The organism is Streptomyces sp. NRRL B-1347 (assembly GCF_000720325.1).
Taxonomy (GTDB): domain Bacteria; phylum Actinomycetota; class Actinomycetes; order Streptomycetales; family Streptomycetaceae; genus Streptomyces.
The window spans coordinates 1-43,787 of record NZ_JOJM01000065.1; the positions used below are offsets into that span (position 1 = coordinate 1).

The 43,787-nt window shown below is 72.3% G+C and carries 35 protein-coding genes and 1 pseudogene; 22 read left to right on the plus strand and 14 right to left on the minus strand.

Annotated features, from left to right (window positions below; genetic code table 11):
* The 5 genes and pseudogenes from IG74_RS0136260 to IG74_RS0136280 all read left to right on the plus strand — a co-directional run.
* Positions 1–169 (plus strand): annotated as a pseudogene (locus tag IG74_RS0136260) (4-hydroxy-3-methylbut-2-en-1-yl diphosphate synthase); the annotation flags it as partial.
* A 443-nt stretch (positions 170–612) separates the two neighbouring features.
* On the plus strand, positions 613–2,454 hold the full coding sequence (locus tag IG74_RS0136265; protein ID WP_030686024.1) for an alpha-L-fucosidase: 1,842 nt from the start codon (positions 613–615) through the stop codon (positions 2,452–2,454).
* A 104-nt stretch (positions 2,455–2,558) separates the two neighbouring features.
* Positions 2,559–3,407: a GNAT family N-acetyltransferase gene (locus IG74_RS0136270; RefSeq protein WP_030686027.1), complete on the plus strand. Its 849-nt coding sequence runs from the start codon at positions 2,559–2,561 to the stop codon at positions 3,405–3,407.
* Positions 3,408–3,462: 55 nt separating this feature from the next.
* Positions 3,463–4,011 (plus strand): GNAT family N-acetyltransferase, encoded by a 549-nt coding sequence (locus tag IG74_RS0136275; protein WP_030686029.1) that lies wholly within the window; start codon positions 3,463–3,465, stop codon positions 4,009–4,011.
* Between the two features lie 142 nt (positions 4,012–4,153).
* Positions 4,154–5,848 carry a proline--tRNA ligase gene (locus IG74_RS0136280; protein ID WP_030686031.1) on the plus strand — a complete coding sequence of 565 codons (1,695 nt, stop codon included), beginning with the start codon at positions 4,154–4,156 and terminating at the stop codon, positions 5,846–5,848.
* 183 nt (positions 5,849–6,031) lie between these two features.
* On the opposite strand, the gene IG74_RS0136285 is transcribed toward IG74_RS0136280, so the two are convergent.
* The 3 genes from IG74_RS0136285 to IG74_RS0136295 all read right to left on the minus strand — a co-directional run bounded on the left by IG74_RS0136285 (position 6,032) and on the right by IG74_RS0136295 (position 7,992).
* Positions 6,032–6,931: an aminoglycoside phosphotransferase family protein gene (locus IG74_RS0136285; protein ID WP_030686034.1), complete on the minus strand. Its 900-nt coding sequence runs from the start codon at positions 6,929–6,931 to the stop codon at positions 6,032–6,034.
* A gap of 63 nt (positions 6,932–6,994) precedes the next feature.
* Entirely contained in the window at positions 6,995–7,459 is a 465-nt protein-coding gene (locus IG74_RS0136290; RefSeq protein ID WP_030686036.1) for a ferritin-like domain-containing protein, read from the minus strand.
* Entirely contained in the window at positions 7,456–7,992 is a 537-nt protein-coding gene (locus tag IG74_RS0136295) for a hypothetical protein (protein WP_030686040.1), read from the minus strand. Before IG74_RS0136295 ends, IG74_RS0136290 begins: the two co-directional genes overlap by 4 nt.
* A gap of 273 nt (positions 7,993–8,265) precedes the next feature.
* Here IG74_RS0136295 and rimP point away from each other — a divergent pair, with 273 nt between their 5' ends.
* The 9 genes from rimP to IG74_RS0136345 all read left to right on the plus strand — a co-directional run bounded on the left by rimP (position 8,266) and on the right by IG74_RS0136345 (position 20,391).
* A complete protein-coding gene (gene rimP, locus IG74_RS0136300; RefSeq protein WP_030686043.1) occupies positions 8,266–8,775 on the plus strand; it encodes a ribosome maturation factor RimP in 510 nt (169 codons plus the stop codon).
* Positions 8,776–8,777: 2 nt separating this feature from the next.
* Positions 8,778–9,776 (plus strand): transcription termination factor NusA, encoded by a 999-nt coding sequence (gene nusA / locus IG74_RS0136305; protein WP_030686046.1) that lies wholly within the window; start codon positions 8,778–8,780, stop codon positions 9,774–9,776.
* Positions 9,777–9,918: 142 nt separating this feature from the next.
* Positions 9,919–10,218, plus strand: coding sequence for a YlxR family protein (locus IG74_RS0136310; RefSeq protein ID WP_030686049.1), 300 nt, complete (start codon positions 9,919–9,921; stop codon positions 10,216–10,218).
* 147 nt (positions 10,219–10,365) lie between these two features.
* Positions 10,366–13,479 carry a translation initiation factor IF-2 gene (infB, locus tag IG74_RS50020; RefSeq protein ID WP_078869350.1) on the plus strand — a complete coding sequence of 1,038 codons (3,114 nt, stop codon included), beginning with the start codon at positions 10,366–10,368 and terminating at the stop codon, positions 13,477–13,479.
* A 297-nt stretch (positions 13,480–13,776) separates the two neighbouring features.
* Positions 13,777–14,070 (plus strand): DUF503 domain-containing protein, encoded by a 294-nt coding sequence (locus tag IG74_RS0136325; protein ID WP_030686057.1) that lies wholly within the window; start codon positions 13,777–13,779, stop codon positions 14,068–14,070.
* A gap of 48 nt (positions 14,071–14,118) precedes the next feature.
* Positions 14,119–14,574, plus strand: coding sequence for a 30S ribosome-binding factor RbfA (rbfA, locus tag IG74_RS0136330; protein ID WP_030686059.1), 456 nt, complete (start codon positions 14,119–14,121; stop codon positions 14,572–14,574).
* Positions 14,571–15,479, plus strand: coding sequence for a tRNA pseudouridine(55) synthase TruB (gene truB / locus IG74_RS0136335; protein WP_030686061.1), 909 nt, complete (start codon positions 14,571–14,573; stop codon positions 15,477–15,479). Before rbfA ends, truB begins: the two co-directional genes overlap by 4 nt.
* 295 nt (positions 15,480–15,774) lie before the next feature.
* Complete coding sequence (locus IG74_RS0136340; protein ID WP_030686064.1) at positions 15,775–19,296, plus strand: trypsin-like peptidase domain-containing protein; 3,522 nt, start codon at positions 15,775–15,777, stop codon at positions 19,294–19,296.
* A gap of 141 nt (positions 19,297–19,437) precedes the next feature.
* Complete coding sequence (locus tag IG74_RS0136345; RefSeq protein ID WP_030686066.1) at positions 19,438–20,391, plus strand: bifunctional riboflavin kinase/FAD synthetase; 954 nt, start codon at positions 19,438–19,440, stop codon at positions 20,389–20,391.
* Positions 20,392–20,437: 46 nt separating this feature from the next.
* On the opposite strand, the gene IG74_RS0136350 is transcribed toward IG74_RS0136345, so the two are convergent.
* From IG74_RS0136350 to IG74_RS0136385, 8 genes are all read right to left on the minus strand, one after another.
* Complete coding sequence (locus IG74_RS0136350) at positions 20,438–21,460, minus strand: ABC transporter ATP-binding protein (RefSeq protein WP_051856159.1); 1,023 nt, start codon at positions 21,458–21,460, stop codon at positions 20,438–20,440.
* A 55-nt stretch (positions 21,461–21,515) separates the two neighbouring features.
* Positions 21,516–22,568 (minus strand): ABC transporter ATP-binding protein, encoded by a 1,053-nt coding sequence (locus IG74_RS0136355; RefSeq protein ID WP_030686072.1) that lies wholly within the window; start codon positions 22,566–22,568, stop codon positions 21,516–21,518.
* Between the two features lie 20 nt (positions 22,569–22,588).
* Positions 22,589–23,515 (minus strand): ABC transporter permease, encoded by a 927-nt coding sequence (locus tag IG74_RS0136360; protein ID WP_030686076.1) that lies wholly within the window; start codon positions 23,513–23,515, stop codon positions 22,589–22,591.
* Positions 23,512–24,603, minus strand: a complete 1,092-nt coding sequence (locus IG74_RS0136365; RefSeq protein WP_030686078.1) for an ABC transporter permease — start codon at positions 24,601–24,603, stop codon at positions 23,512–23,514. The genes IG74_RS0136360 and IG74_RS0136365 overlap by 4 nt, the downstream gene beginning before the upstream one ends.
* A 41-nt stretch (positions 24,604–24,644) precedes the next feature.
* Positions 24,645–26,549: an ABC transporter substrate-binding protein gene (locus tag IG74_RS0136370; RefSeq protein WP_030686080.1), complete on the minus strand. Its 1,905-nt coding sequence runs from the start codon at positions 26,547–26,549 to the stop codon at positions 24,645–24,647.
* A gap of 397 nt (positions 26,550–26,946) precedes the next feature.
* Positions 26,947–29,745 carry an SCO5717 family growth-regulating ATPase gene (locus IG74_RS0136375; protein WP_037826661.1) on the minus strand — a complete coding sequence of 933 codons (2,799 nt, stop codon included), beginning with the start codon at positions 29,743–29,745 and terminating at the stop codon, positions 26,947–26,949.
* Positions 29,746–30,116: 371 nt separating this feature from the next.
* The gene (locus tag IG74_RS0136380) at positions 30,117–30,425 is read right to left on the minus strand and encodes a DUF397 domain-containing protein (protein ID WP_030686084.1); all 309 of its coding nucleotides are present in this window, start codon (positions 30,423–30,425) and stop codon (positions 30,117–30,119) included.
* A 111-nt stretch (positions 30,426–30,536) separates the two neighbouring features.
* Positions 30,537–31,388 (minus strand): hypothetical protein, encoded by an 852-nt coding sequence (locus tag IG74_RS0136385; RefSeq protein ID WP_030686086.1) that lies wholly within the window; start codon positions 31,386–31,388, stop codon positions 30,537–30,539.
* A gap of 209 nt (positions 31,389–31,597) precedes the next feature.
* Between IG74_RS0136385 and IG74_RS0136390 the strand changes: the two genes are divergently transcribed.
* From IG74_RS0136390 to IG74_RS0136415, 6 genes are all read left to right on the plus strand, one after another.
* The gene (locus IG74_RS0136390; protein ID WP_158857909.1) at positions 31,598–33,253 is read left to right on the plus strand and encodes a PQQ-binding-like beta-propeller repeat protein; all 1,656 of its coding nucleotides are present in this window, start codon (positions 31,598–31,600) and stop codon (positions 33,251–33,253) included.
* A gap of 316 nt (positions 33,254–33,569) precedes the next feature.
* Positions 33,570–33,857: a 30S ribosomal protein S15 gene (gene rpsO, locus IG74_RS0136395; protein ID WP_030363216.1), complete on the plus strand. Its 288-nt coding sequence runs from the start codon at positions 33,570–33,572 to the stop codon at positions 33,855–33,857.
* A 381-nt stretch (positions 33,858–34,238) separates the two neighbouring features.
* Entirely contained in the window at positions 34,239–36,458 is a 2,220-nt protein-coding gene (locus tag IG74_RS0136400) for a polyribonucleotide nucleotidyltransferase (protein ID WP_030686091.1), read from the plus strand.
* Positions 36,455–37,834 (plus strand): M16 family metallopeptidase, encoded by a 1,380-nt coding sequence (locus IG74_RS0136405; RefSeq protein ID WP_030686094.1) that lies wholly within the window; start codon positions 36,455–36,457, stop codon positions 37,832–37,834. The genes IG74_RS0136400 and IG74_RS0136405 overlap by 4 nt, the downstream gene beginning before the upstream one ends.
* A gap of 60 nt (positions 37,835–37,894) precedes the next feature.
* Positions 37,895–38,647, plus strand: a complete 753-nt coding sequence (dapB, locus tag IG74_RS0136410) for a 4-hydroxy-tetrahydrodipicolinate reductase (RefSeq protein WP_030686095.1) — start codon at positions 37,895–37,897, stop codon at positions 38,645–38,647.
* A 14-nt stretch (positions 38,648–38,661) separates the two neighbouring features.
* Positions 38,662–39,114 carry a tetratricopeptide repeat protein gene (locus IG74_RS0136415; protein WP_030686097.1) on the plus strand — a complete coding sequence of 151 codons (453 nt, stop codon included), beginning with the start codon at positions 38,662–38,664 and terminating at the stop codon, positions 39,112–39,114.
* Between the two features lie 89 nt (positions 39,115–39,203).
* Here the strand turns inward: IG74_RS0136415 and IG74_RS0136420 are convergent, their stop codons facing one another.
* Positions 39,204–39,764 (minus strand): PH domain-containing protein, encoded by a 561-nt coding sequence (locus IG74_RS0136420; protein WP_030686100.1) that lies wholly within the window; start codon positions 39,762–39,764, stop codon positions 39,204–39,206.
* 144 nt (positions 39,765–39,908) lie between these two features.
* Positions 39,909–40,148 (minus strand): hypothetical protein, encoded by a 240-nt coding sequence (locus IG74_RS0136425; RefSeq protein WP_030686101.1) that lies wholly within the window; start codon positions 40,146–40,148, stop codon positions 39,909–39,911.
* Positions 40,149–40,609: 461 nt separating this feature from the next.
* On the opposite strand from IG74_RS0136425, the gene dapA reads away from it, so the two are divergent.
* Positions 40,610–41,509, plus strand: coding sequence for a 4-hydroxy-tetrahydrodipicolinate synthase (gene dapA / locus IG74_RS0136430; RefSeq protein ID WP_030686103.1), 900 nt, complete (start codon positions 40,610–40,612; stop codon positions 41,507–41,509).
* Between the two features lie 129 nt (positions 41,510–41,638).
* Positions 41,639–43,324 (plus strand): ribonuclease J, encoded by a 1,686-nt coding sequence (locus IG74_RS0136435; protein ID WP_030686106.1) that lies wholly within the window; start codon positions 41,639–41,641, stop codon positions 43,322–43,324.
* 127 nt (positions 43,325–43,451) lie between these two features.
* On the opposite strand, the gene IG74_RS52905 is transcribed toward IG74_RS0136435, so the two are convergent.
* Positions 43,452–43,787, minus strand: a 336-nt coding sequence (locus IG74_RS52905) for a hypothetical protein (RefSeq protein ID WP_199818941.1), incomplete at its 5' end; no start/stop codon positions are given.

The following is a 43,787-nucleotide window of genomic DNA, read 5'->3' on the forward strand; positions in this document are numbered from 1 at the left end:
GGTGGCGTCCGGCAATGGCAAGGGGCAGATCTTCGTGAAGGGCGAGGTCATCAAGACGGTGCCCGAGTCGAAGATCGTGGAGACCCTGATCGAAGAGGCCTTGAAGATCGCGGAGCAGATGGAGAAGGACGGGATCCCTTCGGGCGAGCCTGAGGTCAGCGTCAGCTGAGGCCCCGGCCGGGGCCAGGCCCTGGCCGGGGGCGCCGCCTCGCCCACCCGTCACGCCCCGGCTCCGCCCGCCCGGCCCCGACGCGTAGCGCTGCGGGTGGGTGGGCCTGCCGCAGCGCACGACGCGACGCCCCCCTGTGGGCAATCGTCCCGCAGGGCGGGACGGGTGGGCACAGCCCCAGGTGCCGCCCAGCCGTTGTGTACAGGCCCCGGCCCAAGCTCTTGACAGCTCCGATGTATCGCAGGACCTTGTTCGGACAGCTCGGCCAGGGGCGTGCTCACTCGTACGCGCTCCCGTATCCGTCGATGCCCGGGGGAGCCGCCGTGTTCCGCACGCAGCACAAGGTCCGTCCAGGTGAAGCGCGTGCCCGCGGGCAAGGCCTCGCGAAGCTGTCGCTCATCCGGAAAGCCCCGGGCGCGGGGCTGACGGCAGTGATTCATCCGATGAAAACGGCACACGCCGCAGCGAACCCCCGCCCGAGGCGCCGAGGCACCCTGCCCCTGTGGGCCGCCGTCCTGTCCCTCCTCGCCGGACTGCTGCTCGCCGGAGCCGGGACTGGGACCGCGGCCGGGACCGCCGCCGCCTCCGCCGCCCGCCCGGGCGGAGCCGCCGACCCGCCCCGCCAACAGCCGCTCAAGGACGCCACCGCCGGGCTCTTCCTGCACTGGGGCATGTTCACGAGCCCCAAGCACTACGACTGCGCGGCCTGGGAGAAGGCCGTCACCGACGGCGGCTGGACCCCCGACTACTGGGTCGACGAGGCCAAGAAGCTCGACGCGAGCTACCTCGTCCTCGCCACCTTCCACTCCCGCCTCGGCTACGCCCGCCCCTGGCCGTCGAAGATCCCCGGCAGCTGCTCCACGCGGCGCGACTTCCTCGGCGAGCTGATCGCGGCGGGCCGGGCCAAGGGCGTCAGGACGATCCTCTACATGACCGACGACCCCAAGTGGCACGACGAGCAGGGCGTCGAGACCCTCGACTCGGCCGCGTACTCCGCCCACAAGGGCCGCGACGTCGACCTCACCGCGCGCCCCGGCTTCGGCGAGTTCTCGTACGACAACTTCTTCGAGGTCATGGAGAAATACCCGAAGCTGTCCGGCTTCTGGATCGACAACGACAACGAGTACTGGGAGCGGCACCGGCTCTACGAGCAGATCCGCGAGCGGCGTCCGGACCTGACGCTCAGCAACAACAACGAGGACACCCCGATCATGGACATGGTGTCCCACGAGCAGAAGACCGGCATGACCCCGCCCTACGACCAGCCGTCGGCGATCTGGACGCCCATGCCGCGTCTCACCGAGTCCTGCTACAAGGTGCCGAGCACCGGCGCCTGGTGGTACGACGGCCAGGACCGCCCCGTCGACACGGGCCTCAACGTCGGCCGGTACGTCGCCAACGCGGGCACCTCCGTCAAATCCCTCATGGACCTCCAGGCGATGGTCGACGGCCGCTTCCCGCCGCGGCAGCAGAAGTTCACCGACTTCATGAAGGACTACCTGCCGCCGATCCGGGAGTCCCTGCACGGCGTCGACGGCGGCGGCTACCGCTACGGCGGCATGCAGCCCGGCGCCTGGAACGACGGCGCGTACGGCTACGTCACCGTCAGCCGCGCCCGGCCCACCACCCAGTACGTCCACGTCACCACCCGGCCCACCACCGGCGACCGGGTCCGCCTCCGCGACAACGGCCACCGCGTCACCGCCGTCACCGATCTGCGCACCGGCGCGCGCCTGCCGTACGACCAGCGCGACGGCAGCCTCACCATCCGGTCGATCGAGGACTGGGACGCCCACGACACCGTCTTCAAGGTGGAGACGGCCCTCGGCCGCTACGGCGTCTACCCCGCCGGATCGGTGCGGGCGAGCGAACCGCGGCTCACCGACGGCGACTTCAGTACGTACACGGACAACGAGGGCACCCTGCCGGTCTCCTTCACGCTCGACATCGGCGGCCGCAAGAAGGCCGCGTACCTCGGGGTCAACCAGCGCGAATGGTCTCCCACCCACAACCGCTCCACCTTCGGCAGGCCCGAGGACTCCGCCCGGATCAAGGACTACACGGTGTCGGCGAGCGACGACGGCCGACAGTGGCGCCAGGTCACCGCGGGCGTCCTGGAGAGCGCCCGCGGCATCCGCTTCATCGACCTCGGCGACGGCCTCAAGACCCGCTATCTGAAGCTCGACGTGGCCACCACCTGGAGCGCCCCCAGCGCCCCGAACTTCTACCACCGGCTCAGGATCGACGAGATCCAGGTCGGCCACGACCACGTGCGGCGCCGCTGACCGACGGGCGCGGCCGCCCGGGCGCCCCCGGCGACGGGGCGGCGGCACGGAACCTCGCCAGGTACAGTGCGGAGATCAGCAGACCGTATGGTGAGGCCCCGCCCGTGTTGACCCAGACCACCACCAGGGTCCTCGAACCGAGTGACCTGGACGCCGCGCTCGCCGTGCTCGACCGCGAGCCGGTCGCCAACGCCTTCGTGACGGCCCGGGTGCAGGTCGCGGGCCTCGACCCGTGGCGCCTCGGCGGCGAGATGTGGGGCTGGTACGCCGACGGCATGCTGGAGTCCCTCTGCTACGCGGGCGCCAACCTCGTGCCGATCTGCGCCACCCCGCGCGCCGTGCGCGCCTTCGCCGACCGGGCCCGCAGGACCGGCCGCCGCTGCTCCTCCATCGTCGGCCCCGCCGCGGCCACCGCCCAGCTCTGGCGCCTCCTCGAGCCCTCCTGGGGCCCCGCCCGCGAGGTCCGCGCCCAGCAGCCGCTCATGGTCACCGACCGGCTCCCCGACGACGTCACGCCCGATCCGTACGTCCGCCGCGTCCGCAAGGACGAGATGGAAACGATCATGCCCGCGTGCGTGGCGATGTTCACCGAGGAGGTCGGCGTCTCGCCGCTCGCCGGGGACGGCGGCCTGCTCTACCAGGCCCGGGTCGCCGAGCTCGTCGGCTCCGGCCGCTCCTTCGCCCGCCTCGACCGGGACGGCCGGGTCATGTTCAAGGCCGAGATCGGTGCCGCCACGCCCCGGGCCTGCCAGGTGCAGGGCGTGTGGGTGGCCCCCGAGTACCGCGGCCGCGGCCTCGCCGCCCCCGCCATGGCCGCCGTCCTGCGCTACGCCCTCGCCGACGTGGCCCCCGTCGTCAGCCTGTACGTCAACGACTACAACACCCCGGCCCGGGCGACCTACCGCAAGGTCGGCTTCAGGGAAGTCGGCGCGTTCATGAGCGTGCTGTTCTGACCCGTCGTCCCGCGCTCCCGTGCTGCCGCCACGTGCCGCGAAGTAGGGTTCCCGCATGACTGACGACGTCGTGATCGGCCCCCTCGACCTGGCCGCACGGGTGGACGAGGCGCTGCGCGTGCAGGCGCTCGCCTTCGGACTCGGCGACGACGAGGTGGCCGTACGGCGGCAGATCGTGCTCCGGCACCTCACCTACCCGGGCGCGCGGGCCCTCGGCGCCACCACCTCCGACGGACGGCTCGTCGGCTTCGTCTACGGCATGCCCAACGACCGCGCCCACTGGTGGTCCACCGTCGTCGAGCCCTATCTGCGGGCCCAAGGCACGGACGGCTGGCTCGACCACTCCTTCGTGATCACCGAGCTGCACGTGCGGCCCGGCTACCAGAGCCGCGGCATCGGCCGCGCCCTGATCACCGGCATCACGGACAGCGCCACCGAGCCCCGCTCGATCCTCTCCGCGATCGACGCCGAGAGCCCGGCCCGCGCCCTGTACCGCTCGCTCGGCTACGCGGACCTGGCGTGCCGGGTGCTGTTCCCCAGCGCGCCGAAGCCGTACGCCGTGATGGGCGCGCCGCTGCCCCTGCGGCGGCCCGGCGCCCACTGACGGATTTCCACGAGCGCCCGTGCCCCGGATAATCTGCGCCCAGCACCCGGGGGACTCAGCCCGTCCGGCGTTTGAGGACGAGGCCGAAGGCCGATCCCCGGCACAAGACGCCCCCGTCAGAAAAACGCAGGAGTTGTTCATCATGGCCCAGGTCCAGCGCATGTCCCGGTTGATGGTCAAGACACTGCGCGACGACCCGGCGGACGCGGAGACGCTCAACCACAAGCTGCTGGTCCGCGCCGGGTACGTGCGCCGCACCACCGCCGGCATCTGGACCTGGCTGCCGCTCGGCAAGAAGGTCTACGAGAACGTCGCCCGGGTCGTCCGCGAGGAGATGGACGCCATCGGCGGCCAGGAAGTCCTCCTGCCTGCCCTGCTGCCCAAGGAGCCGTACGAGGCGAGCGGCCGCTACGAGGAGTACGGCGACCTGCTGTTCCGCCTCAAGGACCGCAAGGGCTCCGAGTACCTGCTCGGCCCCACCCACGAGGAGATCTTCACCCAGGTCGTCAAGGACCAGTGCGCGTCCTACAAGGACCTGCCGGTGATCCTCTACCAGATCCAGACCAAGTACCGCGACGAGGCCCGCCCCCGCGCGGGCGTCCTTCGCGGCCGCGAGTTCCAGATGAAGGACTCGTACTCCTTCGACACCACCGACGAGGGCCTCGCCGAGGCCTACGCCCTGCACCGCGCCGCCTACCAGCGCATCTTCGAGCGCCTCGGCCTCGACTACCGCATCGTCTCCGCGGTCTCCGGCGCGATGGGCGGCTCGGCGTCGGAGGAGTTCCTGGCCCCGGCCCCGGCCGGTGAGGACACCTTCGTGGACTGCCCGGCGTGCGACTACGCCGCCAACACGGAGGCCGTGACCTTCGCCCTGAAGCCGGTCGAGGGCGCCGAGCACCCCGCCGCCGAGGACCTCGACACCCCCGAAACGCCGACGATCGAGACCCTCGCCGAGCACCTGGGCGTCCCGGCCTCCGCGACGCTCAAGAACCTGCTCGTCAAGGTCGACGGCGAGATCGTCGCCGTCGGCGTGCCCGGCAACCGCGAGGTCGACCTCGGCAAGCTCGCCGAGCACCTGGCGCCCGCCGAGGTCGAGCTGGTCACCGCCGAGGACTTCGAGGGCCGCGACGACCTCGTCCGCGGCTACATCGGCCCGCAGGGCCTGGAGAAGGTCCGCTACCTCGCCGACCCGCGCGTCGCGCCCGGCACGGCGTGGATCACCGGTGCCAACAAGCCCGACACGCACGCCAAGAACGTCGTCTGCGGCCGCGACTTCGAGGTCGACCAGTACCTGGACGTCGTCGTGGTCGAGGACGGCGACCCCTGCCCCGCCTGCGGCGCCGGGCTCAAGCTCGACCGCGCCATCGAGATCGGCCACATCTTCCAGCTGGGCCGCAAGTACGCCGACACCTTCCAGCTCGACGTGCTCGGCCAGAACGGCAAGCCGGTGCGCGTCACCATGGGCTCGTACGGCATCGGCGTCTCCCGCGCCGTCGCCGCCCTCGTCGAGCAGACCGCCGACGAGCAGGGCCTGTGCTGGTCCAAGGAGATCGCGCCCGCCGACGTGCACGTCGTCGCCGCGGGCAAGGCCGTGCAGACCGAGCTGGCGCTCGACGTCGCCGAGCAGCTGAACGCCGCCGGCGTGCGGGTCCTGGTGGACGACCGCGCCGGGGTCTCGCCCGGCGTCAAGTTCACCGACGCGGAGCTCATCGGCGTCCCGAAGATCCTGGTCGCGGGCCGCCGCTCCGCCGAGGGCGTCCTGGAGCTCAAGGACCGCCGCACCGGGGAGCGCGAGGAGCTCACCGTCGCCGAGGCGATCGCCCGCCTCTCGGCGTAGGCCCGCGTGGGACGCCCCTGACCCGCCCCTTCCCGATCCGGGGGCTGCGCCCCCGCGCCCCCGCTTTTTCGGCGCTCCGCGCCTCGTCCTCAAACGCCGGACGGGCTATGAATAGCCCCTCCGGCGTTTGAGGAGCGGGGGTCTGGGGGCGGAGCCCCCAGGAATCGGGGGCTCCCGGCAGGGCTACAGCCAGCCCGCGAACTCCAGGAGCAGCTCCGCGTCCTGGTCGCGGCCCACGCGCAGGGCCCGGACGCCCGACTCCACGGCCCGGAACAGCGTCCACCCCCGCAGCCGCTCCTGCTCCACGTCGAGGGACTCGGCGAGCCGTTTCACGCGCCGCCGCGTCACCGCCGCGCCCGACGGCGTCGCGATCAGGTCCTCCACCCGGTCCCGTACGAGCCGCGCCAGGTCGAAGGCGCACTCGCCCACCACCGGATCGGGCCCCACGGCCAGCCACGGCACCCGCTCGGCCGCGAGCACCTTGCTCTGCCGGAAGGTGCCGTGCAGCAGCCGGTCCTCCGGCGCGTCCGCGAGCAGCTCCGCGCGCGCCGCGAGGGCCGCGTCCACCAGCGGGGTCACCTCCGGGTCCGCGCAGGCCCGCATCGCCTCGGCCTGCCGCCCCGTCCGCTCGGCCACCGTCTCGAACCGGTGCCCATCGGGCGGCGCCACCCACAGCCGCCGCAGCGTCCCCGCGGCCTCCAGCATGGACTTGGCCTCGGGCAGCGACCGTACGGAGACGTCCCGCTGGAGGCGTTCGATGAGCAGCACGCCGTCCGCCGCGGCGGCGTCGAGCAGCCGCACCGCTCCGAGCCCGCCCCAGTGGGCGAGCGCGGCGCGCTCGCTGGCGGGCCGCGAGCGCGGCGGCACCAGCTTCAGGACCGCCGGGGTCCCGTCGGCCCGCCGCACGAGCACGACGAGGCTGCTGCGGCCCCCGGGCACCTGCACCCGCTCGACGGTCAGGCCGAGCCCGGCGACGGCCTCGTCCACGAGCCCGGGCAGGCTCCGCAGCCAGTCGTCGGTGTCCGCGCCGCCCGGCGTCTCACCGAGCGCACGGACGAGGCGCGGCGGCGGTTCGAAAGCCATGCGCGAGGTGTTCCTTTCCCAGCCGGGTCCCAGCTGCGCCGGGGTGCGTGTGCGGTGGCCGGATCACGCCCGCGGCGTCGCGGACGGGGTACCGGACCCGTCGGCCCGCTCGGCGAGCCCAGGGAAGGCTACGCTCCCGCCGCGCCACCGCGCCGCCCGGACCGCCGCCTCCCGCAGCGCCTCGGCCGCGGCGGCCCGTCTGGCCCCCTCGGCGGCCCGCACCAGATCGGCGTACACCCCGGCGAGACGCTCCTCAAGGGCGGCCGCGAGCCGCACCGCGGCCGCCGCGTCCGGCACCGGGAAGGGCAGCGCGTACGCCGCAGCCGACGGCTCCGGGGCGCCGTCGAGCTCCCGCACCGCGCGGCGCAGCTCGTCCCGGCGCGCCCGGTGCGCGTCGTAGGCGGTGCGGGCCTCGGCCCGGCGCGCGTCCCCGATGCGGCCGCCGACGACCCCGTAGCCGTACACGGCCGCGTGCTCGGCGCGCAGCGCCGCCTGCACCGCCGCCAACTCGTCCTTGCGCGCGCTCACTTGTCGTCCCCCTCGCCGTCGCCTTCGGCGCCCTTCTCCGTCAGCAGGTACGCGTGCGCGGCGCCCGCCGCCGCGACCGACGCGAGCAGCCGGGCCAGCTCGCCCGGCGCGTCCAGGAGCTGCTTCCCGCGCCGCCGCGCCAGCTCGCGCTCGGCCGTCGCGAGGAACCGCAGGGCGTCCTTCCGCCCGCCGGGCACCGGCGGCTCCGGGGCCCGCGTCGCGGCGGCCGGGGTGGGCGTCGAACCGCCGTCCGCGAAGGCCTTGGCGTGCCGGGCCACCTCGTCCCGCAGCGGCCGGAGCCGGGCGGACAGGGGGGCGTGGGCCGCGAGCACGGCGTCGTAGCGGCGCAGCAGCGCGGCGCTGTCGCGGGCCGCCCGGGCGCGCAGCCGCTCGGCGTCGGCGGACCGTCCGTCGCTGTCGCCGGACCCGGTGTCCGAGCAGCCGGTGAGCAGCACCGCCCCCGCGGTCCCGGCGAGCAGACTTCTGCGGCGCGGCCCCGGTCGGGACCGCGAGAGGGTGGGATACGACGGCACGGCAGGCGTCCTCGGGAGGCGGGCCGCGAGGGCACGGGGCAGAAGGCCCTCAGGCGGCGAACGGTGGCGGCGGCACAGAACGGGCCGAGGCCCGGTGATCACCGTACCTTCGCCCCCTCCTCGCACGCGTGACCGGCTCGGTCTCGTACGCGCGTACGGAGCCCGGGGACGGGCACCCGGCCCGGTGGACGGCAACACCCTCCCGGACCGGATACCCTTTGACCTGACACGCGACGATCCCACAACAGCACACGCGGCCGAGGAGTCACCCGGATGAGCACCACCCAGAGCGAGAGGCTGCGGGAACTGCTGGAACCGCTCGTCAGCTCCCAGGACCTGGATCTCGAAGAGATCGAAGTGGCCTCGGTCGGACGCAAGCGGGTGCTGCGAGTCGTCGTCGACTCCGAGGACGGCGTGGATCTGGACCGGATCGCGGATGTGAGCCGCGTGCTCTCCGCGAAGCTCGACGAGACCGACGCCATGGGCGAGGGTGAGTACACCCTCGAGGTCGGTTCCCCGGGCGCCGAGCGCCCCCTCAAGGAGCAGCGCCACTACGAGCGCGCCGTCGGGCGCCTCGCCCGCATCCAGACCGCCGACGGCGCCGAGCTGGTCGCGCGCATCGTGACGGTGGACGACGAGGGCGTCGACCTGGAGGTGCCCGGCGTGAAGGGGCGCAAGCCCACCGCCCGCAGGCTGGCCTTCGGCGAGATCGTCAAGGCGCGCGTGGAAGTCGAGTTCAACCGCAAGGACGACAAGAGCATGAAGGAAGAGGAGGAGGCGTAGCCGTGGACATCGACATGAGTGCCCTGCGGGGCTTGGTACGGGAGAAGGAGATCTCCTTCGACCTGCTGGTCGAGGCGATCGAGTCGGCCCTCCTCATCGCCTACCACCGCACCGAGGGAAGCCGCCGCCACGCGCGCGTGAAGCTCGACCGGGAGACCGGCCACGTGACGGTCTGGGCGAAGGAGGACCCGGAGGACATCGAGGAGGGCCAGGAGCCCCGCGAGTTCGACGACACCCCGTCCGATTTCGGCCGGATCGCCGCCACCACCGCCAAGCAGGTCATCCTGCAACGCCTTCGCGATGCCGAGGACGACGCGACCCTCGGCGAGTACGCGGGCCGCGAGGGCGACATCGTCACCGGTGTGGTGCAGCAGGGGCGCGACCCCAAGAACGTGCTCGTCGACATCGGCAAGCTGGAGGCCATCCTGCCCGCGCAGGAGCAGGTCCCGGGCGAGGACTACCCGCACGGCATGCGCCTGCGCAGCTACGTCGTCCGGGTGGCCAAGGGCGTGCGCGGTCCGTCCGTGACGCTCTCGCGCACGCACCCGAACCTGGTCAAGAAGCTGTTCGCGCTCGAGGTCCCCGAGATCGCCGACGGCTCCGTGGAGATCGCCGCCATCGCGCGCGAGGCCGGGCACCGCACCAAGATCGCGGTCCGCTCGACCCGCTCGGGCCTGAACGCCAAGGGCGCCTGCATCGGCCCGATGGGCAGCCGCGTGCGCAACGTGATGGGCGAGCTCAACGGCGAGAAGATCGACATCGTGGACTGGTCGGAGGACCCGGGGGAGATGGTCGCCCACGCGCTGTCCCCGGCCCGGGTCAGCAAGGTCGAGATCGTCGACCTGGCCGGCCGCTCCGCCCGCGTGACGGTGCCGGACTACCAGCTGTCCCTGGCCATCGGCAAGGAGGGCCAGAACGCCCGCCTCGCCGCCCGGCTGACCGGCTGGCGGATCGACATCCGTCCGGACACCGAGCAGACGGGCCAGGACGCCGAGAGCTGACCGCTCCCGGAGGGGGAGTGAGCGGGTCCGGAAAACCGGTTGCGCGCACCCCCCTCGTCCTGGTCACGTTACTGATCAAGACAACAACCGTTCGATTCTTGCCCCAATGGGGTGAGGTCGGTACGGGGAGGTAGACTTAAGCGTGTCTGGCCGGACGCATGCCCGCGCATGCCCTGAGCGCACCTGTGTGGGGTGCCGGGAGCGAGCGGCCAAGGACGGGCTGCTGCGCATCGTGGCGGTCGAGGGCGTTTGCGTCCCCGATCCAAGCGGTACGCTGCCCGGCCGGGGTGCGTATGTACACCCCGCCCTGGTCTGTCTCGACCTGGCGGTCCGCCGCCGGGCGTTCCCGCGGGCCTTCCGGCTCCAGGGACCGCTCGACACGGCGGAGCTGCGCGGGAATCTCGAGGCAGCCGAGACCGTTGCCGAGCAGGCAACACCGTAAGACGTGCCGCACGGAGCCCCTGTGCGGTCCTGGTACCTCGCGAGTTGGAAGTAGGTCGAGATTGCGATGAGCACTCGATGAGTACGCGATGAGTACGCCCATGAAGTAGCGACGGTCCGGCGGTAACCCGGACCTAAAAGGAGCGAAGTGGCTAAGGTCCGGGTATACGAACTCGCCAAGGAGTTCGGGGTTGAGAGCAAGGTCGTCATGGCCAAGCTCCAAGAACTCGGTGAATTCGTACGTTCGGCGTCCTCGACGATCGAGGCGCCCGTAGTACGCAAACTGACTGACGCATTCCAGCAGGGCAACGGCTCCGGCAAGTCCGGCAAGCCCGCCCCCCGCAAGCCCGCCGCGAAGCCCGCGGCACCGTCCCCCGCGCAGGCCGCCCGTCCGGGTCCGGCCGCGCCCAAGCCCGCGCCCCGGCCGACGGCCGCGGAGAGTGCGGCCAAGCCCGCGCCCGCCGCCCCGGCGACCCCGGGTCCGCGTCCGACGCCGGGCCCGAAGCCGCCCGCGCCCAAGCCGGCCCCCGCCGCCCCGGCGGCTCCGGCTGCCCCGGTGGCTCCGGCCGCGCCCGAGTTCACCGCGCCGCCGTCGCCGAGCCCGGCGGCCGCGTCCTCCGGTGCCCCGGCCGCGCCGCGCCCCGCGGGCGCCCGTCCCGGTGCCCCGAAGCCCGGTGCCCGTCCGGCGCCCGGCCAGGGTCAGCGCGGCGGCGACCGTCAGGGTGCCCCGCGCCCCGGCGGCCAGGGTGGCGCCCCGCGTCCCGGCGGTCGTCCCGCCGGTCCGCGTCCGGGCAACAACCCCTTCACGTCCGGCGGCTCCACCGGCATGGCGCGCCCGCAGGCGCCCCGTCCCGGCGGCGCCCCGCGTCCCGGCGGCGGCCAGGGCGGCCCCGGCGGCGCCCCGCGCCCGCAGGGCGGTCAGGGCGGCCCCGGTGGCGCTCCCCGTCCCCAGGGCCAGGGCGGTCAGCCCGGTGGGCGGCCCACTCCGGGCGGCATGCCCCGTCCGCAGGCCCCGCGTCCCGGCGGCGGCCCCGGCGGCAACCGTCCGAACCCGGGCATGATGCCGCAGCGTCCCGCCGCGGGCCCGCGTCCCGGCGGTGGCCCCGGTGGCGGCCGCGGTCCGGGCGGCGGTGGCCGTCCGGGCGGTGGCGGCGGCGGTCGTCCCGGCTTCGCCGGTCGTCCGGGCGGTCCCGGTGGCGGCGGCGGTGGCTTCGCCGGTCGTCCCGGTGGTCCCGGTGGCGGCGGCGGTCGTCCGGGTGGTCCCGGTGGCGGCGGTGGCTTCGGCGGCCGTCCCGGCTTCGGTGGTCGTCCGGGTGGTCCCGGTGGCCGTGGTGGCACGCAGGGCGCCTTCGGCCGTCCCGGCGGTCCCGCGCGTCGCGGTCGCAAGTCGAAGCGGCAGAGGCGCCAGGAGTACGAGGCCATGCAGGCCCCGTCGGTCGGCGGCGTGATGCTGCCTCGCGGCAACGGCGAGACCGTTCGCCTGTCGCGCGGTGCGTCCCTCACCGACTTCGCCGAGAAGATCAACGCCAACCCGGCGTCGCTCGTCGCGGTGATGATGAACCTCGGCGAGATGGTCACGGCCACGCAGTCCGTCTCCGACGAGACGCTGCAGCTCCTCGGCGACGAGATGAACTACACGGTTCAGATCGTCAGCCCCGAGGAGGAGGACCGCGAGCTGCTCGAGTCGTTCTCCATCGAGTTCGGCGAGGACGAGGGCGGCGAAGAGGCGCTCATGTCCCGCCCGCCGGTCGTGACCGTCATGGGTCACGTCGACCACGGTAAGACCCGACTTCTGGACGCGATCCGCAAGACGAACGTCGTCGCGGGCGAGGCCGGCGGTATTACGCAGCACATCGGTGCGTACCAGGTCGCCACCGAGGTCAACGGCGAAGAGCGCGCGATCACCTTCATCGACACCCCGGGTCACGAGGCGTTCACCGCCATGCGTGCCCGTGGTGCGAAGTCCACCGACATCGCGATCCTCGTGGTCGCGGCCAACGACGGTGTGATGCCCCAGACGATCGAGGCGCTGAACCACGCCAAGGCGGCCGACGTGCCGATCGTGGTCGCGGTCAACAAGATCGACGTCGAGGGCGCCGACCCGACCAAGGTGCGCGGTCAGCTCACCGAGTTCGGTCTGGTGGCCGAGGAGTACGGCGGCGACACGATGTTCGTCGACATCTCCGCCAAGCAGGGTCTGCACATCGACTCCCTGCTCGAGGCCGTGGTCCTGACCGCGGACGCCTCGCTCGACCTGCGGGCCAACCCGGAGCAGGACGCGCAGGGCATCGCGATCGAAGCCCACCTCGACAAGGGCCGCGGCGCCGTCGCGACCGTCCTCGTCCAGCGCGGTACCCTCCGCGTCGGCGACACGATGGTCGCCGGTGACGCCTACGGCCGCGTGCGCGCCATGCTCGACGACAAGGGCGAGAACGTGGAAGAGGCGGGTCCGTCGACCCCGGTCCTCGTCCTCGGTCTCACCAACGTCCCGGGCGCGGGCGACAACTTCCTGGTGGTCGACGAGGACCGTACGGCCCGTCAGATCGCCGAGAAGCGCGCCGCCCGCGAGCGCAACGCCGCGTTCGCCAAGCGCGTCCGCCGCGTCTCGCTCGAGGACCTGGACAAGGTGCTCAAGGCCGGCGAGATCCAGCAGCTCAACCTCATCATCAAGGGTGACGCTTCTGGTTCCGTCGAGGCCCTGGAGTCCTCCCTGCTCCAGCTGGACGTCGGCGAGGAGGTCGACATCCGCGTGCTGCACCGCGGCGTGGGTGCGGTCACCGAGTCGGACATCGACCTGGCCATGGGCTCCGACGCCATCGTCATCGGCTTCAACGTCCGTGCGGCCGGCCGTGCCGCGCAGATGGCGGAGCGCGAGGGCGTGGACGTCCGCTACTACTCGGTGATCTACCAGGCCATCGAAGAGATCGAGGCGGCCCTCAAGGGCATGCTCAAGCCGGAGTACGAGGAGGTCGAGCTCGGCACCGCGGAGATCCGCGAGGTCTTCCGTTCGTCCAAGCTCGGCAACATCGCGGGTGTTCTCATCCGCTCCGGCGAGGTCAAGCGCAACACCAAGGCGCGCCTCATCCGCGACGGCAAGGTCATCGCGGAGGAGCTCAACATCGTCGGTCTGCGTCGCTTCAAGGACGACGTCACCGAGATCCGCGAAGGGTTCGAGGGCGGTATCAACCTCGGCAACTTCAACGACATCAAGGTGGACGACGTCATCGCGACGTACGAGATGCGCGAGAAGCCGCGGGCTTAGCGTCTGCGGGGTGGGGGTTGCCCGGGGTTTCCCCGGGCGGCCCCCGCTGCCTTTTCGGCGCTCCGCGCCTCGTCCTCAAACACCGGACGGGCTGAATCGTGCCGCTCGCGGCAGCGTTTTCAGCCCCTCCGGCGATTGAGGAGCGGGGTCTGGGGCGGAGCCCCAGGACGGGAACGGGCAGGGGCGGCGGGGGCGAATATCCGTCGAGCCGGCCCCCCCACTCGTTGTACGGTTCTGGTGACCCTGCCAACCACGCGCGGGGCGCGATCCCGTACCGGCGGGTCATCCGGCACACACATGTTTGTGGGGACTCTGTCCTTCGACCTGCTCCTCGGCGACGTACATTCGCTGAAGGAGAAACGCTCCCTCGTCCGGCCCATCGTGGCCGAACTCCAGCGGAAGTACGCGGTGAGCGCGGCCGAGGTCGGCCATCAAGGGCTGCACCGCAGGAGCGAGATCGGCCTGGCGCTGGTCTCCGGGGACGCGGCGCACCTCACCGAGGTACTGGACCGGTGCGAACGGCTCGTCGCCGCCCGGCCCGAAGTGGAGCTGCTGTCGGTACGGCGGCGCCTCCACGGTGACGACGATTGAATGACTCGAACGACCAGCGACGAGCACAGCACAGAAGGAGACGGAGCAGTGGCCGACAACGCGCGGGCGAAGAGGCTGGCGGACCTCATCCGAGAGGTGGTGGCCCAGAAGCTGCAGCGCGGGATCAAGGACCCGCGGCTCGGCACCCATGTCACCATCACGGACACCCGGGTCACGGGTGACCTGCGGGAGGCGACCGTCTTCTACACGGTCTACGGCGACGACGAGGAGCGCGCGGCCGCGGCCGCGGGCCTGGAGAGCGCCAAGGGCGTCCTCCGTTCCGAGGTCGGGCGCGCGGCGGGAGTGAAGTTCACGCCGACGCTGACCTTCGTGGCGGACGCGCTGCCCGACAACGCGCGGGCCATCGAGGACCTCCTCGACCGGGCGCGCGCCTCGGACGCGAAGGTCCGGGAGGCCTCCGCGGGCGCCGAGTTCGCCGGTGGGGCGGACCCGTACCGCAAGCCCGAAGAGGACGAGGAGACGGACGGCGACGCCGCCTCATGACCAAGCGCACCACCAACACGCCGGACGGCCTCGTCATCGTCGACAAGCCGTCCGGCTTCACTTCGCACGACGTGGTCGCCAAGATGCGGGGCATCGCCAAGACCCGCCGCGTCGGCCACGCAGGCACCCTCGACCCGATGGCGACGGGTGTCCTGGTCCTCGGCGTCGAGCGCGCCACCAAGCTCCTCGGCCATCTGGCGCTGACGGAGAAGGAGTACCTGGGCACGATCCGGCTCGGCCAGTCCAGCGTCACGGACGACGCCGAGGGCGAGATCACCGGCTCCGCGGACGCCTCCGGCATCAAGCGGGACGCCGTCGACGCGGCCGTCGCCAAGCTCAGCGGCGACATCATGCAGGTGCCGTCGAAGGTCAGCGCCATCAAGATCGACGGCAAGCGGTCGTACAAGCGGGCGCGCGAGGGCGAGGACTTCGAGATCCCCGCCCGGCCGGTGACGGTGTCGTCCTTCCGGGTGTACGACATGCGGGACGCGGTCGCCGCCGACGGCACGCCCGTGCTCGACCTGGTCGTGTCCGTGGTCTGCTCGTCCGGCACGTACATCCGGGCGCTCGCCCGGGACCTCGGCGCGGACCTCGGCGTCGGCGGGCACCTTACGGCGCTGCGCCGCACCCGGGTGGGGCCGTACAAGCTGGACTCGGCGCGCACCCTCGACCAGCTCCAGGAGGAGCTGACGGTGATGCCGGTCTCGGACGCGGCCGCCGCGGCGTTCCCGCGCTGGGACGTGGACGACAAGCGGGCGCGGCTGCTCGCCAACGGCGTGCGGATCGAGATGCCCGAGGAGTACGCGGGCAAGGGGCCCGTGGCCGTCTTCGGCCCCGAGGGGCAGTTCGTGGTCCTGGCCGAGGAGTCGCGCGGCAAGGCGAAGAGCCTCGCCGTGTTCGTCTGACGGCCGTCCCGCGAGCGCACCGCGGAGCGTGGGTTTGAGTGCTGCTCAAGTCCGCTGGGCCTGACGGGGCTTGGCCCTTCGTGTCGTGGAGCGGCGCACAGTCGTCCGCCGCTCCACATCCCCCCCCAAGGAAGATGTATCCACCCCCGCCCGGGGTTTCACCCCTACGAGCAGGCGCTCGGAGTGAACCACGGGAGCGGAAGGGGGCGCGTTCGGCTCGCGTTCTGTCCCGCTGATCACCGCCGACCTACGGTCGGAGGAACGGGGGTCGGGCAGCGGGCGGGGAGGTGCGCACATGGCGGGACGGGGCCCGCGGGCCCGGGGCGGCGGGGACCGGGCCCGGGGCCGCAAGGGGGCGACGGCGGGACCGGCCGACGGGGGCGCGGCCCAGTGGTCCCTGGTGCGGATCTGCGACCTGGCGGGGCGCCCGCGCGGCGCCGGGTTCGCCGCCGACGAGCTCGGCACCGTGATCACCAGCCACGAGGCCGTCGACGGCCTCGCCCGGATCGTCCTGCACGCGGCGGGCGAGCGCACCTGCGTCGTGGCCGCCGACGCCGTGACGGCCCTTCCCGAGGCCGATCTCGCGCTGGTGCGCACCGAGGGCCTCGGGCTCAAGCCGCTGCCCGTCACCGTGCGCGACACCACGCCGGTGGGCTCGTACGTACGGATCGCCGCGGGCGGCTGGCGGCAGGCGCGGGTCCTGGACTCCGCGTCGGTGACCTATGCGGCGACCGACCGCTTCCACGTCTTGGACGCCGCCATGGAGCTCGCCATCGGCACCGACGGCGCCGACGCCCTGCGGCTCGGCGGCGGGGCCGCGGGCGGGCCCGTCCTCGACGCCGCGTCCGGCGCGGTGCTCGCCGTCCTCGCCACCGCCCTGCACGCCCCGCACCGCGCCGCCGGGTTCGCGGTGCCGCTGCGCGAGGCGGCCGCCGCCGACCCGCACGGCCCCCTCGCCGCGCTCCTCGCCCGCAACGCGGCCACCGTGCCCGGGTACGGGCCCGATCTGAACCTCGCGGGCGCGCTCCAGCTGACCGCCACCTCCGTGGGCTCCGACGGGCCGGACGCGCCCGGCCCCGACCCCGTCGAACGGCCCGACACGGCACGGGAGTTCACCGACTTCACCGACGGCCCCGCGCGCGTCCTCGGCCTCGTCGGCGACCCCGGCACCGGGCGGACCACGGAACTCGCCGCGCTCGCCGCCCGCCGCGCCCGGGGCGGCGCGCCCGCGCCCACCCTGTGGCTGCGCGGCGCCGACCTGCGCGACGCCGACACCTCCGTGGCCGACGCGGTGGCGCGCGCCCTGGAGCGGTCCTGCCGCATCCTCACCGCGTCGGACGAGAGCCGCGCGCCGGGCGAAGGGCTCGGGGACGTCTCCGCCGGCCGGGTCGCACGGCTCGTCCGGGACGCCGGGCGGCCGCTCCTGCTGCTGCTCGACGGGCCCGAGGAGATGCCGCCCGTCCTCGCCCACCGGCTCGCCGAGTGGAGCACGGGCACCGCCGGATGGCTGCGGGACACCGGGGCGCGGCTCGTCGTCGCCTGCCGCGCGGAGTACTGGGAGCGGGCCGGGGCGCACTTCCCCGCCGAGCTGCTGCACGCCGCGGGGGAGGGCCGCCCAGGACCGGGCGTCCCGGGCGCCCTCGGGGACGCGCTGCCCGGCTGCGTACGGCTCGGCGACCTGCCGGAGCCGCAGGCCCGCCGGGCCCGCGCGCGGTACGGCATCCCGGACGAGGCCCTCGCCGTCGCCGACGCCCGCCACCCCCTCGCGCTGCGGCTGCTCTCCGAGGTGCGGGCCGCGCTGCCCGGCGCGCCACCGGGACGGCCGGGCCGCGAGGAGATCCTCGCCGCCCATCTGGACCTGATGAGCCTGCGCGTCGCCGTCCGGCTCGCGGCGGCCAACGGGCTGCGCGGGACAGCCGTGCGGCGGCTCGCCGCACGGGTGGCGGGCCAGGTCCACGAGGCGGCCCGGCGGTGCCTCGGGCCGGGCCAGGGGGAGCTCGACCGGGCCGCGTTCGAGGAGGTCTTCCCGTGGGGCGCCCTGCCGGGCCTCGACGGCTGCACCGGCTGGGCCTCGGCGGTCCTCGCGGAGGGCCTCCTCGTCCCCGCGGGCGCCGGGTACCGCTTCGCGCACGAGGAGGTGGCCGACTGGCTCCAGGGCACCCATCTGGACGTGGAGGGCGCCCTCGCGTCCCTGGTGTACCGCCACGCCGAAGGCCCGGCACCGGCCACCCGCTCCCTGCCGGTGCCCCGCCACCGGATCGGCCCCGTGCTCCAGGCCCTGCTGCTCCTCGAACGCCAGCGGGGGGAGGGGGAGCTCGCGGTGAGCCTGGGCCGCCTCGCGGCCTCCCTCGCCGCGCTCGACACGGCCGCCGCCCGCGGCGCCGAGCAGCCGGAGGGCGCGCAGGACGCCCTCTGGTGGGCCCGGCACCTCCTGGGCGAGGTCCTCCTGCGGGTCCCCGACGCCAGCCCCTACCTGGACGTGCTCCGCGCGGTCGCGGCGCACCGGCAGTTCCCCCCGGCCTTCTGGATGACCCTCCCGCTGCCGGACGCCACCCGCTACGACCTCCTGCGGTCCGTCGTGCCCCAGGACGGCCCGCCCGGCACGGCGGGCCGCGTCCTCGACGCCGTGGCCGAGAACCTCGCCGCCGACCCCGGCGCCGTCCAGCGCCATCTGACGCGCTGGTTCACCGACGAGAGCCCGCTGCGGTCCACCCCGGACGCCACCGTCGCCTCCGCCGCGCAGGCCCTGCTGCACACCCACCGCCACCGCGCCATCGACGACCTCACGGAAGCCCTGGCCGACTGCGCGCACACCCGCGCCGACGAACTGCTCGGCGCGCTCGCCGAGGACGAGCCGTCCGCGGTGTGCCGCGCCGTCGACCGCTGGGCGCGCGACGACCGGGCGGCGCGCCGCGTGGCCGCCGTGGTCTGGGGCCTGCGCACCGCCCGGCACGCCACCGGCGACGCCGACCGCACCCTGCTGCGGTACGCGGCCTACGCCCTGCTCGCCCGCCCCGGCGACGCCTCCCTGCACGGCGCGGCGCTCGCCCTCCTGGTGCGGGACCCGCAGACCCGCGCGCGGCACCTGCCGACCGCCCTCAAGGCGTTCGCGGCGGGCGACCCGTGGCTGCCCGCGAGCGCCCTGGCCGCCGCCCTCACCACCGACCCCGACGCCGTGCTCGCGGCCTTCCGGGCCCGGCTGCACGGCCCCGGCACGGCGCCCCGCGACCTGCTGCGGGACCTCGCGGGAGTGACCCCGCCCGCCCTGGCGCGGCGCGTCGCGTCCCTGGTCCGCGAGCACGCGGAGGAGTGCCCGGAGTCCGCGGGTGCCGTGGCCACGTACGTCGATCTGCTCCTCGACCGCGGCCCCGGCGTGCGGGCGGTGCTGTTCCCGACGGTCACGGGGCTGCTGCGCGGCGGTGCCGTGGAGGTGCGGCGGGCCCTCGCCCCGGTGCTCGCGGCGCCCGGCGGCCAGGCCTCGCGGCCGCTGCGCGCCGAGCTGCTCGACCTGCTGCTCGCCCAGGAGCGGGACCCGGACGTCGTCGAGGCCGTGCTGCGCGCGGTCGCCGAGCACGGCGGCGACGCCGAGCGGGACCGGCACCTCGTCCAGCGCGCGGGCCTGCTGCTCGGCCGCACGCCCGAGGGCGCGACCCGGTTCGACCGCTGCCTGGTGGACCTCGCGCGGCGCGCGCCCGGGTTCGCCGCGCGCCTGGCCCGCTGGATGGCGGACGCCCCGCAGGACTGGGCGGCCCTCATCGGCCCGAGCGCCCGCCGCACCGTGGAGGGGGTCGCGGACGCCGTCCCCGTGTCGGTGTGAACTCCCCAAGTCGGCGTGAGCACCACCACCCCGGCCGATGCGAGCGACAACCTGTCGGCATGGCACTCTTAGACCTGCGCAATAGGCAAGGGAACGTACACACGTACGGGACGTACACGGGTTCGGCGAGGAGCGAAGACAGTGCAGCGCTGGCGTGGCTTGGAGGACATTCCCCAGGACTGGGGGCGCAGCGTCGTCACCATTGGTTCCTACGACGGCGTGCACCGCGGTCACCAGCTCATCATCGGCCGCGCGGTGGCCCGCGCGCGCGAGCTCGGTGTGCCCGCCGTGGTCGTCACCTTCGACCCGCACCCCAGCGAGGTCGTGCGTCCGGGCAGCCACCCGCCGCTGCTCGCCCCCCACCACCGGCGCGCCGAGCTGATGGCCGACCTCGGTGTGGACGCCGTGCTCATCCTGCCGTTCACGACCGAGTTCTCGAAGCTGTCGCCCGCCGACTTCGTGGTGAAGGTCCTCGTCGACAAGCTGCACGCCAAGGCCGTCGTCGAAGGCCCCAACTTCCGCTTCGGGCACCGCGCCGCGGGCAACGTGGCGGTCCTCGCCGAACTCGGCGAGACGTACGACTACGAGGTCGAGGTCATCGACCTGTACGTGAGCGGCGAGGCGGGCGGCGGCGAGCCGTTCTCGTCGACGCTCACCCGGCGCCTCATCGCCGAGGGCGACCTCGCGGGCGCCCGCGAGATCCTCGGCCGCCCGCACCGGGTGGAGGGCGTGGTCGTCCGCGGCGCCCAGCGCGGCCGCGAGCTGGGCTTCCCCACGGCCAACGTGGAGACGCTCCCGCACACCGCGATCCCCGCCGACGGCGTGTACGCGGGCTGGCTGCACGCCCAGGGCGAGGCCATGCCCGCGGCGATCTCCGTCGGGACGAACCCGCAGTTCGACGGCACGGAGCGCACGGTCGAGGCCTACGCCATCGACCGCGTGGGCCTCGATCTGTACGGGCTGCACGTGGCCGTGGACTTCCTGGCCTTCGTGCGGGGGCAGGCGAAGTTCGAGTCCATCGACGCGCTGCTGGTCGCCATCGGCGACGATGTCAAGCAGGCCCGCGCGCTCGTCGAGGCGGCTGAGGCGGAATAAGCCCGTCCGGCGATTGAGGACGAGCCCGCAGGGCGATGGACGGGGCTCACCGGGCCCGGGCGGCAGCCCAGTGGCACGCAACCTGGGCCTCGCCGCCGCCCGACAGGACCGGCAGGTCCGTCGTACGGCAGTCCCGGGCGACGCCGACCCGCTCGGCCTCGCCTCCGGCGAGGACCTGGCACCGGAGGTGGAAGCGGCAGCCCGACGGCACGCGGGACGGGTCAGGGGGCTCGCCCGTGAGGACCACCGGATCGCCCTCGGCCTCCGGCAGGACCGACAACAGGGCCTTCGTGTACGGGTGCTGAGGGGCCGTCAGGACCTCCTCGACCGCGCCCGTCTCGACGATGCGGCCCAGGTACATGACGGCCACCCGGTCGGCGATGTTCCAGGCCAGGCCCAGGTCGTGGGTCACCACGAGGGCGGAGAGGCCCAGCTCGTCGCGGAGCCGCAGGAGCAGGGCGAGGATCTCGCCGCGCACGGACGCGTCGAGGGAGGCCACCGGCTCGTCGGCGACGATGAGTTCGGGTTCCAGGACCAGCGCGCCCGCGATGACCACGCGCTGGCGCTGGCCGCCGGACAGCTCGTGCGGATAGCGCAGGAAGAACCGCTCGGGCGGGCGCAGACCCGCCCGTGACAGGGCCTGCGCGACGGCCGCCCGCTCGTCCCCGGCGTACCGGTGGATGCGCAGGCCCTCGGCCACCGCGTCGTACACCGTGTGCCGCGGGTTGAGCGAGCCGCTCGGGTCCTGGAGCACGAGCTGGACGCGCTTGCGGTACGCCTTCAGGGCGCGGGACCGGTAGCCGAGCGGCTTGCCGCCGAACGCGACCCGGCCGGAGGTGGGCGGCACGAGGCCGAGCAGCGAGCGTGCGAGCGTGGTCTTGCCGCAGCCGGACTCGCCGACGAGCGCGACGATTTCGCCCGGCCTGATGTGCAGGTCCACGCCGTCCACGGCTCGCGCCGGATCCGCGCCGTGCCGCCCGGGGAACGTGATGTGCAGGTCCTCGGCCGCGAGCAGCGGCGCCGCGTCCGCGGGCGGCGCGGCGGACGGGACGGTGGAGTGAGTGGTCATGCGCGTCTCCTCGCGGCCGGGTGCCGGGGCGGGCGGATCGGGGTGCGCGGCCCGGTCACGGCGCCCCGTCCACGGCCGCCGACGCCTGCTGGGCGGGGACCTGGGAGCCGACGTGCACACAGGCCGCCTGATGGGCCGGGCCCGCCGCGCGCAGCTCCTGGTCCTGCACGGCACAGGAGTCGAGGGCCACCGGGCAGCGCGGATGGAACGTACAGCCCTCCGGGAGCGCCGAGGGGTCCGGCGGATCGCCTGGCAGACCGCGCGGCGCGAACCGCGAGCCGGGGTCCCCGACGCGTGGGAACGCCGCCGAAAGGGCCTTGCCGTACGGGTGCTGCGCCCGCTCGTACACGTCCCGGGCCGGGCCCTCCTCGACGACGCGCCCCGCGTACATCACCGCGAGCCGGTCGCAGGTGTCGGCGAGCACCGCCAGATCGTGGCTGATCATGATCAGGCCGAGGTCCTGCTCGGCCACGAGCTGCTCGATCAGGCGCAGGATCTGCGCCTGGATCATCACGTCGAGGGCGGTCGTCGGCTCGTCCGCGATGATCAGGCGCGGGTCGCAGGCGAGCGCCATGGCGATCATCACGCGCTGGCGCTGGCCGCCGGACAGCTCGTGCGGATAGGCGTCCGCGCGTGCGCCCGGGAGCCCCACGTGTTCGAGCAGCTCACGGGCCTTCTTCTTGGCGCCCGCCGGGGTCGCCTTCTTGTGCAGCAGGATCGGCTCGGCGATCTGGTCGCCGATGCGGTGCACCGCGTTCAGCGAGTGCATGGCGCCCTGGAAGACCACGGACGCGCCCGCCCAGCGGACCGCGCGCACCCGGCCCCACTTCATGGTGAGCACGTCCTCGCCGTCGAGGAGGACCTCGCCGGTCACCCTCGTCCCGGCGGGCAGCAGCCGCAGCAGGGCGAGGGCGAGCGTGGACTTGCCGCAGCCGGACTCGCCCGCGACGCCCAGCTTCTGCCCGGCGCCCACGGTCAGGTCGACCCCGCGCACGGCGGCGGCCCCGGACGCGTACGTCACTTCGAGGTTCCTGACGTCGAGCAGCGGCTGCCCGGCGTCCTGCCCGGCCGCGGCCGGCGGATCGGTCGCGGTGTGCGCGGTGGTCACGGTGGCTTCCGGTTCGGCGGTCAACGGGACACCCCCAGCCTGGGGTTGAGCACGGACTCCACGGCCCGCCCGCACAGCGTGAACGCGAGCGCGACCACGGCGATCGCGATGCCGGGCGGCGCCAGGTACCACCAGTCGCCCGCGCTGACGGCACCGGCCTCGCGGGCGTCCTGGAGGAGGCCGCCCCAGGACACCGCGGTCGGGTCGCCGAGGCCGAGGAAGGCGAGCGTGGCCTCGGTGAGGATGGCGCTGGAGATGACGAGCGTGGTCTGCGCGAGCACCAGCGGCATCACGTTGGGCAGCACGTGGCGGAGCATGATGTGCGTGTGCCCGCCGCCCAGGGCCCGGGCCCGCTCGATGTACGGGCGGGACTCGACGGCCAGCGTCTGCGCGCGCACCAGGCGCGCCGTGGTGGGCCAGGTGGTCACGCCGATGGCCAGGATGATCGTGCTCAGGGAGCCGGACATCACGACGGCCAGGGCGATCGCGAGCACCAGCGTGGGCATCACCAGGAACCAGTCGGTGACGCGCATCATCACCGTCCCGTACCAGCCGCGGTAGTGCCCCGCCGTGATGCCCACGACCGTGCCGATCGCCACCGACAGGAACGCGGCGAGCAGCCCGATGGTCAGCGAGATCCGCGCCCCGTACACCAGGAGCGCGAGCAGGTCGCGGCCGAACTGGTCGGTGCCGAGCGGGAATTCGGTGCTGGGGGACTCCATGGCGTCGCCCGGCGCGTGCGTCACACTGTCCGCGTCCGAGCCGACGAGCAGCGGCGCGAAGACCGCGGCGAGCGAGATCAGGACGAGCACGGCGAGGCCGAAGAGCCCCGCCCGGTGCCCCCGGTACGCGCGCCAGAAGCGGGCCGCTGAGTGGCGTCTGCGCGTCCAGGCGAGCGCCCGCGGGTTCGGCGCCGGGCCCTGTGCGGCGCTGGTCTCGGTCGTCATCGGCCCACCCTCGGGTCGAGCAGCGGATACACCACGTCGGCGACGGTGTTCATGAGGATCACCGCGGTGGCGAAGACGAAGAACAGGCCCTGCACGAGAGGCAGGTCCGGCACGCTCAACGCCTGGTAGAAGAGGCTGCCGAGCCCCGGCCAGGAGAAGACGGTCTCGACCAGGATCGCGCCCGCCACCACCGTGCCCAGGTTCACGAACATCAGCGTGACCGTCGGCAGGAGCGCGTTGGGCACGGCGTGCCGGCGGCGCACCAGGTCGTCCCTGAGCCCCTTGGCGCGGGCGGTCGTCAGATAGTCGCTGTCCATCTCGTCGAGCAGCGAGGAGCGCATGACGAGGAGCGTCTGCGCGTACCCCACGGCCACGAGCGTGAGCACCGGCAGGATCATGTGGTGCGCCACGTCCACGACGTAGGCGACGCCGGTCTCGTCGCCGCTCTCCATGCCGCCCGTCGGGAAGAGGCCGGGCAGCGGGCCCGCGCCCACCGAGAAGGTGATGATGAGCAGCAGGCCCAGCCAGAAGGACGGCACCGAGTACAGCGTCAGGGCGAGGCCGGTGTGGAACCGGTCCCCGAGGCCGCCGTTGCGCCACGCCGTGCGCGTGCCGAGCCAGATGCCGATGACCGTGTACAGGATGTACGCCGCCCCGGTGAGCCACAGCGTCGGCCCCAGCGCGTCGGTGATCTTGTCCATGACCGGCGTGTGGAACTGGTACGAGGTGCCGAAGTCCCCGGTCAGGACGTTGCCGCAGTAGTCCGTGAACTGCTTCCACACCGGGTCGTCGAGGCCGAACTCCTTGCGCATCGCGGCCAGTTGCTCGCTCGACACGCGGCGTCCGCCGGTCATCTGCTTCACCGGGTCGCCCGGGATGAGCCGGAAGAGGAAGAAGCTCGTGACGAGCACGGCGAACATCGAGACGAGCGCGCCGCCGAGCTTGCCCGCGACGTACTTCAGATAGGCGGTGGTGTCGCGCGCCCGGGGACCGCGGCCCCGGGGACCGGCCGGTCCGCCGGGTGCCGCGCCCGAGGCCTCGGCCTCGGCGGCGAGGATCGCCGCCGGGCTGTTGTCTGCCGCGGTCATGCGCTGCTCGCGATGTCAGTCGCGGGGTTCTTCGTCATCCGTTACTCGCGGTCCTCTGCGGTCGAGCGGCGGCGCAGGGCGATCAGGGCTCCGCCGCCCACGACGACCGCCGCGGCGACGGCGATACCGATGATGACACCGGTGGAGCCGCCGCCATCGGAACCGCTGCTCCCACTCGCCGGGGTCGCCGACCACCAACTCCAATAGCCGTCCTGGCCGTAAATGTTGCCCGCGGCCTCCGGCATGGTGGTGATGGACTTGATCTGGTCGGTGCGGTAGGCCTCGACGGCGTTCGGGTACGCCATCACGTTCATGTAGCCCGAGTCGTACAGCCAGGACTGCATCTGCTTGACGATCGCCGCGCGCTTGGCCGGGTCGTACTCGGCGAGCTGCTTCTCGTACAGTTCGTCGAACTTCTTGTCACAGATGAAGTTGTCGGTGGCCGCGCTCTCCTTCGCCTTCTCCGGGAGCGCGGCGCAGGTGTGGATGCCGAGGACGAAGTCCGGGTCCGGATTCACCGACCAGCCGTCGAAGGCGAGGTCGTACTCACCGGCGTACCAGGGCACGGAGACGTCGTCGAGACAGTTCACCTTGAGCCCGATGCCGAGGTCGCCCCACCACTCCTTGAGGTACTTCCCGACGGCCTTGTCGTTGGGGTCGGTGGCGTGGCAGAGGATGCGGAAGTCGAGGGCCTTGCCGTCCTTGCCGACGCGCTTGCCGTCGCCGTTCTTCTTGTACCCGGCCTCGTCGAGGAGGGCGGCGGCCCGCTTCGGGTCGTACGCGAGCTGCTGCTTCCGGGACGGCTGCCACGCGTAGTCGGAGAACCGCGGCGGGATGTATCCGGCGCCTTCGACGGCGTTGCCCTGGAAGACCTTGTCCACGATCGTCTTGCGGTCGACGGACAGGAAGAGGGCCTGCCGCACCCGCTTGTCGAGCAGCGCCGGATGGCCGTCGCCGAACTTCTTCCCGTCCAGGGTCCGCGCCCCCGGATTCGTGGCGATGGCGAAGAACCGCCGTCCGGGGCCGTTGTTCACCTTGATGTCGGACTCGCCCTTGAGCCCGTTGGCCTGCGCGGGCGTGAGCGCGGGCTGTCCGGCGACGAAGGACACCTCGCCCTTCTTGAGCGCGGCGACGGCCGCGTCCTGGTCCTTGTACGTCTTGAAGACCAGCTCGTCGAACTTCGGCGCCCCGCGCCAGAAGTCCTTGTTGGCCTTCAGCTTCACGAACTGGTCGACCTTGAAGTCGCTGAGGACGAAGGGGCCGTTCCCGACGACGGGGAAGTCCTTGTCGTTGTTGAACTTGGAGAGGTCGTCGACCTTCTCCCAGACGTGCTTGGGCACGATGGGGACGTCGAGCGCCGCCATGGTCGACTGCGGTTCCTTCAGCTCGATGACGAGCCGGGTGGGGGACGGCGCCGTCACCTTCTTGAAGTTGGTGACGAAGTTCGAGTTGGCGGTGGCTGTGCCCTCCTTGGACATGATCTTGTTGAAGGTCCAGGCGGCGTCCTCGGCGGTGGCCTTCTTCCCGTCCGACCACTTCGAGTCGGACCGGATGGTGTACGTCCACGTCAGCTTGTCCGCCGACGGCTCCCACTTGGTGGCGAAGCCCGGGACGGTGTGGTTGTCCTTCGGGTCGTAGTTCGTGAGGTACTCGTACGTCAGCCGGTGGATGCTGGTGCTGAGCAGCCGCTGGGCCAGGAACGGGCTGAGCGAGTCCACGCTCTGCGCGACCGCGACGGTGAGCGTCTTCTTGCCGTCGTCCTTGGCCTGAGCCTGCTGCGGAGCCGGGTTGAGCGGCGTCGCGAGCCCGGCGGTGAGACCGAGGGCGGCGAGGGCGCCGCCCGCGACGAGGAGCCGGGAACGAGGGCGCGCGCGGCGCGCGGTCCGTGCGGGGGGCGCCGAGGGGCGGCCGGTGCTGGTTCTGCCGTGCTGATCTCGTGTGTCCATGGGTCGGTGACCTCGCGTCATCGCTCGCGCAGGGATGGCTGGTTACGACTGAGTACGGCTGGTGTACGTGTGGTCGATCAAGGAAGGGCCCGCTGGATGCTGTGTGTCTACCAGCGCCAGTCTGCACGCGTCAACGGCCGGTGAACCCCATGTGGCCTGCGGAAATAACGAGTTGACCGAGATTTCATCCGCATTGGTCAAGACCACTGAATCCCCCCAGGTCGGGGGGTGACGCCCTGGTCAGACGCTCCTCCGTCCCTCTGTGGGCAGCTGGTCCGCCCAGGGGCGGAACGGGTGGGCACAGCGCGAGGTGCCGCAGCACTGTCGAACTGGGCTCTAGCCCAAATAGGGCGGGCCCGCACCGAAGACGGCACGGGCCCGGAGGGTGGAGCGGAGACTACGGCTGAGGCGGAGCCACCGGCCCCGGCCCCGGCTGGGGCTGCTGGGGATAGCCCCCGGGCCCACCCCCGTACGGCTGCGCCCCGGGCACCGGGTACCCCTGCTGCCCCGGCAGCGGCGGAGCCACCCGCGGCGGCGGATTCCCGTCCGAGGTCCACAGCCCCTGTGCCCGCTGCGCCCGGGTGAAGTCCTCACCCACCATCGCGGCCAGCGTGAAGTACGCCTCCCGCACCTTCGGCCGCATCATGTCGAGATCGACCTCCGCCCCGGCGGCCAGGTGCTCGTCGAAGGGCACCACGACCACCCCGCGGCAGCGCGTCTCGAAGTGCGACACGATGTCCTCCACCTTGATCATCTTCCCGGTCTCGCGCACCCCGGAGATGACCGTGATGGACCGCTGCACCAGATCCGCGTACCCGTGCGCGGAGAGCCAGTCCAGCGTCGTGGAGGCGCTGGACGCCCCGTCCACGGACGGCGTGGAGATGATGATGAGCTGGTCGGCGAGGTCGAGCACGCCGCGCATCGCGCTGTAGAGGAGCCCGGTGCCCGAGTCCGTCAGGATGATCGGGTACTGCTTGCCGAGGACGTCGATCGCGCGCCGGTAGTCCTCGTCGTTGAAGGTCGTGGACACGGCCGGGTCGACGTCGTTGGCGATGATCTCCAGGCCGGACGAGGCCTGGGAGGTGAAGCGCCGGATGTCCATGTACGAGTTGAGGTACGGGATGGCCTGGACGAGGTCGCGGATGGTCGCCCCGGTCTCGCGCCGCACGCGCCGGCCGAGCGTACCGGCGTCCGGGTTGGCGTCGATGGCGAGGATCTTGTCCTGCCGCTCGCTGGCGAGGGTGGAGCCGAGCGCGGTCGTCGTGGTCGTCTTGCCGACGCCGCCCTTGAGGCTGATGACGGCGATGCGGTAGCAGGAGAGCACCGGGGTGCGGATCAGCTCCAGCTTCCGCTGCCGCTCGGCCTCCTCCTTCTTGCCGCCGAGCCGGAACCGTGAGCCGCCGACGGGGCGGCTGCTCTTGGCCCGCTGCTTCTTGTTGTTGAGCAGCCGGTCGGAGGAGAGCTCCACGGCGGCCGTGTACCCGAGCGGCGCTCCGGGGTTGGTGCGCTCGCGCTGGTCGTGCTGCACGGGCTGCGGCCAGGAGGCCCCGGTCCGCGGGTCGACGGGCGCCTGCGGCTGAGCGGGCTGCGCGGGCTGCGCGGCCTGGGCGGGCGGCAGGGGCTGCGCGGCTTGCGCGGGCGGGAGCGGCTGCGGAGCCGCCTGCGGGACGGCCTGCGGCGGCTGGGCCTGCTGGGGCACGGGGGCCGGGGCGGGTGCCTGCGGCTGTACGGGAGCCGGGGCCGGGGGAGCGGCCTGCGGGAAGCCGTAACTCCCTTGCGGGGCGGGCGGGTTGGTCGCGGCCGGGGCGGGAAAGCCGTAGCCCTGCTGCGGTACGGGGGGCGCGTTCCAGGCCTGCGGCACGGGCGCGGGGGCCTGCGGCTCGACCGGCGGCTGGGGCTGCGGTGCGACGGGCGGCTGGGCCTCGCCGCCGGGCGCGGCCTGGCTCTGGGCGGGCCACTGCGGAGCGGCCGCGGGTGCGGCGGGCTGGAACGCGGGCGGCAGCGGCGGCAGCCCGCCCTGCGGTGCGGGCGGCGGGGTCCACGCGGGCGGCGCGGCGGCCGGTACATCACCGGGGCCGGCGTCGGGCGCGGCCGGGGGAGCGACGGCGGCGGCCGCGGGCGGCGGCACGTCGACGGGCACGCCGGAGGGCGGCGGTGCCACGATCGGGGCCCCGGTGGGCGGTGGCGCGTCAGGGACCGACCCGAAGGGGGGCGGGACATCGATGGGCGCCCCGGTGGGCGGCGGAGCATCGGCCAACGCCGCGGCATCGGCCAACGGCGCGGCGTCGGCAGGCTCATCGGCGGCCCCGCCCGCAACGCTCGCGGAGTCATCGGAAGCCGTACCGCCGGAAGGCACGTCGCCGGAAGGCACGTCACCGGAAGTCACGTCATCGGAAGCCACGTCACCGGAAGTCTCGTCAGCGGAGACCGCATCACCGGAAGGCGCGTCCAAAGTCGCCTCCGAAGCCGCGTCCGTCGAAGCCACGTCCTCCGTAGAAGCCGAAGCCTTATCGGCCGCACGCTCGCTCTCGGGGGTGGCCTCAGCCTCCGCCGTGACCTCTTCAGCCCCGTCGCCCTCACCAGCGCCAGCAGCCTCACCCGAGTCACCGGGCGCATCCGCGACAGCGGCCTCATCCGCGTCGGCCGGAGCCGTCGCCTCGACCTCGGCTTCGGCCTCGGCCTCGCCTTCGGCCCGAGCGGCACCCTGCTCAGCCACCTCCCGCTTCAGCGCGGCGGCGGAGAAGCGCATGGTGGCGCCGCTCTCCAGGTCGCCGCCGGACGCGGGCGGAGGCGGGGTCAACGGCTGCCCCGTAGGAGGCGGCGGCACGGTCCAGTCCTGCTGGAAACCGCTCCCGACGGGAAGCTTGGGCACGGCCGCCAGCGGAGCGGGAGCACCACCGGAGTCACCGGAACCGGAAGCTCCGGCGCTGCCGTCCCCGGGGCGACCGGAGTGCCCGGCGGCGGGCTCGGGCTCCTCGCCCCCGGCGAACGGCGTGGACACGGGCGGAGGCGGCGTCGACACCGGCGGCGCGGCCGACGTGTCCTGACTGCTGCCGGAGGCGTTCTGCGTGTACCAGGCGGGCGGGGCGTAGTCGATGGTGAACTCGCCCGTCGTCTCGGCAGCGGACTCCGCGTCGGACCGATCGCCGACGGGTGTGTCCCAGCCGTCGCGGATCTTGTCCCGATCGCTGCTCACAATGCCTCCTGGTGTGCTCGAGCACGCTCGTGCCGTGGTGGGGGGCGACCGTTCCTGTCGTCCGATCCGCCTGGCTCTCCCCGTGTGACGGACGCGTGCACCCCACTCGCGGGTCCTGACGTCGCGCCCCGTCCCAGCCTAATCACCAAAAGCACGAGCACGGCAGGCAAGTCCGCCCCCGGAACGACGTCCTTCACGCCACGTCCCACTCAAGGACGGTCAGCGACTCCCCACCAGTACGAGCAAACCGGTCGCACACCGTCAAACGCCATGAAATGCCCCTGGGGGAACGGCGAAGGGGCGGAAGCGGCACACACCGCTTCCGCCCCTTCAGGGCTCACCGCGAACCCGGCCGCCCGGCCGGGCCCGCCTCACTCCGACGAGTCGGCCGCGGGCATCCCGCCGTTGTGGGGGGCGGGCTCCAGGTCGAACTCCCCGTCCCGCGCGCCCAGTACGAAGGCGCGCCACTCGGCCTCCGTGTACCGCAGCACGGTCTCCGGAGCGAGGGACGACCGCATGGCCACCGCGCCCTCCGGCAGGTAGGCGATCTCCACCCGCTCCTCGTGTGCCTCGGTGCCGGGGGCGCTCTGCCATTCGACCCCCGAGATGTCGAGCGCGTAGAGCTCGTTCTTCTCGCGCTCCTTGCGTGCCCTGACTTCCTCGTCCTGTGCCTCGGCCATGGCGGAACGGCCCCTTCCCGACGTACGAACGCACTGTGCGCACACCCTACTTGGCGGCCGACGCTCGCGGAGCGCATACGGCCGGTCACAGACGCGCGGCCGCGCGCGGGGTCACGACTTCTTGAGCGCGGCCAGGGCGTCCCGGGCGTCGGACTTGATCATCTTCTCGACCTCCTGCTCGGAGGGCGCCTTGGCGCTGCCGCTCGTGCTGCTCCCGTACCAACTCCACTGGAGCTCGAACGTGAACCAGCCGTCGCGCACGCCCAGCGTCATGCCGCCGAACTCCTTGGGGCTCGTCTTGCTGCCCGTCGAGGACCGCTTCTCCACGATGAGGTAGGCCTCGTCCCCGATGCCGCCGACGGACTTCGTCGTGTACCCGTACGTGTCCCCCGACCGGTCCTCGAACCCCTTGTAGAGGGAGGCGAACTCCCCCTTCGGGTCGGTCTTCTTGTGCCACTGCGCGGTGCTGTTCACGAAGACGCTGCTGTAGTCGCTCGCGCCCGCGTTCTTGTCCTTGAGGCTCCAGTTGCAGTTGTTGGCGTCGAGGCCCTGCTGCTTGGAGGCGTAGTGGCTGTTCGGGTCGCTGCCGAGCCGGGGCTCGTAGCGCTCCTTGAAGGCGTCGATGGTGACGGCGTCGCAGAGGTCCTTCTGGAAGCGGTAGCCGGCGAGGTCGGCCTCGTCGCCGCCCCCGAGCGTGCCGTTGGCGAAGAGCACCCCGGCCCAGACCGCCGATGCGACCACCGCGCCGCCGAGGCCCCACACCCAGTGGGGCACGGGTCTCTTCGCCGCGGGGGGCGCGCCCAGCGGCGCACCGGGCGGCGGGAACGCCGGGGGCTGCCCCGCCGGAGCCGGGGGCTGTCCGTAGGGGCTCGGGGGCACCGGGCCCGGGGGCTGCTGGGCGTAGGGATTGTGCTGGTACGGATTCGGCTGCTGCGGGCCGGGCTGCTGCGGCGGTATGGACATGGTGGGCAACGTACCCAACGCCCGTGCTGGAACCCGTCAGTCCGGCGGCACCGGCCGTCCGTCGCGGCACCGGCGGGCGGCCCGCAGGAGGACACCGGCGTACGGAGCCGCGCGGCCCTTCCGTACTCTGCCTTCGGCGCTGACCAGTTGACGTGCGGCGCCCCAGTGTCATCCCGCCTCTTGGTCGACCCGGAGAAAGGCGCCCCAGCGTGAGCCAAGGCCCACCCCGTTCCCAGTTCACCCAGTCCGTGCTGGCCGTGGACAACGCACGCAAACAGCGCCGCACGCGCCTGCTCGCGGGCCTGGCCGGGCTGCTGGCCCTCGTGCTGTGCGCGGGCGGCTGGCTGGTCTGGGCCGCGGCCGACGACAGCGAGGCGGGGGACCAGGGCGCGAAGGCCGTCCAGCAGGCGCCCGACGCCATCAGGGACACCGTCGAGACGGCCCCGAGCTCCCCCGTGGGCCACCTGGCCGTCGACTACCGGGAGAAGGCGTTCGAGAGGCGGTTCGGCCGGGACGCGTCCGTGCGCGCCCCCGGCACCTGGGCGACGGACAAGACCCTCGTACGCGCTGTGGGCGGCACGCTCAAGGGCTTCGGGATCGGTACGTCCAAGGAGGCGTGGTCGACCGAGCTCGGCGGCCCCGTCTGCGGCACGACCCGGCACGTCACCGCCGACGGCCGCACGGCCGTCCTCTTCCAGGAGCCCACGAGGGTCCCCGAGGACGACAAGCCCAAGAAGGACGACGACAAGAAGGACACGAAGGACGACAAGAAGGGGTCCAAGAAGCCCAAGGGCAAGAAGGACGACAAGAAGAGGGACGACAAGAACAAGAAGAAGGGCGACAAGAAGAAGGGGAGCAAGAAGGACGGCAAGAAGAAGGGCAAGGGCAAGAAGGACCGTGCCGACGCCCCCGCCCCGGCTCCTTGCACCCAGCTCGCCCTCGTCGACCTCGACACCGGCAAGAAGCTCTGGCAGGTCGCCCTCCCCGACGCCAAGGACGCCTCCCCGACGAGCACGAACGTGACCATGACCCGCGGCACGGTCACCGTCGCCTGGGTCCGCGGCTCCGTCGCGTACGACATGAAGGGCGGCGACCGGCTCTGGCAGGACACGCGCCCCTCGGTCTGCGGGAACGCGGGCCTGGCCGGCGGGAACGTCCTGCTCGCCCTGCGCGAGTGCGGGGCCGGTGCCGACCGCACGTACCGCGTCCAGCGCCTCGACCCGCGCACCGGCAAGGCGCTGTGGACGTACGGCGTCGCCAGCGGCGTGCAGCGCGTGCACCTCGTGTCGTCCGAGCCCGCCGTCGTGGCCGTCGCGGTCAGGGGCACCGGCGTGGACAAGCTGCTCGCCCTCGACGACCTGGGCGCCTACCGCTCCACCGTCGACATGCCGGAGGGCCGCTACATCGACGACTGCTTCACGGCGCGCTTCGGGACCGTGGAGACGTGTGACGCCATCGTGGCGGAGCGCGACCGGCTGTTCCTCGCGACCAAGCCCAAGGACCCCGAGGTGAACCGGATCGTCTCGTTCGACCTCGCGACGGGCAAGGTCGTCCGGAGGTTCGAATCGCGGGGTCGCGGCGCGATGTACCCGCTGGAGCTCAGCGGCGGCAGGCTCCTCGCCTTCCGGGGGAGCGCCGACGGCGTCGCCCCGGACGCCGTTGTGAGCCTGGACCCGGAATCGGGCAGGGAGACGCCGTTCCTGCTGTTCAGCGTCCCCGACGGCGCCGGGCCCGTGAAGCCGGGCGAGACCGACGTGCTGGTCGAGGGCGGCCGGGTCTTCATCGCTCCCAAGGAGCTCCGCGCCGAGCCGGGGGAGCGGGCGGAGGGCGCGGCCTACGGCGCACTCGGCGTCGAGGGGGCGTGACCGGCGCACGCCCGGCGCGTGACCTACGGCGACGCGCCAGGTGCGTCACCAGGTGGCGCGCCTGGTGATGCACCATGGGATCAGCTGCGGACCGCCGCCGAAGAGGCGACACGCCCAGGCTGGTACGCTGTGTGACGCTCGTATGTCTGCGCACATCCCCAGGCCCCCGGCCGGTGGACCGCGCGACACGGCATCCCGCCGCAAGGCGGACCCCACCTCTCCCAAGGTGGACCCCCTGCCTCCCGAGTACCGGAAGCACCCCTGAGAAGCAGACCAGGGGCACTCGGAGGCGACAAAGACATCACAAGGAGTACGCGTGTCGCTCGACGCCGCCACGAAGAAGCAGATCATGACCGAGTTCGGCCAGAAGGAGGGCGACACCGGCTCCCCCGAGGTCCAGGTCGCGCTCCTCTCGCGCCGCATCTCGGACCTGACCGAGCACCTCAAGACGCACAAGCACGACCACCACTCCCGTCGTGGTCTGCTGATCCTGGTCGGCCAGCGTCGCCGCCTGCTGCAGTACCTGGCCAAGAAGGACATCCAGCGCTTCCGTGCCCTGGTTGACCGCCTCGGCATCCGCCGCGGTGCGGCGGGCGCCAAGTAAGACGCCGTGAAGGGAGCGGTTCCCACTCGAAGCACTCGAAGGGGGCCGCTCCCTTTGCTGTACGTGCGCGGTGTCACCGACGCTTTGTAGTCTGGTGACGTCCGACACAGCCCCGGACGTGTGCGCGGGGCCCGGCGCGCCCGCGCAGGCACCACGCACGTCCATGGGCACAACCACATAAGGAGAGGCGCACCCAGCCGCCGCCGGTCCTCGGTAGTGGTCTCCGGGATACGCGAGTACGAGTCCCGGGGGCTTCGATCGAAGACCGGCCCGCACCCAAGGCGCGCTTCTCCGCACCGCTCCCACGCCACACGGGCAGGGGCGGACCCCGGGCCACACGGGCCCGGGGTGAAAAGACGCTACGTAACGGAGAAACCGCTAGTGGAGAACGAGACCCACTACGCCGAGGCCGTCATCGACAACGGCACCTTCGGCACCCGCACCATCCGCTTCGAGACGGGCCGCCTGGCCCGTCAGGCCGCCGGCTCCGCCGTGGCCTACCTGGACGACGACACGATGGTCCTCTCGGCCACCACCGCGTCCAAGAAGCCCAAGGACCAGCTCGACTTCTTCCCCCTGACGGTGGACGTCGAGGAGCGGATGTACGCCGCCGGCAAGATCCCCGGCAGCTTCTTCCGTCGTGAGGGCCGGCCCTCCGAGGACGCGATCCTCACCTGCCGCCTGATCGACCGCCCGCTGCGCCCGTCCTTCAAGAAGGGCCTGCGCAACGAGATCCAGGTCGTCGAGACGATCATGGCGCTCAACCCCGACCACCTGTACGACGTGGTCGCGATCAACGCCGCCTCCTGCTCCACGCAGCTGGCCGGCCTGCCCTTCTCGGGCCCGATCGGCGGCACGCGCGTGGCGCTCATCAAGGGCCAGTGGGTCGCCTTCCCGACGCACACCGAGCTCGAGGACGCCGTCTTCGACATGGTCGTCGCCGGTCGCGTCCTCGAGGACGGCGACGTCGCGATCATGATGGTCGAGGCCGAGGCCACCGAGAAGACCATCGAGCTCGTCAAGGGCGGCGCCGAGGCGCCGACCGAGGAGATCGTGGCCGCCGGTCTCGAGGCCGCGAAGCCCTTCATCAAGGTCCTCTGCAAGGCCCAGTCGGACCTCGCCGCCAAGGCCGCCAAGCCCACCGGCGAGTTCCCGATCTTCCTCGACTACGAGGACGACGTGTTCGAGGCCCTGACCGCCGCCGTCAAGCCCGAGCTCGCCCAGGCGCTGACCATCGCGGGCAAGCAGGAGCGCGAGACCGAGCTGGACCGCGTCAAGGCGCTGGCCGGCGAGAAGCTCCTGCCGGAGTTCGAGGGCCGCGAGAAGGAGATCTCCGCCGCGTACCGCTCGCTGACCAAGGCCCTGGTCCGTGAGCGCGTCATCAAGGAGAAGAAGCGCATCGACGGCCGCGGTGTCACCGACATCCGCACCCTGGCCGCCGAGGTCGAGGCCATCCCGCGCGTGCACGGCTCCGCCCTGTTCGAGCGCGGCGAGACCCAGATCCTGGGCGTGACGACGCTGAACATGCTCCGGATGGAGCAGCAGCTCGACACCCTCTCCCCGGTGACGCGCAAGCGCTACATGCACAACTACAACTTCCCGCCGTACTCCACCGGCGAGACCGGCCGCGTCGGCTCCCCCAAGCGCCGCGAGATCGGCCACGGCGCCCTCGCCGAGCGCGCCCTCACGCCGGTGCTCCCGACGCGCGAGGAGTTCCCCTACGCGATCCGTCAGGTCTCCGAGGCCCTCGGGTCGAACGGCTCGACGTCCATGGGCTCCGTCTGCGCCTCCACCATGTCGCTGCTGAACGCCGGTGTGCCCCTGAAGGCCCCGGTCGCCGGCATCGCCATGGGCCTGATCTCCCAGGAGATCGACGGCGAGACGCACTACGTCACCCTCACCGACATCCTCGGTGCGGAGGACGCCTTCGGTGACATGGACTTCAAGGTCGCCGGCACCAAGGAGTTCGTGACCGCCCTCCAGCTGGACACCAAGCTGGACGGCATCCCGGCCTCCGTCCTGGCCGCCGCCCTGAAGCAGGCCCGCGACGCCCGCCTGCACATCCTCGACGTGATGATGGAAGCGATCGACGTTCCGGACGAGATGTCCCCGAACGCGCCGCGGATCATCACCGTCAAGATCCCGGTGGACAAGATCGGTGAGGTCATCGGCCCGAAGGGCAAGATGATCAACCAGATCCAGGAGGACACCGGCGCCGACATCACGATCGAGGACGACGGCACCATCTACATCGGTGCCGCCGACGGCCCGGCCGCCGAGGCCGCCCGCGCCACGATCAACGGCATCGCCAACCCGACCATGCCGGAGGTCGGCGAGCGCTACCTGGGCACCGTCGTGAAGACGACGACCTTCGGTGCGTTCGTGTCGCTGCTCCCGGGCAAGGACGGTCTGCTGCACATCTCGCAGATCCGCAAGCTCGCCGGCGGCAAGCGCGTGGAGAACGTCGAGGACGTCCTCGGCGTGGGCCAGAAGGTCCAGGTCGAGATCGCCGAGATCGACTCCCGCGGCAAGCTCTCCCTGATCCCCGTGATCGAGGGCGAGGAAGGCTCCGAGGACGCGAAGGACGACGCCGCCAAGTGACGTCCCGTAGCTCCAAGGCGACGGCCCGCACCTCCTCGGAGGCGCGGGCCGTCGCCCGTACCCAAACCTTGATCAAGGGCCAGAACGGCATCGGCACGGTCCGCAAGACCACCCTCCCCGGGGGCCTGCGCGTCGTCACCGAGACCCTCCCTTCGGTCCGCTCGGCCACCTTCGGCATCTGGGCCCACGTCGGCTCCCGCGACGAGACGCCGTCCTTGAACGGCGCGACGCACTACCTGGAACACCTGCTCTTCAAGGGCACCAGGAAGCGCAGCGCCCTGGACATCTCCTCCGCGATCGACGCCGTCGGCGGCGAGATGAACGCCTTCACGGCCAAGGAGTACACGTGCTACTACGCGCGCGTGCTCGACACCGACCTGCCGCTGGCCATCGACGTGGTCTGCGACATGCTGACCGGCTCACTGATCCGCCAGGAGGACGTCGACGCCGAGCGCGGCGTCATCCTCGAAGAGATCGCGATGACGGAGGACGACCCGGGCGACTGCGTGCACGACCTGTTCGCGCACACGATGCTCGGCGACACCCCCCTCGGCCGTCCGGTCCTCGGCACGGTCGACACGATCAACGCCCTCACCGCGGACCGCATCCGCCGCTTCTACAAGCGGCACTACGACCCGACCCACCTGGTCGTGGCCGCCGCGGGCAACGTGGACCACCAGAAGGTCGTCCGCCAGGTCCGCGCCGCGTTCGAGAAGGCGGGCGCCCTCACGCGCACCGACGCCACGCCCATCGACCCGCGCGCGGGCGTGCGCCGCGTGCGCGCCTCGGGCCACGTCGAGGTCGTCGACCGCAAGACCGAGCAGGCCCACGTCATCCTCGGCATGCCGGGCCTGGCCCGCACCGACGAGCGCCGCTGGGCCATGGGCGTGCTGAACACCGCGCTCGGCGGCGGCATGTCCTCGCGCCTGTTCCAGGAGGTCCGCGAGAAGCGGGGCCTGGCCTACAGCGTGTACTCGTACACGTCGGCGTTCGCCGACGCGGGACTGTTCGGCGTGTACGCGGGCTGCCGTCCCAGCCAGGTCCACGACGTCCTCAAGATCTGCCGTGACGAGCTCGACCACGTCGCCGAGCACGGTCTGACGGACGACGAGATCAGGCGCGCGATCGGCCAGCTCGCGGGCTCCACGGTCCTCGGCCTCGAGGACACCGGCGCGATCATGAACCGCATCGGCAAGAGCGAGTTGTGCTGGGGCGAGCAGATGTCGGTCGACGACATGCTGGCCAGGATCGCGGAGGTCACCCCGGACGAGGTGCGCGAGGTGGCCCGCGACATCCTGGGGCAGCGCCCGTCGCTCTCGGCGATAGGCCCGCTCAAGGACAAGCAGGCCGCCCGCCTGCACGAAGCGGTGGCCTAGACCCGGGACTCCCGGGCCCTGGTCCCGTACGACTCATAACTCGGTTAAGGAAACAGGCAGATGAGCAAGCTGCGCGTGGCGGTCATCGGCGCCAAGGGCCGGATCGGCTCGGAAGCGGTACGGGCCGTCGAGGCGGCCGACGACATGGAACTGGTGGCGGCCCTCGGCCGCGGCGACAAGCTGGAGGCGCTGGTCGAGGCCGGTGCCCAGGTCGCGGTCGAGCTGACCACGCCCGGCTCCGTGATGGGCAACCTCGACTTCTGCGTCCGGCACGGCATCCACGCCGTCGTCGGCACGACGGGCTGGACCGACGAGCGCCTCGCGCAGCTGCGGACCTGGCTCGACGCGTCCCCGGAGACCGGTGTGCTGATCGCGCCGAACTTCTCCATCGGCGCGGTCCTCACCATGAAGTTCGCGCAGCTCGCCGCGCCGTACTTCGACTCCGTCGAGGTCGTCGAGCTGCACCACCCGCACAAGGCCGACGCCCCCAGCGGCACCGCCACGCGCACCGCCCAGCTCATCGCCGCCGCCCGCGAGCGCGCGGGCAGCGCCCCGCAGCCGGACGCCACGGAGACCGCCCTGGAAGGCGCCCGCGGCGCGGACGTCGACGGCGTCCGGGTGCACGCGATCCGCCTGAACGGCCTGCTGGCCCACCAGGAGGTCCTGCTCGGCGGCGAGGGCGAGACCCTCACGATCCGCCACGACTCACTGCACCACAGCAGCTTCATGCCGGGCATCCTCCTGGGTGCCCGCAGGGTGGTGGAGACTCCGGGCGTCACCTTCGGCCTGGAACACTTCCTGGATCTGGACTGAGCCGAGCCGAAGTCATGCGCGCAAAGATCACCTACGCCGTCACCGCTGCCGTCCTGGTCGTCTACTTCGTCCTGGTCGGCAGCCGTGGCGTGCTGCTCATACAGCACGGCACCGTGCTGACCGTGACCTTCGGGGTCGCGGTGCTCATCCTGCCGGTCATCGGCGTGTGGTTCCTGTGGCAGAACACGCGCTTCGTCCAGCGCGCCAATCGGCTCGCGGCCGAGCTGGAGGCCGAAGGCGGCCTGCCCGTCGACGAGTTGAAGCGCACGCCCGGCGGGCGCATCGACCGCGACTCGGCCGACGAGGTCTTCGCCCGGCGCAAGGCCGAGACGGAGGACACCCCGGACGACTGGCGCTGCTGGTTCCGCCTCGCCATCGCCTACCACGACGCCCGGGACACCCCCCGCGCGCGGAAGGCCATGCAGCGGGCGATCGCCCTGCACGAGGGCAGGCCGGTGAGCGTCTGAGGGGCTGCGCCTGAGGCAGCTTGCCCAGGGGCGCGGGGAGCTGCGCGACCAGCCGACACCGGCCCGCAGGCGACCGACGGGCCGGGCGCCTACGCCGTACGGCGGTATTCGTCCGCCCACACCTCAATCGTGTCGGCGGCCCGGTCGAAGGCGGTGCGGCGCGCGAGGAAGTCCGCCCCGCGGTCGGTGAGCAGCGTCGCCCGCTCGTCCGCGGGCCGGTCGAGGCGGACGAGCATCAGGGCCTGCCCCTGCACCGTGCGGGGCAGCCCGAGCCACCGCACGGGCTGCTGGATGGTGCGCACGGAGGCGACCCGCGCCCACGGCACGGTCCGGGTGCGCAGGAAGGTCACGTGCCGCAGGCCGTGCGCGCTGACCCAGGTGCCCACGCGCAGCAGTCGGACGGCGGCGCAGATGACGAGGACGGCCACGCCCACGCAGATGCCCGCGCCGGGCAGGGCGCCCGCGAAGGCGATGATCACGGCGGCCACGAGGACGTACGAGGCGAGGAGCAGGAGTACCGCCGCGGCGGCCACGCGCCAGGGCCCCGGACGGTAGGGCCGCCGCCAGTGATCGCGGTCGTCGAACGGGAGCGCGGCGTCCTTGGCCGCGTCGTCGAAGGCGCGGTCCGCGGTCAGGAAAGGCAGGGGCACGGCTGGTCCTCACTCACTCCACGCACGGGTTGTGCCCGGTGAGGCTATCGAGCCGTGTCCCCCGCTACCAGCGTTGGGGGCCCAAGGGGGTGCCCGACGGGGCCAAGGGGGTGCCTCGGCGCCCGTCCGTGTCCTGCGCGGCCGTCAGCGGCCGTCGGACGCCTCGGACTGCTGGGTCTTTGCCGGTGACTGGTCGGCGGACATCGCAGGTATGCCGAAGAGCAGGGAACCCACGAGACCGGCGACCACGGTGAGCCCGATGAGCGTACGACCGACGACCTGACCGGCCGTGGCGCGCTCACGGGGTGGGGGAGTGACGTTGCTGCGGAACTTGTCGGCTTCGGCGATGAAGGCGAACGGAACGGGCTCTCGCCGACGGAACATGGGGCGCGCTTCTCCTCACGAGTCTCGAACGGAACTCTGTTGCCTAGACAGACGCTCGAATCGACCAAAAGGTGCCCAGTTTCGGCAAATTCGCCGAAGATTGCCATGAGGGGGCACTACAGGGCCGATTGTCGGCGGAGCGTCGGCGGCCGGGTGCCGCCCCGCGACGCGGACGGACGCGCACAGCGGCGTACGAAGCCGCACGGGCCGGGACCCCGAGCACCCCAAGGGCCCGACTGAAACGAGGAGTCGGGGCACATCCGGCCCGGCACGGCACAGATGTACGGATGAGCCGACTGAAGTGTCCGTATTGCGGCATTTCTAGAAGTTCATCTAGCCTGATCAAACGGACCCGGCACTGCTTGAACCCCCGAGCAGGCAGTGCCGGGCTCCCTGAGTGTCAGACCCAGCACATCCCCCGAGGGGCGACCCCGCGCTGAGCAGCGAGTAGCGTGTTACCCATGGCTCCGACCTCGACTCCGCAGACCCCCTTCGGGCGGGTCCTCACCGCCATGGTCACGCCCTTCACGGCGGACGGCGCACTCGACCTCGACGGCGCGCAGCAGCTCGCCGCCCACCTGGTGGACGCAGGCAACGACGGCCTGATCGTCAACGGCACCACCGGCGAGTCCCCGACCACCAGCGACGCGGAGAAAAACGAGCTCGTACGGGCCGTCCTCGATGCGGTCGGCGACCGCGCCCACGTCGTCGCCGGCGTCGGGACCAACGACACCCGCCACAGCATCGAGCTGGCCCGCGCCGCCCAGGACGCCGGCGCCCACGGCCTGCTGACCGTCACGCCGTACTACAACAAGCCCCCGCAGGAAGGCCTCTACCGGCACTTCACCGCGATCGCGGACGCCACCGAGCTGCCGGTGATGCTGTACGACATCCCGGGGCGCAGCGGCGTACCGATCAACACCGAAACGATCGTGCGCCTCGCCGAGCACCCGCGTATCGTCGCCAACAAGGACGCGAAGGGCGACCTCGGCCGAGCCAGCTGGGCCATCGCCCGCTCCGGCCTCGCCTGGTACTCCGGTGACGACATGCTCAACCTGCCGCTCCTCTCGGTCGGCGCGTGCGGCTTCGTCTCCGTCGTCGGCCACGTCGTCACGCCCGAGCTGCGCGCCCTGCTCGAAGCGCACCTCAGCGGCGACGTGCAGAAGGCCACGGAGATCCACCAGAAGCTGCTCCCGGTCTTCACGGGCATGTTCCGTACGCAGGGAGTGATCACCACCAAGGCGGCGCTCGCCCTCCAGGGGCGCCCCGCGGGACCGCTGCGCCTGCCGCTCGTCGAGCTCTCGCCGGACGAGACGGCCCAGCTCAAGATCGATCTTGCGGCCGGCGGGGTACAGCTCTAAACACAGACTTCACAACTCAATACGCAACACATCGCAGGCCAGGTGCCTGCACCCACAACTGCTACTGCACGAACGTCACGCGCGCCACGTGCCCCGGAGGTACGTGGCGCGCGTGGTGAGGAGAGTCTTTTGAGTCATCCGCATCCTGAACTCGGCGCCCCGCCGAAGCTCCCGAAGGGCGGCCTGCGGGTCACCCCGCTGGGCGGCCTCGGCGAGATCGGCCGGAACATGACGGTCTTCGAGTACGACGGGCGTCTGCTGATCGTCGACTGCGGAGTGCTCTTCCCCGAGGAGGAGCAGCCCGGAATCGACCTGATCCTGCCGGACTTCACGTCCATCCGTGACCGCCTCGACGACGTCGAGGGCATCGTCCTCACGCACGGCCACGAGGACCACATCGGCGGTGTCCCCTTCCTCCTGCGCGAGAAGCCGGACATCCCGCTGATCGGCTCCAAGCTGACCCTCGCCCTGATCGAGGCGAAGCTCCAGGAGCACCGCATCCGTCCGTACACGCTCGAGGTCGCCGAGGGCGACCGGGAGCGTCTCGGCCCCTTCGACTGCGAGTTCGTCGCGGTCAACCACTCCATCCCGGACGCCCTCGCGGTCGCGATCCGCACCCCCGCGGGCATGGTCGTGCACACGGGCGACTTCAAGATGGACCAGCTGCCGCTGGACCGGCGCCTGACCGACCTGCACGCGTTCGCGCGGCTGAGCGAGGAGGGCATCGACCTTCTCCTCTCCGACTCCACGAACGCCGAGGTCCCGGGCTTCGTCCCGCCGGAGCGGGACATCTCGAACGTCCTGCGTCAGGTCTTCGCGGGCGCCCGCAAGCGCATCATCGTGGCGAGCTTCGCCAGCCACGTCCACCGCATCCAGCAGATTCTGGACGCGGCCCACGAGTACGGCCGCCGGGTCGCCTTCGTCGGCCGCTCGATGGTCCGCAACATGGGCATCGCCCGCGACCTCGGCTATCTGCGGGTGCCGCCGGGCCTGGTCGTGGACGTCAAGACGCTCGACGACCTGCCGGACCACGAGGTCGTCCTGGTCTGCACGGGTTCGCAGGGCGAGCCGATGGCGGCCCTGTCCCGCATGGCCAACCGGGACCACCAGATCCGCATCGTCTCGGGCGACACGGTGATCCTGGCGTCGTCGCTCATCCCGGGCAACGAGAACGCGGTCTACCGCGTGATCAACGGCCTCACCCGCTGGGGTGCGAACGTCGTCCACAAGGGCAACGCCAAGGTGCACGTCTCCGGCCACGCCTCAGCGGGCGAGCTCCTGTACTTCTACAACATCTGCAAGCCCAAGAACCTGATGCCGGTCCACGGCGAATGGCGCCACCTGCGCGCCAACGCCGAGCTCGGCGCCCTCACCGGCGTCCCGCACGACCGCATCGTGATCGCCGAGGACGGCGTCGTCGTCGACCTCGTCGAGGGCAAGGCCAAGATCGTCGGCAAGGTCCAGGCGGGCTATGTGTACGTGGACGGCCTCTCGGTCGGCGACGTCACCGAGCCGGCTCTCAAGGACCGCCGGATCCTCGGCGAGGAAGGCATCATCTCGGTCTTCGTCGTCGTCGACTCGACGACCGGCAAGATCACCGGTGGCCCGCACATCCAGGCCCGCGGTTCGGGCATCGAGGACGGGACGTTCGGCGAGGTCATCCCGCGGATCCAGGAAGTCCTGGAGAAGTCGGCCCAGGACGGCGTCGTCGAACCGCACCAGCTGCAGCAGCTCATCCGCCGCACGCTGGGCAAGTGGGTGTCGGACAACTATCGCCGCCGCCCGATGATCCTGCCCGTCGTCGTCGAGGTCTGAGCCCCCGGGCAGGCCTGACGACGCGAGCTCCGGAGCGGGGCGCCTCGATTTGCATCGAGGCGCCCCGCTCCCGTATGTTTACGTCTCCGCCAGAGGGGAACCCGCCGCACACGGCAACGTGTCGGGGTCACCCCGAAGGGAACGGAAATTCCGGCTCAGAATCTCTGATAAAGTCGGAGCCGCTGGAAAGGGAAACGCGAAAGCGAATACCTGAAAGGCGCCGATGAAAATCGGAACGGATCGGGAAGCCGAGAAGATCTGATAAAGTCGGAACCGCCGGAAGGCCGAAAGGCCGGAAAGCGCCGAGGAAGTCGGAACGGACCGGGAAGCCGGAAAGATCTGATAGAGTCGGAAACACGAAATGCCGAAGGGAAGCGCCCGGAGGAAAGCCCGAGAGGGTGAGTACAAAGGAAGCGTCCGTTCCTTGAGAACTCAACAGCGTGCCAAAAGTCAACGCCAGATA

Bases quoted from the DNA above. Each gene is read 5' to 3' on its own strand.
- IG74_RS0136425 (WP_030686101.1), bottom strand. From the start codon at position 40,148: ATGTTCCGTCGGCGAGAGCCCGTTCCGTTCGCCTTCATCGCCGAAGCC.
- IG74_RS0136275 (WP_030686029.1), top strand. From the start codon at position 3,463: ATGACTGACGACGTCGTGATCGGCCCCCTCGACCTGGCCGCACGGGTG.
- IG74_RS0136350 (WP_051856159.1), bottom strand. From the start codon at position 21,460: ATGACCACTCACTCCACCGTCCCGTCCGCCGCGCCGCCCGCGGACGCG.
- rimP (WP_030686043.1), top strand. From the start codon at position 8,266: ATGAGCACCACCCAGAGCGAGAGGCTGCGGGAACTGCTGGAACCGCTC.
- IG74_RS0136265 (WP_030686024.1), top strand. From the start codon at position 613: ATGAAAACGGCACACGCCGCAGCGAACCCCCGCCCGAGGCGCCGAGGC.
- IG74_RS0136370 (WP_030686080.1), bottom strand. From the start codon at position 26,549: ATGGACACACGAGATCAGCACGGCAGAACCAGCACCGGCCGCCCCTCG.
- IG74_RS0136325 (WP_030686057.1), top strand. From the start codon at position 13,777: ATGTTTGTGGGGACTCTGTCCTTCGACCTGCTCCTCGGCGACGTACAT.
- IG74_RS0136415 (WP_030686097.1), top strand. From the start codon at position 38,662: ATGCGCGCAAAGATCACCTACGCCGTCACCGCTGCCGTCCTGGTCGTC.
- IG74_RS0136365 (WP_030686078.1), bottom strand. From the start codon at position 24,603: ATGACCGCGGCAGACAACAGCCCGGCGGCGATCCTCGCCGCCGAGGCC.
- IG74_RS0136380 (WP_030686084.1), bottom strand. From the start codon at position 30,425: ATGGCCGAGGCACAGGACGAGGAAGTCAGGGCACGCAAGGAGCGCGAG.
- dapA (WP_030686103.1), top strand. From the start codon at position 40,610: ATGGCTCCGACCTCGACTCCGCAGACCCCCTTCGGGCGGGTCCTCACC.
- truB (WP_030686061.1), top strand. From the start codon at position 14,571: ATGACCAAGCGCACCACCAACACGCCGGACGGCCTCGTCATCGTCGAC.
- IG74_RS0136340 (WP_030686064.1), top strand. From the start codon at position 15,775: ATGGCGGGACGGGGCCCGCGGGCCCGGGGCGGCGGGGACCGGGCCCGG.
- IG74_RS0136280 (WP_030686031.1), top strand. From the start codon at position 4,154: ATGGCCCAGGTCCAGCGCATGTCCCGGTTGATGGTCAAGACACTGCGC.
- dapB (WP_030686095.1), top strand. From the start codon at position 37,895: ATGAGCAAGCTGCGCGTGGCGGTCATCGGCGCCAAGGGCCGGATCGGC.
- IG74_RS0136360 (WP_030686076.1), bottom strand. From the start codon at position 23,515: ATGACGACCGAGACCAGCGCCGCACAGGGCCCGGCGCCGAACCCGCGG.
- IG74_RS0136285 (WP_030686034.1), bottom strand. From the start codon at position 6,931: ATGGCTTTCGAACCGCCGCCGCGCCTCGTCCGTGCGCTCGGTGAGACG.
- IG74_RS0136385 (WP_030686086.1), bottom strand. From the start codon at position 31,388: ATGTCCATACCGCCGCAGCAGCCCGGCCCGCAGCAGCCGAATCCGTAC.